The sequence below is a fragment of the Haloferula sp. A504 genome, assembly GCF_044385805.1.
Classification (GTDB): Bacteria; Verrucomicrobiota; Verrucomicrobiia; order Verrucomicrobiales; family Akkermansiaceae; genus Haloferula.
In genome coordinates this window covers 1-55,829 of the sequence record NZ_JBISBU010000016.1, presented here as the reverse complement: position 1 = coordinate 55,829, position 55,829 = coordinate 1, and the positions used below count along the sequence as shown (strand labels likewise).

Here is a 55,829-nt window from a genome sequence, read left to right as displayed (position 1 = left end):
TCCTCAAATTGACTTCGGGAAGTTCGCTGAGCTCACCGCCAATGCCGGGGCCGAGCGTGAGAAACGCCGCATCAGCGAGGACAAATTCCTCGAGATGGCTGCGGAGGAGGGCACCGTAATCCTCGACACGCGGAGCAAGGCGAAGTTCGACAGGCTCCACGTCAAGGGGGCCATCCATCTGAACTTCTCCGACTTCGCCGACGAGACCCTGGCGGAGCTGATTCCCGACAAGACCACGCGCATCCTGATCTACTGCAACAACAACTTCGAGGGTGTTGGAGCCGCGATGATCACCAAGTCCGCGCCGCTCGCCCTGAACATTCCGACCTTCCTCAATCTGTGGGGTTACGGGTATCGGAACATCTATGAGCTGCGGCCGTTCCTGGACATCAAGAAGACGAGGATTCCCTTCGAGGGAAGCGATGTCTTGAATCGGGAGACCGAGTAAGGTCCGATGTTGTTGTGGAAGAAACGACCCTCCTCGTGATTGAAGACGACCCGGCCGTGCGCCAGGGGGTGGTCGATGTGCTGCAGTACGCCGGATACCGTACTCTGGAGGCCGGGGACGGCAATTCCGGTCTGGAGATGGCGCTGGCGGCGAACTACCGGCTGTTGCTGCTCGACCTGGTGCTGCCGGGACACGATGGATTCTCCATCCTCAAGGAACTCAAGAAGCGTCGGCCCGGCCAGCCGGTGATCATCCTTTCCGCCCGCGGCGAGGAGGACGACCGGGTCAGGGGTCTGAGCCTGGGAGCGGACGATTACGTGATGAAGCCCTTCAGCGTGCGCGAGTTGCTGGCTCGGGTCGATGCCGTGCTGCGGCGGACCTGTGAGCGCGCGGCACCCGCGCAGAAGCGCCCGGTGCCCGGAGGCGAGGTGGATTTTGCGGAAAGCCGGATCGCCTATGATGACGGATCCTCGGAAGAGCTTTCCGAGCGCGAGGCCGGGCTCTTGCGATACCTGCTCGAGTCCGGTGGGAGGGTGGTGTCACGGGCCGAGATCCTGCGGCACGTGTGGGGCCTCGATCCGGATCGCACCGAGACGCGGACCCTGGACATGCACGTCATGCACTTGCGGACCAAGCTGCGCGACCGCGACCAGTCGTTTCTGGTGACGGTTCGCGGAAAAGGGTGGAGGTTGAAGACGTGAGCGGACGATCCGGCATGGGAGTCTGGGCGGTGCTGATCATCTGCGCCGCCCTGATCGTCGGTGCCATGGGCTGGCTCACGCGCAGCGTGTTGCAGGCCGAGCGGGAACGTTCATTTGCCGAGTCCAGGGCCCGGCTTGAGGAGCGGATCCGGCTTTCGCTGTGGCGGATGGATTCGGTGGCCGCCAGTCTGGTCATCGAGGAGAATCAGCGGGTCTTCATCCCGGGTGTCACGCCGCCGGAGAATCCGCTGGTGCGGGCGAGGTTCACGATCGGCGCCGACAGTACCGTGTCGCCGGAGGGCGAGCTGCCTGCAGAGGATCTCGAGCTGCTTCGAAGTGCCTTGGATGAAAAGGGAACGGACTTTTTCCCCAATGCCTGTGCGGCGATCCAGGCGGACAACCAGTGGGGTGCGAATTTCGCCTACGTGGAGAACAATCTGCAGGTGGACGTGAAGCAGCAGGCAGCGGCCTACCAGCAGGAACGCAACACCAACGAGCGGGCGATGCGCGGCAAGGCCATCAACCAGGCGGTGTCGAAGGCGGGCCCGTACCAGCAGATGGCGCAACCCGAGGCTGAGATTGCCCTCGAAGCCTCGACCGGTGGATTTCAGCCGACCTGGCTCGGGGGTGAGCCTTTCCTCCTGCGCCAGGTGCGGACCCTGGGGGTGGTGAGCGCGATTCAGGGCGTGTGGATCGACGCCGCGTTTTTCCGGGAGACCCTGCTCGATGAGATCGAAGACCTGCTGCCGCAGGCCCGGCTGGAGCCGACGACACCGAGCGAGGGCGACGAGGCGGCGATGGAGATGGCTTCGTTTCCGTGGCGGCTCGTCCCCGGGGAAAAGGCGCGGGCGGACCCGGCGACGCGGGGGCCGGTGGTGGCGTCGCTGGGGGTCGGCTGGCTGGCCGTGGTGGTGGCTTTGGTCGCCGGCATGGCGCTGGTTCGTGCGGTGATGCGCCTGAGCGAACGAAGGGCGTCGTTTGTTTCCGCGGTGACCCACGAGCTGCGGACGCCGCTGACGACCTTCCGGCTCTACTCCGACATGCTGGCCAGCGGCGCGGTCGCGGATGAGAGCAAGCGCAGCGGCTACTTCCGAACGATGCGGCGCGAGGCCGACCGGCTCTCGCACCTGGTGGAGAACGTGCTCGCCTTTTCACGGATCGAGCGCCGCGGCGGAAAGGCGAGGATTTCCGAGGTGAATGTCCACGCCTTGCTGGACGACTTGCGGGAGCGCTTCGAGGAACGCCTCGTGGGAGCCGGGCTGAAGCTCTGGATCGGCGTGGAAGGCGAGGTGGTGGCCCGGGCGGACCCGGCGGCGGTCGAGCATGTGCTCTTCAATCTCATCGACAACGCCGCGAAGTACGCGGCCGACAGCAAGCCGCCGGAAGTCCGGATCACCGCCCGCCTGCAAGGCGGCCGGGTGGAGATCGAGGTCGCGGACTACGGGTCCGGCATCCCGGCTTCCGAGCGGAGCCGGATCTTCCGGGCCTTCCACAAGTCGGCCGCCGAGGCGGCGGATTCGCGTCCGGGGGTCGGGCTGGGTCTGGCGCTTTCCCGTCGGCTCGCCCGGGGCATGGCCGGCGATCTGGAATGCCGCGACGGGCCCGGCGCGCGCTTCGTGCTGGTACTGCCGGCGGCTTGAGAAGCGGTGGCGGCGGATTTTTCCGCCAAGCCATGTTGATTTTTGATGGAGCGAGGCATGGCGGATGCAATCCGCCGCCACGATCCATGCCGTCAGCCGGCAAGTTCCTCGAGCGACTTCAGCACGCGGTCGGCTTTCGAGAAATCGATCCCGTTGGTGGTCCGGTTGGGCACCGCCCACACGGTCAGCCCGGCTTCCTTGGCCGACTTCACGCCGTTGAGCGAGTCTTCGATGGCGAGGCAGCGGTCGGCCTCTTTCCCGAGCCGACGGAGTGCTTCCAGCCACAGATCCGGCGCCGGCTTGATCCGGGGGGCGTCGCCACGGCAGACGGTGGTCTCGAAGTACGAGGCAAGACGTAGCTTTTCCAGCCAGCCGTCGACCCAGGCGTGGTTCGAGCTGGAAACGGCCGCGATGGCGGTTCCACCAGCCCGGAGCTTTTCGAGCAGCGGCACGACGCCCGGCATCGGCCCGGCCTGCTCGAGGTCGGCGCGGATCTCGACCTGGCGGTCGGCGTCGAGTTGGTGCCAGTCGAAGCTGCGCCCGGTGAGCTCCTCGAGGTGGGTCTTGGGCGACCAGGTGTCGAAGTCCGAGCCGACGCAGCGGGTGTAGGTGTCGAGCGGCAGTTCGTGCCCGTGGGCGCGGAAGGTGCGCAGCCAGGCCTCGTAGATGGCCCACTCGGTGTCCACGAGGATGCCATCGAAGTCGAAGAGAACGGCGTCGAAGTCCACGCGCCGGGAATGGGGGCGGCCACCGCTTCGATCAAGCTTGTTTCGGTCACTCCGGTCCGCATGCTCGGCGCCGTGAGCGAGCGTGACGAGATGAAGTACGCGATCCTCGGCGAGGACGGGCGGACCGAGGAACAGCGGATCGCCGACTACACCGGGGAGGTCGGCTGGGAGTATCTTAAGCCCCACTACGAGCGCGGCTGTCTGCTGTGGGTCGATGCCAGCCTCGATCTCCAGCGGGCGGCGATGGCCTTCGTCGAGGATGACAGCGAGCAGGTGGCGAATTGGCTGGGTTCCGGGGAGCTGGTCAAGATCGGGGCGCTTCACGCGGCCCAGTGGGAGGGTGGGGACGAGCGCTTCACCGCCGTGGTGGTCTCTCCCTTCGTGCTGATGAAGGCGTGCTGATCCGGACAGCCAGTTGGAGACCCTGGGGATGGGTGCGGCAGAGCGGTAGATTTGGGCTGATCTTATCCGGGACGAACCCGCGGATCGATCGAGCCTATATGGATCGATGTAAAAGGTTTATTATTAGGGGTTTATGGTTTTTTAAAAGCATTCAATGCCACAATTGGACGGATAGTTATGCCGCAATTGGACGCTTGTGTATGCCACAATTGGACGCTACAGTATGCCGCAAATGGACGGGGGAGATCCAGTCTTGCCGCGGGGAATCCAGCGGGCGATGGACGAGGCGATGGGCGACACGCCGGTGGTCTGCCTGCTCGGGCCCCGGCAGTGCGGGAAGTCGACCTTGGCGCGCGTCCAGGGGCCGGATCGACCTTATCTGACGCTGGATGATGACAACCTGTTGGCCGGCGCGCTGAAGGATCCCGGCGGGTTCGTCGCCCGGCTGCCGGACCGGGTGACGCTCGATGAGATCCAGCGGGCCCCGCGGCTGCTGCTGGCGATCAAGCGCAGCGTCGACGAGGCGCGGCGGCCAGGGCGCTTCCTGCTGACCGGATCCGCCAACCTGATGCAACTGCCCGACCTGGCCGATTCGCTGGCCGGGCGGATGGAGTGCGTCCATTTGCATCCGCTGACCGAGTCGGAAAAGGACCGGAGCGGCGGGCATCTCCTGCGAAGGATGCTGGCGGGCGACTTCGGCGAGCGCTTCGAGAGCGTGCTGCGCGAGGACACGATCGACCCGTCGAGCCTGGTCGGACGCGTGGTGCGGGGTGGCTTTCCGGAAGTACGGAACCGGCCATATCCGAGGGCACGCCAGTGGCACCGGCAGTACCTGCGCGCGGTGATCGACCGCGACGTCCACGACGTGGCGCGGGTGCGGGATGCGGCGGAGATCGGACGATTGCTGGAACTGCTGGCGCACCAGACCGGCTGCCTGCTGAACGCCTCGGCGCTGGGCAACGACCTGCGGATCGACCGCCAGACGGTCGATCGTTATCTGTCGGTGCTGGAGCGCTTGTTCCTGATCCGGCGGCTGCCGCCGTGGCACCGCAGCGACGCCAAGCGCCTGATCAAGACGCCCAAGGTCCACCTGACCGACAGCGGCCTGGCGGCGTCCTTGTCCGGGCTGACGGCTTCGGACTGGAATGCGAAGCGGGACCGGTTCGGCCGGCTGCTCGAGTCCTTCGTGCTGCAGCAACTCGTCGCCCAGGCAGGCTGGACGGATCCCGATCTGCGGTTCTGGCATTACCGTGACAAGGATCAGGTCGAGGTCGACGTGGTGATCACCCGCGGGCTCGAGGTGTGGGGCGTGGAGGTGAAGGCCTCGATGACACTCCGGCCTTCCGACGGGCGGGGGCTCAAGCGTCTCGCGGCGCTGGCGGGCCGGAATTTCCGTGGCGGGGTGGTGCTCTACGACGGTCATCTGATGATGCCGCTGGAGAGCGACCCGCCCATTCACGCGGTCCCGCTGGAATGGTTCTGGCAGCAGTGATCAGGAGATCCATCGCGCCTGGATCGCCAGGCAGGTGCCGAAGAGCGAGGTGAGAAACAGCCAGACGAAGGTGAAGAGCCAGTGCATGGCCGTTTCAAAGGGCTTTCCGCGCCACCACGAGGGGCGGTAGTGGGTCCACTGCGCCGCCAGCCGCAGCGCCCAGAAGAGGGTGAGGAACCCGCAGCCCCAGAGGCCGGGGCGCGACGGGGTGGTGAAGAGGCTGGGTTCGACCAGTGCCGGCAGGCCCATGCCGACCAGCACGACGCAGATGAAAAAGGCGTGGGCGTGGAACACCGCCGCGTTGACCTCGGACATCTTCACGACGTCCTCGCGCCAGCGCAGGCGGCGGGCGATCGGGACGTGCAACAAGGCCAGCGCGATCAGGCCGGCGCCGGCGGCGCGGAGGAGGATTTCGAGGAGAGCGATCATTTCAGAACGAAGACCCGGAGGAAGGGGGTGAGGGAGAACGAACGTTCCAACCCGAGCCCCGCCTGCTGCCACGAGCGGCGCCACGCCGCTGCGGTATGGAAATGCACGAAGCCCGGCCCGAAGGCGAGGAAGTTGGGCAGGTCGCGCAGGTGCTCGACGACCACGATCGTACCCCCGGGTTCGAGCGAGCGGCGGGCTTCGGCGAACCACGCGGCGCGTTCCCCGACGCTTCGCAATTCATGGACGGCGAGGGGGGCGAGGATGAGGTCCGCCTTGATGTCCGGCCAGCGGTCGAAGGGTGCGGCAAGGGTGGCGGGAGGAGGCGGATGCAGCGCGCGGGCCCGGCGGATGGATGCCTCGGTCATCGTTCCGGCGTCGAAGTGGTCGAGCACCTCGATCCGCGCTTCGGGAAATGTGGCGCGCAGTCCCGCGGACACCTCGTCGAAGCCGGTGTGGCAGACGAGCAGGCGGAACGGGCCGGAGGGGCAGAGCGATCGAAGCCAGTTCCATCGGTAGAGATCCGAGCGGTCATAGACCCAGTGGGTCGCGCCCAACGAGCCAAGCAGAAACCACAGCGCACCCGCCGCTGCCAGAGTGCCCGCCATGCGGAACAGGCCCGGAAACGGCAAAGCGGCCACTGTGGCGGTCACCGCCAGGACCGCGACGGCCGCCACGTAGATTGGCCAGTTGAAGCGGACGACGGTACGGACGCCCTGGAAGCGGGAGCGGTTCATGGCGAGGAGAGGAGCCGGCCGCGTTCCCAGCGGTAGTCGATGTTCTCGACAGCGAAGGCGTTCGCGAGAACCGGCGTCGCGGCGCGGAACGGCCCTTCGTCGAAAAGCGAGAGCCGGCACGACTCGACCCGGAAGGGCCGCGGGATCCAGTCGGCCCGCCGGCCTTCGATCACGACGATCCGGCCGGGACTCTCGAGGTCGAAGGTGAAGGGCATCGGTCCGGCGAAGCGGCGGGCCGTCCGCCAGTCGGGAAAGGGCGAGCCCTCGGGCAGGCCGGCCTCGGTGGACGAATCGTGGCGCAGGTCGAGCGTGACGGTCCCGTCCGGCCGCGTCGTCCGGACCCTGCCCGGGGATTCCTCCAGCCGGATGGTACGGTAGTTGTAGTGGGTGAGCAGGTTGCCGGAGAAGGCCATGAAGTGCCGGTCGGTCTCGCTGCGGAGGATGCGCAGGCCCCTCAGGCGCCGACCATCCCCGTCCTGGGCCCGGACGAAGACGCGGTAGCCGCCGAGGAAGAAGTCGCGCCCCAGGAAGCCGGGCAGGGCCGCCGGGCGCAGCCCGCGGGTCCAGACCAGGGCGGCGGTCACGAATCCGAGGCCCTCCCAGGTGTCGATCTCAAGCGGCTCCGGCACCAGCGGCCGGAGCACCTCCGCGGGCAGCGCGAAGGAGACCGCCATCACGCGGTCGAAGTGCGCGACCACGGGGAAGGGGTGGCGTTTCAGTCGCTTGAGCATGAGGTGGGGGCAAGGGAGGTGTCGGGTCGGGGCCACTGGACGAGAGCCACGAAGAGCATGAAGGCGACGGCCACCAGCAGGTTCCAGCCGCCGAAGAGTAGGAGGTCGCGCGCAATGGTGAACTCGATGACGTTCATCATGGCCACCAGCCCGATTTGTACTGCGACGCAGAGCCTCGGGTAGCGGCCGCTGAGGATCCAGCCGGCGAGGAAGACCTCCCCGAGACCGATGAGGAGGGTCAGCGTGCCGGCGTGGTCCTCGCCCAGGATGCGGGCGACGATCTCGCGGTGGCGCGGTGCCAGTCCGAGCACCTTGGCACCGAGACCCATGACCAGCCAGACCGCGGCGATGAGGATTCGGAGCGCGGCACGCATGGCAGGGGAAAGCCGCGGGTCGCCCTACTGGTTTTCCTCCCGCTCGAGCTGGTCGAGCAGGGTCTCGGGATTGCTCTGCTCTAGAAAGGTCTTGCCGCCCTTGCTGAGCCGGAAGACCACGCCGCGGATCGACTCGCGATGCCATTCGCGCGGCCCCCGCCCCCCGGTCTTGGACTTGTCCTCACAGGTGACGATCTCGGTTTCGAACTTGGCCGTGCCCAGCGCCTTGAGGTGGCGGATCGACGTGCTGCCCTCGATTTCCTCGGTGTCCGAGTCGCCGCCATCCTTGCCGCGGCGGCTGACGCGCTTGTAGATCGTGTACTCGACGTCGATGTCCTCGATGTCCCGTGGAAGGTAGTTCTTCAGTTCGCAGACGTACTGGTAGTCATCGACGCGGCTGCGCTTCGTTTCCGGGGCGAAATTGTTGTTGTTCCGGTTGTTGCCGCCTCCCTGGCCGCCGGAGCGGGTCGTCTTGCGGTCCACGGCGTCGGTGTTGCGATCGATCTTCAGCACGAAGTCCATCGGATCGAGCTTGTCCTTGTGGTCCTCCCACCATTTCCGGACGTAGGCCTGGTCGTTGCTCGAAAGTGAGTCGAGGGGCACCTTGGCGATCTTGCGGTTGGTCAGTCGCATGACCACGGTCTTGTCGTCCTCGAGGGCGACAAGCTCGGCCTTCACGGAGCGACCTTCGGTATTGGTGAAAACGCGGGGCTCGGCCCGAAGTGCCGGAGCGCCGAGAAGAACCGCCATGGCTAGCAGGAGAGGCATCTTCATGGCGGAAGTATCCCCGTTTTCCCGGGAAAGGCAAAGGTGAAGCGCCGTTGCGTCACCGTGCAGCAGAGGCCGACAAGGGTGCCGGGCGGGAGCAGGCTTGCCGCAATCCCGTTCTCATCGATGCACTCCGGCATGGATGAGAAAAACATGAGAATCTTTGCTCCGGCGGGCGACAGGGCGCGGAGTCCCTGCCCGTTCACGGGCTCATTGGCGTGGACGGCTGCGGGGGATTCGCTTAGGGTTTTGTGGTGAGCGACTTGGAGGCACGACGCCGTTCCCGGCGACGCTGGACCATCGAGACTGCCGCGAGTTTCGAGGAAGCCGAGCGGCAGACCCGGGAATACTGGCTCGCGGCCAGTCCGGCGGAGCGTCTCAATGCGCTGGAAAACTTGAGGGAGATGATTTATGGCGAGGATCCGACTAGCCGCCGACTTCAAAGATTTCTTGAGCTTGTGCCTCAGCCATGAGGTGCGGTTTCTGGTGATCGGCGGTTATGCGGTCGTGCATTACTCCCGGCCGCGCTACACCGGCGACCTGGATCTGTGGATTGATGCCTCGGAGGAGAACGCGGCTCGGGTCGTTGCCGTGTTGCGCGATTTCGGCTTTTCAGGAGAAGAGATCTCGGAGCGGATGATCACCGACCAGCGGGAGATCATCCGCATGGGCTTCGAGCCGATGCGCCTTGGGCTTTTCACCCGCATCCCGGGCGTGGATTTCGAGGACTGCCTCCCAAGACGCACGACCGTGAAGATCGGGTCCCTCGACGTTCCCTTCGTCGGCCTCGAGGATCTCAAGGCAGCGAAGTGCGCCAGCGGGCGCACCAAGGATCTTCTCGATCTCGAGGAGCTCCCGTGAGGTCCTGGAATTGCCGCGAATGCATTCCGGAATCCTGGCGGGGTCGCCACAGCGAGGGGCCGTTCGTTCCGCGTGCCTTGTCTTTGGCCGATCCGAACTGCGATTTCATGAATCAGGGGGAAGCAACCCTGGACTGGGACTACATCCGGGAATGGTGCACCCGTCACGGGACGCTCGGACTGCTGAAGGAAGCCAGGTTGCGGGCTTCGGAAGTCTGGGAGCCGGGGGGAGTAGTCTCCGGTATCCGCTGAAATTCCGCCGTCACGTTCGCGCCGCCTTGCCCTCCCGCCCGCGGGTTGCCAAGGTCGGCGGCACCCGATGCCCGACTCCTTCGTCCACCTCCACGTTCACACGGAATACTCGCTGCTCGACGGCATGAACCGCTGCAAGCAGCTCGCCAGGCGCGCGAAGGAGCTGGGGATGCCGGCGGTGGCGATGACCGACCACGGCAACCTCTTCGGGGCGGTCGAATTCTTCCAGGCCTGCACCGCCGAGGGCGTGAAGCCGATCTTCGGCTGCGAGATCTACCTCGCCCCGGGCGACATGGCGGACAAGAAGGAGGTCCCGGGTCGCAAGCGCACCACCCACCTGACCCTGCTGGCCGAGACCGACGAGGGCTGGGCCAACCTGCAGAAGCTGGTGACCAGGGGCCACCTGGAGGGCCTCTACTATGGCAAGCCGCGGGTCGATCGGGCGACGCTGCGCGAGTTTCACGAGGGGATCATCTGCCTGACCGGATGCATCTCCGGCCCGGTGAACGAATGGCTGCTCGCCGGAGACCTCGACAAGGCGCGCGAGACGATGGCCGAGCTGGCGGAAATCTTCGGCAGGGACAACACCTACGTCGAAATCCACGACCACGGCCTCGAGAAGCAGCTCGACGTGATGCCGCGCCTGCTGCAGCTCGGCAAGGAACTGGGCCTGAAGCCGGTGGCGGCAAACGACGTCCATTTCCTCAACCGCGAGGACCACGAGGCGCACGACGTGATGATCTGCATCGGCACCGGCAAGCTGCTCATCGACGAGAACCGCATGCGCTACTCCGAGGAGGTCTATTTCAAGACGGCGGACGAGATGCGCGAGCTCTTCGCGGCGGTGCCGCAGGCCTGCGATGCGACGCTCGAAATCGCCGAGCGCTGCAACGTGCGGATGGAGCTGGATGCCACCAGTTCGGAAAAGTATCCGCAGTTCGACTCGCCCGACGGTTCGCCCCGCGACGAGTATTTCCGCAAGGTCTGCTTCGAAGGCCTAGAGAAGCGCTACGGCAAGGAGAAGGCCGCGGATCCGGAGCTGGTCCAGCGGCTCGAGTACGAGATCGACACGATCAACCAGCTGGGGTTCGCCTCCTACTTCCTGATCACCGCCGACTTCATCAACTGGGCGCGGGACAACGACATCCCGGTCGGCCCCGGCCGGGGCTCGGCGGCCGGGTCGCTGGTGGCCTACACCATGGGCATCACCGACATCTGCCCGATGCGCTTCGGGCTGCTCTTCGAGCGCTTCCTCAACCCCGAGCGGATCAGCCCGCCGGACGTCGACATCGACTTCTGCCAGACCCGCCGGCCCGAGGTGATCGAATACGTCCGGCGCAAGTACGGCAGCCGTAGTGTTTCCCACATCATCACCTACGGCACCCTCGGGGCGAAGAGCGTGATCCGCGACGTCGCCCGGGTGATGGGCATCTCCTACGGCGAGGCGGACCAGATCGCCAAGATGATCGAGGCCAAGCCCGGGGTGAAGCTCAAGGGCGAGTGGGACTCGAAGGCCGAGCTGCGCGAGCTGATCGAGAGCTCGACCACCTACCAGGAGCTGTGGGACGCGGCGCTCAAGCTCGAGGGCCTGACCCGCAACGTCGGCGTGCACGCGGCGGGGGTCGTCATCGGCGACCGTCCGCTCGACGACCACGTGCCGCTGACGCTCGCGAGCGAGGGCGAGGTGGTGACCCAGTACGACATGGGGGCGATCACCGAGGTGGGCCTCTTGAAGATGGACTTCCTCGGCCTCAAGAACCTCACGGTGATCCACGAGGCGGTGGAGCACATCCACACGCACACCCCCGATTTCGACATCTTCAAGATCTCGCTGGATGACCACAAGACCTTCGAGATCCTCAATCGGGGCGAGACGATGGGCGTGTTCCAGCTCGAGTCCGGCGGCATGGTCGAGACCTGCCGCAAGTACGGCATCGAGAGGATCGAGGACATCATCGACCTGCTGGCCCTCTACCGTCCGGGCGCGATGCAGTTCATCGACCAGATGATCGAGGTGAAGCGTGGCAAGAAGCCGATGTACGAGCATCCGCTCCTGGAGGAGATCTGCGGCGAGACCTACGGCGTGATGATCTACCAGGAGCAGGTGCAGAATGCGGCCAAGATGCTCGCCGGCTACACGCTCGGCGGCGCCGACCTGCTGCGCCGCGCGATGGGCAAGAAGAAGAAGTCCGAGATGGACAAGCAGCGGAAGACCTTCGTCGAGGGCTGCCGCGAGACCAACGGCATCGACGAAAGGCTGGCCAACGCGATCTTCGACAAGATCGCGATGTTCGCCGGCTACGGCTTCAACAAGTCGCACTCGGCCTGCTACGGCCACATCTCCTACTGGACCGCCTACCTGAAGGCCAACTTTCCGGTCGAGTTCATGTGCGGCCTGCTCTCCAACGAGATCCACAACACCGACAAGATCGGCGTCTTCGTGGCCGAGTGCCACCGGATGGGCATCGAGATCCTGCCGCCGGACCTGAACCGCTCGAAGCTGCGCTTCGCCCCGGAGAAAACCCCGGGCGGGGCGATGGCGATCCGCTACGGGCTGGCCGCGATCAAGAACGTCGGCGGGGGGGCGATGGCCCGGGCCATCGAGGAACGGGAGGCGAACGGCGCCTTCGAGTCGCTCGACGACTTCGCCGACCGGCTCGATTCCAAGGTGATCAACAAGCGGATCCTGGAGAACCTGGTCAAGGCGGGTGCCTTCGACTGGACCGGGGAGACCCGCGCCGCGATGGACTCGCGGCTCGAGAGCGTGGCGGCGAGCGCGTCATCGGCACAGCGCGACCGCGCGGCGGGCCAGGAGGCGCTTTTCGACACCATGGACTTCGGCGGCGCGCCCCAGACCGGTGCCGTGGGGGTGGCGGAGGTCGAGGAGTGGTCCAAGGACGAGCGGCTCGAGATGGAAAAGGAACTGCTCGGCTTCTACGTGACCGGTCACCCGCTGGACAAGTTCCGCAGGATCCTGGACTCCGACCGCTACCACAAGCTGGGGCTGGTCGATGACATCGAGATCCGCAATCCGCGCGACCGCTTCGCCTTCGCCGGCATGGTTCGCAGCGTGGAAACCAAGATGACCCGCAAGGGCAAGCCCTTCGGGATCCTGGTGGTCGAGGATTTCACCGGCTCGCGCGAGGTGGTGGTCTGGGGCGAGAGCTTCGTTCCGGCCCGCGATGCCGGCATATTGGTCTCGGGCAAGGTGATCCGCTTCAAGGGTCAGCTCCAGATCGACGACCGCACCGACTCGCGGCGGATCACCGGCTCCGAGATCAACGAGCTCAAGATGCGGGGCAATGGCACGAGCTCGAAGTTCGTCGAGCTGTCGCTCTGGACCGCGCGGCATTCGGAGCGGGACCTGCAGCAGATCCGCGAGGTGATCGAGGCCCATCCCGGCAAGACCCCGGTGGTGATTCATTTCCAGAACTCCGCCGGCAAGCGGGCGACGGTGGAACTGGGCGAGGCTTTTGCGGTCCGCCGCAGCGCCCAGCTCGAGGCCGCGCTCGGGCGGTGGCTGGCGGAGTGAGGCGGGCGCGATTGTTCATTTTTGATTGAACGATCCTCGGATTCTCCCTATTCGACCGAGCATGCCCGAGCTTGAGGAAAGCGGATCGGTTCCGGTTGCCGGACTGAGCGACCTGGAACGCCAGATCGTCGACTTCTTCGTGGACGGTGTTCGCGTGCTCGGCATGCCGGGATCGGTGGGGGAGATCTACGGCCTGCTCTTCATCAGCCGGGATCCGCTTTCGCTCGACGACCTTGTGCAGCGACTCGGGATCAGCAAGGGCTCGGCCAGTCAGGGCCTGCGGACCCTGCGCGGGCTGGGAGCGGTGAAGGAGGCCGAGGTTCCGGGGATGCGCCGGGCGCACTTCGAGGCGGCGGTCGATCTCAAGCGCCTGGCCGGTGGCTTCATTCGCGAGCAGGTGCGGCCGCACCTCGAGAGCGGCCAGCTCAAGGTCGGCCGGCTTTTCGAGGCGGTGGCCGCCGAGGAGGACCGGGAATCGCGCGAGTTCTACGACGAGCGGGTGGCCAAGCTGGAAGGTTGGATGAAGCGGGCGAGGATGATGCTCCCGCTGATGCAAAAGGTGCTCGGTCAATGACTTCCGGCGCCAGTGAGCCGCTGTGGTACTGCGTGAAGACGCAGCCGAAGCGCGAGCATGTCGCCGCCCGGCACCTGCGCGATCTGGAGGGCGTCGAGGTCTTCTGCCCCCGTCTGCGCTACCGCAAGGCAACGCGCCGCGGCAAGGTCTGGTGGATCGAGGCCCTGTTCCCCGGCTACATCATGGCGCGCTTCGATCTGAGCGAGATGGAGCGCATGGTGATCTACTCGCAGGCGGTGCGGGGCCTGGTGCGATTTGGCACCGAGGTGCCGCCGGTGCCCGAGGAGTTCATTGAGGTCCTCCGGGCCGAGGTCGCCCGCCACGCCGAAGAGTCGGGCGAGGAGGAAACCCTGACGGTGGCCCCGCGGATCGAGGCGGGGGAGGAGATCGAGATCGCCAGTGGGCCGCTCGGGGGATTCCGGGGCGAGGTGGTGGCGGTGCTGCCCGGCCGCGAGCGGGTCAAGGTGCTGCTGGAGTTTCTCGGCGAACCCCACGTGGTCGAGGTCGATCTCTTCAGTCTGCTGCTGCCCCGAAAGCCCTTGCCCTGAAGAGGAAAACAAGGATCCCCCTAATTTGTTCATTTTGGATTGAACAATTCACTCAATCCGCCATGCATGGACCCGTTGCCGCCACCGCTGGCCGGCAATTTCCCAGCTTCCCGACCCCACCCCTCCGGTTTTGTCCGATTTCGGGCAATCGACCAAGGGCGGCAGCGTGTCCGGAAGCCCGCTGAACCATGATCCAGGACGTTTCGGAATTCCGTGGCCGGACCGCGGTCGTGACCGGTGGAGCCGGGTTCGTGGGCTCGCACCTGGTGGACCGCCTGCTGGCCGACGGCCTCAAGGTGGTGGCCCTCGACAACTTCGTCACCGGCAAGGCCGGCAACCTGAGCCACCTCGAAGGGAACCCCGGTTTTCGATTCATCGAGCAGGATGTGTCGGAGCCCTACGCGATCGAGGGCAAGGTGGATCTCGTGTTCCACATGGCCTCGCCGGCGAGTCCGATCGACTACGTCGGGATCCCCATCGAGACGCTCAAGGCGGGATCCTACGCCTCCCACCACGCGCTGGATCTTGCGAAGGAACACGGCGCCACCTTCCTGCTGGCCTCCACCTCGGAAGTCTACGGAGACCCCGAGGTGCATCCCCAGCCGGAATCCTACTGGGGCAACGTCAACCCGATCGGCGTGCGCTCCTGCTACGACGAGGCCAAGCGCTACGCCGAGGCGGTCACGATGGCGTATCGCCGCGTTCACAAGCTCGATACGAAGATCGTCAGGATCTTCAACACCTACGGTCCGCGCATGCGCCTCGACGACGGGCGCGTGGTGCCTGCCTTCATCGGTCAGGCCCTTCGCGGGGAGCCGATGACGATTTTCGGCGACGGAAGCCAGACCCGCTCGTTCTGCTATGTGAGCGATCTGGTCGATGGAATCTGGCGCCTGGCCCGGAGCAATTTCCACGAACCGGTGAACTGCGGCAACTCCAACGAGATGAGCATCCGCGCGTTTGCCGAGGCGATCGCCCGGATCTCCGGCGTCGAGCTCACCGTCGAGGACCGGCCGCTGCCGCCGGACGATCCGAAGGTCCGCCAACCGGACATTTCCCGTGCCCGGGAAGTGCTCGAATGGGAGCCCCGGGTGGCCTTTGACGACGGCATCCGCCGGACGATCGATTACTTCAAGGGCGAACTCGCCCCCGCCTGAGTCCTCTCTTTTCCGGAAACACTTCATGAGCAGCAACCACAAGTTGTCAAAAGACGCCGTCATCGGCGTGGTGGGCCTGGGCTACGTCGGCCTCCCGCTGCTGCTGGCCTACGCGCGCGCCGGCTACCGGGCGGTCGGCTTCGACATCGATCCCGCCAAGCCCGAGGCGCTGCTCGACGGCCGGACCTACATCAAGCACATCCCCGACGAGCAGGTCTCGGCGGCAAAGGCGGCGGGAACGCTGGATGCCACCACCGACTTCTCCCGCGTCGGCGAATGCGACGCCCTCATCCTCTGCGTTCCCACCCCCCTCGACGAGCACTTCGAACCCGACCTCAGCTACGTCATCCGCACCATCGAGGCCATCGTGCCGGGCCTGCGGGCCGGCCAGGTGGTCAGCCTCGAAAGCACCACCTATCCGGGCACCACCGACGAGGAACTGGTCACGCGGATCGAAGCCGCCGGCTTCAAGGTGGGGGTCGACGTGCATGTGGTCTATTCGCCCGAAAGGGAGGACCCCGGGAACCCGGACTACGCGGCGACGAACATCCCCAAGGTCGTCGGCGGCGTCACGCCGGCCTGCCTGGAGGCGGGCGTGGCCCTTTACGCCGCGGTCTTCGACGAGGTCGTGCCCGTCAGCTCATGCAAGGTGGCCGAGCTGACCAAGCTGCTCGAGAACATCTACCGCGCGGTCAACATCGGCCTGGTCAACGAGCTCAAGGTCGCCGCCGACCGCATGGGCATCGACATCTGGGAGGTCATCCGGGCGGCCTCGACCAAGCCCTTCGGCTTCAAGCCCTTCTATCCGGGGCCGGGCCTTGGCGGACACTGCATTCCGATCGATCCCTTCTACCTGACCTGGAAGGCCCGCGAGTACGGGGTCCACACCCGCTTCATCGAGCTGGCCGGGGAGATCAACCGCGGCATGCCCGACTACGTCATCCATCGTACGATGGAGGCGCTCAACACCCGCGGCAAGGCGGTCAAGGGCAGCCGCATCCTGCTGATGGGCCTCGCCTACAAGCCGGATGTCGATGACATGCGCGAGTCGCCGACCTTCCACCTGTTGGATGGCTTCAAAAACCTCGGTGCGGAGGTGGCCTACTTCGATCCCCACGTGCCGGTCGTGGGTCCTACCCGCGAGCACATGGACTGGGCCGGCGTGGAATCGATCGAATGGTCGGAAGCGACGGTCCGGGCCTTCGATTGCGTGGTCATCGCCACCCACCACCGGGCCTTCAAGCTCGACGAGCTCGCCGCCTGGTCCGACCTGATCGTCGACACCCGCAACGCCATGGCCGCGGTGACGACCGCCGAAGACCGGGTGGTCAAGGCGTGAATATGGAGCGCGGCTTTGCAAGCCGCCATCGCCGACTGCCGCCGTTGCTGTCTTGATAAGAACCGACCTTCGACTACAATTCTCGACTGTGAAGGGAACCGCGCCCACTTATCGCTACATCGTCCGCACTCCCGGTGTGCGCGGAGGGCATCCCCGTGTGGAAGGCACCCGTATCGCCGTCCACGACGTGGTGGCGTATCACCTGCTTGGAAATTCGGTGGAGGAAATCGCGGGTCGATTCGACGATCTCACCCTGTCCCGGATCTACGAATGTCTTGCATTCTACGAGGACCATCGTGAGGAAATCGAGAAGCTCGCCTTGGAATCCATCGAAACCCGGGATTCTTGAGGATCTTTCTGGATCATGACGTGCCTCGGCAGATTGCCGAGGCGCTTGAACGACACGGCCACGAGGTCGGCCAACTCAAGGATGAGTTGCCGATGGACGCCCCGGATTCTGCGGTCCTCGACCATGCCATTCGAACCGGGCGTGTTCTGATCACCTGCAACCGCGATGATTTCATCCGGGAGGCCGAAAACCGTGAGCACGCGGGCTTGATCATCTTGATTCGACGGCGAAGCTCCGTGGCCGAGCAAGGACATTTGCTGCGGCTTCTCAGGATCGCCGGAGAAGACGGAATCACTGGTAATATCAACTTCGCTTGATCCCGCCGGGCGCGGCCGCCGGGCCCCAAGACTGTGGCTTGGAAAGCCGCGCTCCCCATCCCCATGAAAAAACTCTTCATCGCCGGACACCGCGGCATGGTCGGCTCCGCGCTGGTTCGCGAGGCCGGGAAGCGCGGTGGCTTCGAGTTGGTCACCGCGGGCCGCGACCGGGTCGATCTTTGCAACCAGTCCGAGACTTTCGGCTTCCTCGCCGGGGAGAAGCCGGACGTCGTCATCATCGCCGCGGCCAAGGTCGGGGGCATCCACGCCAACTCGACCTATCCCGCCGACTTCATCTACGAGAACCTGGCCATCGCCTCGAACTGCGTCGAAGGCTGCCGGCGGGCCGGTGTCGGGCGGGTGCTCTTTCTCGGCTCATCCTGCATCTATCCGAAGCTGGCGCCGCAGCCGATGCCCGAGGACTGCCTGCTGACGAGCCCGCTGGAGGTCACCAACGAGGCCTACGCCATCGCCAAGATCGCCGGACTGAAGCTCTGCCAGCACTACCGTGCCCAGCACGGCCTGGTGTATCACTCGGCGATGCCGACCAACCTCTACGGCCCCGGCGACAACTATCACCCCGAGAACTCGCACGTGATCCCGGCACTGATCCGGCGCTTCCACGAGGCGAAGGAGTCCGGGGCGGAACGCGTGACGATCTGGGGCACGGGCACCCCGCGCCGCGAGTTCCTGCATGTCGACGACCTCGCCGCCGCCTGCTTCCATCTTCTCGCCCTTGAAGATCCGCCCGATTGGGTGAATGTCGGGGTGGGGGAGGACGTCACCATTCTCGAGCTTGCCACCCTGGTGGCGAAAACGGTTGGCTACGAAGGCCGGATCGAGACCGATCCGTCGAAGCCCGACGGCACCCCGCGCAAGCTCATGGACGTGTCCCGGATCAAGGCCACCGGCTGGTCGCCGGCGATCGGCCTGGAGGAAGGCCTCGCCGATGCCTATCAGGACTTCCTCGCCTCGCTTGAAGCCGGAGTGGCGCGGTTGTGAGCGAGGAGCAAAGAGTCAGGAGCACAGAGACAGATGTTCCGGTTTGAGGAGCTTGAAATCTGGCAGCGTGCTGCGGCCATCAGCCGTCCATTGTTTGAGTTGGCAGATCAGCTTGAAAATCGACGGAAGTTCCGCTGGGCCGAGCAGCTTCGGGCTGCAGTTCTCAGTATCACGAACAACATCGCCGAAGGCTCCGGTAGCTTTTCAAAAGCGGAGCTTGCCCAGTTTCTCAACTTTGCCAGACGCTCTGTCTTTGAAACAGCAAACATCTTGATGCTTGTCGACGGCGAGGGTTCGATTGCCGAAGTCGAAGCCCATTTGGCAGAACTGGACGAGATCAGCCGAATGATCACCGGCTTCCGCAAAACACTTCTCTAACTCTCTGCTCTCAGCTCATCCCTCTCTGCTCAACATGAAAAAAGCCCTCATCACCGGCATCACCGGCCAGGACGGATCCTATCTCGCCGAGTTTCTTCTCGAGAAAGGTTACGAGGTCCACGGCATCAAGCGCCGGGCTTCCCTGTTCAACACCGAGCGGGTCGACCACATCTATGAGGATCCGCACGTCGAGCACGCCCGTTTCCGGCTGCACTACGGCGACCTGACCGACAGCTCGAACCTGACGCGCATCCTCAGCGAAGTTCAGCCGGACGAGGTTTACAATCTCGGCGCCCAGTCGCACGTCGCCGTGTCCTTCGAGTCGCCCGAATACACGGCGGATGTCGATGCGCTCGGGGCGCTGCGCCTGCTCGAAGCCATCCGCTTTCTCGGGATGGAGAAGACGACACGCTTCTATCAGGCCTCGACCTCCGAGCTCTACGGGCTCGTCCAGGAAATTCCCCAGACGGAGACCACACCCTTCCATCCCCGCTCGCCCTACGCGGTGGCGAAGATGTATGCCTACTGGATCACGGTGAACTACCGGGAGGCCTACGGCATCTACGCCTGCAACGGCATCCTCTTCAACCACGAGTCGCCCCGCCGCGGCGAGACCTTCGTCACCCGCAAGATCACCCGCGCCATCGCCAACATCGCCCAGGGCCTGGAGCAGTGCCTCTACCTCGGCAACATGGACGCGCTTCGCGACTGGGGTCACGCCAGGGACTACGTCCGGATGCAATGGATGATGCTCCAGCAGGACGAAGCCGAGGACTTCGTCATTGCCACCGGCAAGCAGATCTCGGTGCGCGACTTCGTGCGGCTCTCGGCAATGCACGCCGGGATCTCCCTCGAGTTCTCCGGCGAAGGCCTCGACGAGATTGCCACGGTGACCGCCGTCGAGGGCGACCATGCCCCCGGCGTGAAGGTCGGGGATGTGATCGTGAAGGTCGATCCCCGCTACTTCCGTCCCGCCGAGGTGGAAACGCTCCTCGGCGACCCGACCAAGGCCAAGGAAAGGCTCGGCTGGGTGCCGGAGATCACCGTCGAGGAAATGTGTGCCGAGATGGTGGCCTCCGACCTCGAGGTTGCCCGTCGCCACGCCCTTCTCAAGGCCCACGGCCACCACGTCTCGGTCGCCAAGGAGTAAGATCGGGAAGAGGAATGCGGTAGGCGGCAAGCGTAGTACGACAAAAGCCTCCCAAAACGATGTCTCGCCCTCATTTCCGATTCCAGGATCTCGAAGTGTGGCAGGATGCTTCAGGTCTGGCGGTGGTGTTTCACGAGGTGGCGGCCAAGCTCGAAGAGCGGCGTTTTTATCGATATGCCGAACAACTTCGTGGAGCTGGGCTCTCGCCTTCCAACAACATCGCAGAGGGTTCGGCGAGCCACCACGACAAGGAGTTCATCCAGTTCCTGAACATCGCCCGGCGCTCGACAGCTGAGCTGGCGTCGATGGCATTGAGCTTCGAGAAGATGCAGCTCATCGCACCAACGGACACTGATCAACTCCTGGAGCAGGCGGATAAGGTCGCCCGCAAATTGACTGCATTCATTCGTCATCTGGGCTCGAAGCAATGATCGCTTGCCTCTTCCCGCTTCCCGCTTCCCGACCATGACCAAAGTTTTTGTCAGCGGCTGCTACGACATCGTTCACGGCGGCCACCTCCAGTTCTTCGAGGAGGCTCGTGCGCTCGGGGATCACCTGACGGTGTCCTTCGCTTCCGAGGAGGTGCTGTGGATCCACAAGCGCCGCAAGCCGTCCATTCCCGACGAGCACAAGAAGGCGCTGCTCGAGGGCATGCGGGTCGTGGATGCGGTCGTGATCGGCGACAGCCACGAGGAAGGGCTCGACTTCAAGGACCACTTCCTGCGGATCCAGCCCGACATCCTCGCCGTCACCGAGGATGACCAGTACGGCCAACTCAAGCGCGACCTGTGTGACCAAGTCGGCGCCCGCTACGTCGTCCTGCCGAAGACACCGCCGCGCTTCGCGCCGGTCTCGACCTCGTCCATCGTGCGCTGGGTCCAGGCCCCGACCGAGGCACCGCTTCGCGTCGATTTTGCCGGCGGTTGGCTCGACGTTCCGCGCTTCGCCCGCGACGGGGCCTTCGTGGTCAACTGCGCGATCTCACCGCTCGTCTCGCTCCGCGAATGGCCCTACGAAAGGCAGGCGGGACTGGGAGGCAGCGGAGCCTGGGCGCTGCTCAACGGCCGCTGCGGGATCGAGTCGGAGATCGAACTCGGCGTCGGATGGCAGGATCCCGCGGTGATCCGCGAGACCGGCCTCTGCGTGTGGCGCTCGGGTCAGACCCCCGTCCTCGATTTCAAGCAGAGCGGCGACTTTCTCAAGGGCCGCCTGGCGATCCTCTGGACCGGGAAGATGCACGACACGCCGGGCGTCGTCGACCTGCCGCGCGACTACGACGGCATCGCCCGCTCCGGTGCCATCGCGCGCGAGGCGGCGCTCGCGTCCGACCTGTCCGGCCTGGCCGAGGGGATCTCAACCTACCACCAGACCCAGCTCGACGAGGGCATGGATCCGCTGCCGGAAATCACCGGGGCTCTCGCCCGCAAGTACTGCGGCGGCGGCTACGGCGGCTACGCGCTCTACCTTTTCCCCGACGAGGCATCGCGCACCAGGGCCCTCGCGGAGCACGACGCGCTGCGCTCGGTCGAGCCGTTCTGCCGGTAGGAGTGGCGCTTTCCAAGCGCCATGAGAAGGGCGGGCGATCTTCAGATCGCGTTTAGTGGGCCGCTTTTCCTGACGCTCAGAATCAACATTAGATCCCGCCGCAATCTGCGGCTAAAAGCCGCCATGCCCCGGTATGGCGCTTGGAAAGCGCCACTCCCATGCTCACCCGTTCCGTCATCGGCCTGCCGCTGGCCTGCACCGACTACGCGGGGGCGATCGAGTGGATTCTTTCCCAGGCCTTCGCCTCGACCCGCACCGTTGCCGTGGAGGCGGCGAACACGCACGTCGCGGCGATGGCCCGTCACGACCCGGAATTCCGGAAGTCCATCGGGCGCTTCGACCTGATCGTGCCCGACGGCATGCCGCTGGTCTGGTCGCTGAACCTCCAGCTCCCGCCGCACGAAAAACTCAAGGACCGGGTCTATGGCCCGACGCTGATGCGGGAAACGCTGCGGGCGACCGACGGTCAGCCCGGGTTTCGGCACTTCCTCCTCGGCGGCGCGCCGGAGACCCTGGAAAAACTGGAAGAAAATTTCGCCCGCGACTTTCCCCGGGCGGTGCTTGCCGGCAGCTACTCGCCGCCTTTCGGCGAATGGCCGGACGACGAGTTTGATCGCATCCATGCCGCCATCGAGCACTCCGGAGCCAACCTGATCTGGGTCGGGCTCGGCTGCCCCAAGCAGGAGCACTGGATCGCCCGCCACAAGGACCGCCTGCCGTCCGGCGTCTATTTCGGCATCGGTGCCGCCTTCGCCTTTCATGCCGGCGAGGTCTCGCAGGCGCCGCCCTTTCTCCAGAAGAACGGCCTCGAATGGCTCTACCGCCTCGCCGCCGAACCCCGCCGCCTGTTCAAGCGCTACGTGGTCCACAACTCCCTCTTCCTCTTCTACTCCCTCCTCGACCACGCGAAAAAGTAAAAGCGGAAACGCTAAAATACTGAAAAGCTGAAATGATGTGGTTCAATCCCTTCAGGACGGTTTCGGCTTCCCCCATTTCAGCGTTTCAGATTTTCAGCATTTCAGCGTTTACCCCATGCACCTCCATCCCAGCGATACCCTGCCCCGCCACCACAAGGAAACCCTGCTTGGCCAGAAGGGCTGCGTCCTCTGGTTCTGCGGGCTTTCCGGTTCCGGAAAGTCGACCATTGCCAATGCCCTCGAGCACGTGCTCCACGAAAAGGGCCGCTTTGCGGTCCGGCTCGATGGGGACAACCTGCGGGGCGGGCTCAACAGCAACCTCGGCTTCAGCGACAACGACCGGCTGGAAAACATCCGCCGCACCGCCGAACTCGCGAAAGTCCTGGCGGCCAACGGCGTGATCGTCCTGTGCTCACTGATCACCCCGCGCGGGGCCTTCCGCGACCTGGCCCGGGGCATTCTCGGCAAGGATTTCCACGAGTTCTACGTCAAGGCCAACTACGCCACCTGTGAGGCCCGCGACCCGAAGGGCCTCTACGCCAAGGCCGCCGCCGGCGAAATCAAGGACTTCACCGGTCTCGACAGCGCCTTCGAGGAACCGCAGTACCCGGACCTGGTCCTCGATACCGAACACGCCAGCGCCCGCGACTCGGTCTTCGAGATCCTCGAATACCTCCGCGACAAGGGAATCACCACGTAGCCAGGGGTCAAAAGCGCCGGAGGTGCGCAGGCCCGTCACCACGGGGTTCACCCCGTGGTCTCCGCGCCAAGCAAAGCCCCAAGTTCCAGAGGGGCGTCGGCGCGGCCCGACTCGGGACCCGTCATTCCAAATCCTCACCAAGTCAGGCAACTTACCAATTAATCCTTGCCTCACCCGGGACAAGCCTCTTTTCTCCGCGCCCCGCAAGGGAAGTCAGACACTCCGGTCCGACGTCATTTGCAGCCTCTTTCAGCTTCTCAGCGTTTCAAAATTTCAGCGTTTAACAGGATGCCCAGCTACAACCTTTCCCATCTCGACCAGCTCGAAGCGGAGGCGATCTTCATCCTCCGCGAGACGGCGGCGCAGTTCCAGAATCCGGGCCTGCTGTTCTCCGCGGGCAAGGACTCGATCGTGATGGCGTGGATCGCCCGCAAGGCCTTCCACCCGGCCAAGCTGCCCTTCCCGCTGGTCCACGTCGACACCGGCCACAATTTCCCCGAGACCATCCAGTACCGCGACGAGTTCGCCGAAAAGCTCGGCGCGCGGCTCGTGGTCGGATCGGTCCAGGAGTCCATCGACAAGGGCCGCGTGGTCGAGGAGAAGGGACCCGACGCCTCGCGCAACCGCCTGCAGACGACCACCCTGCTCGACACCATCGAGGAGCAGCAGTTCGACGCCGTGCTCGGCGGTGGCCGGCGCGACGAGGAAAAGGCCCGCGCCAAGGAGCGCTTCTTCTCGCACCGCGACGACTTCGGCCAGTGGGACCCCAAGAACCAGCGCCCCGAGCTGTGGAATCTCTTCAACGGCCGCATGCACCCCGGCGAGCACTTCCGCGTCTTCCCGCTGTCCAACTTCACCGAGATGGACATCTGGATGTACATGAAGCGCGAAGGCATCGTTCTCCCCAGCCTCTACTACGCCCACGAGCGCGATACCCTCGTCCGCAATGGCACGATCCTTGCCGTCAGCGAGTTCGTCCAACCGCGTGAGGGCGAGGAAGTCGTCAATCGCCGGATCCGCTTCCGCACCATGGGCGACGCGACCATCACCGGCGCCGTCGAGTCCGATGCCGACACCATGGACAAGATCATCGAGGAAGTCGCCGCCGCCCGCCAGACCGAGCGCGGCAACCGCGCCGACGACAAACGCTCCGAAACCTCGATGGAAGATCGGAAGAAGGAAGGCTATTTCTAAGCCCACCTGCGGCGGGAGTGCCAAGTGATCGGTGATCGGTGATCAGTGGTCTTGAACGATGGCAACAGTCTCTCCAACTCCACTTCGCAAGTTCACCCTTTACCTCATCGACTTGAAGAACCTTCAAACTCCCGAGACGACGACACGGATCACCGATCACTGATCACTCGGCACTTTCCCATGGATTTACTTCGATTTACAACCGCCGGCAGCGTCGACGACGGCAAGTCGACCCTCATCGGCCGCCTGCTCTACGACTGCAAGTCGATCTTCGAGGACCAGCTCGAGGCCGTCGAGGCCAGCTCGAAGCGCCGCGGCGACGAGAACGTGAACCTCGCGCTGCTCACCGACGGCCTCAAGGCCGAGCGCGAGCAGGGGATCACCATCGACGTTGCCTACCGCTACTTCGCCACGCCCAAGCGGAAGTTCATCATCGCCGACACCCCGGGTCACATCCAGTACACCCGCAACATGGTGACCGGCGCCTCGACCGCCAACCTCGCCATCATCCTCATCGACGCCCGCAAGGGCGTGATCGAGCAGACCAAGCGCCACAGCTTCATCGCCAACCTGCTGCGCATCCAGCACGTCGTCGTCTGCATCAACAAGATGGACCTCGTCGACTACTCGCAGGAGACCTACGACCAGATCGTCCGGGACTACCAGGAGTTCGCCTCGCGCCTCGACAACATCGTCGAGATCACCCCGATCCCGATCTCGGCGCTCAACGGCGACAATGTCGTCGACCCGTCGAAGAACATGCCCTGGTACCAGGGGCCGTCGCTGCTCTACCACCTCGAGCACGTCTACGTCGGCGGCGAGGAGAACCACGTCGATGCCCGCTTCCCGGTGCAGTGGGTGATCCGTCCGCAGAGCGACGAATGGCACGACTTTCGCGGCTACGCCGGACGTGTCGCCGGCGGCGTCTTCAAGCCGGGCGACGAGGTCATGGTCATGCCCTCGGGTTTCCAGTCGAAGATCAGGGAGATCCACACCGCGGACGGACCGCTCGAGGAGGCCTTCGCGCCGCAGAGCGTCACGCTCACGCTGCACGACGAGATCGACATCTCGCGGGGCGACATGATCGTCAAGAAGAACAACCCGCCGGAGGTCGCACAGGATCTCGAGGCGATGATCTGCTGGTTCTCGAACAAGCCGATGCAGCACCGCGCCAAGCTCATCCTCCGGCAGACGACCCGCGAGATGCAGGCGGTGGTGCGCGAGGTCAGGTACCACGTCGACATCAACACCCTGCACAAGGTCGAGGGCATCGACGGCTTCGCCATGAATGACATCGGCCGCATCACCCTGCGCACCGCGAGCCCGGTCATCCACGACAGCTACCGCCGCAACCGCCAGACCGGCTCCTTCATCCTCGTCGACCCCGGCACCAACGAAACCGTCGCCGCCGGGATGATTGTCTGAGGGTAAAAGCTGACCCCCCTTCGCCAAGGCTACGGAGGGCAGGATACGGAAAAGCTAAAAAGCTGAAATCAGCTTGGCAACGGACCGCCGATCTCCGAATCGGCATCCGGTCGGACGGACCGCACGACCCCAGTCGCGCCCCGAGGAGATAACGAGGAGCGCACTCGACAGCGCGAAGCGCCCCTCTTCATTTCAGCATTTCAGTTTTCAGCATTTCAGCGTTTATTGAGCCAATGCAACTGGTCATCGACCTTCCTCCCCGCGAAGAGCAGCTCGCCTTCAACCGGCGTCGCTGGGAGGAACTGTGCGCCGACCCCGAGCTCGCGAAGCTCCCTGGCCGCATCGAGACCAACGCCCACGGCCAGATCCTCATGAGCCCTCCACCTGCTGGCAAACACAGTGACCGTCAGGGCGAGATTGCCTTCCGCCTCCGCAGTCTGCTGGGGGGCAAGGCACTCCCCGAATGCCCCGTGTCCACCCTCGATGGCGTCCGTGCGGCCGACGTCGGCTGGTATTCCGAGGCACGCTTCGCCGAGGTCGACGGTCAGATCGCCTTCGAACGCGCACCCGAGATCTGCGTCGAGGTCCTGTCGCCGAGCAACACCGCCTCCGAGATGCGCGAGAAGCGCAAGCTCTACTTCGACGCCGGAGCCGACGAAGTCTGGCTCTGCCACGACGACGGCCACCTCGAGTTCTTCACGGCACCGGATGTCACCGTCCCGACCTCAGCCCTCTGTCCCGACTTCCCGGTGACGATCTGAGGGCCGTACGATTTCAGACATTCGTGTCCGACCCCCGAAGCCCCACTCCTGGGCTCTTCCTTTCAGCATTTCAGTTTCCAGCGTTTCAGCGTTTACTCCAGAAGTCCACGTCAGACTTGATCATTTGACCCCATCGTCTGATTCATTACCATTGACCTTATGAAGTATCGGATCCGCCTCATAGAAGCCGACGAAGGTTGGTCGGTTTCGTGCTTGGATCTTCCTGGATGCCATTCGCAGGGGGCGACTCGGGAAGAGGCTCTTGAAGCCATTCGGGAAGCCATCATCGGATGGCTTGAGGTCGAAGCCGAAGAGTCGGGAATCCGAAGTACGGAGACCCTGGACGTCGCCATTTGATGCCGAAGATTCCGGGCATTGGCCAGCGGGATGCCTTCGCGTTTTCAAGAAGCTCGGCTACCGAATTGCCAGACAGTCGGGCCACATCATCATGACGGATGGCCAGAATCGACTGACCATTCCGAGGCACAATCCAATCAACGCGATCACCATGGGAGCGATCGCGAAGGATGCAGGCCTGACTCCGGATCAATTTCGAGATCTTCTGTAGCTGAACCATGCCCTCATCGGGCAAGAAAGATCCGGGAAACTGAAGAGCGAAGCGCCTCTCTTCATTTCAGCTTTTGCCCTCGCTAGCGCTCACGCCATGCCAGTTTGGCTTCGCCGTAAGAAGGGTCGCTATCGCTCCTGCCGCATTCAGCGTTTTAGGATTTCAGCTTTTACTCATGCGCCTCCTCGTCACCGGTGGCTCCGGCTTCATCGGCAGCAACTTGGTCCGCCTTGCCATCGGACGCGGTCACCAGGTCCTCAACCTCGACAAGCTCACCTACGCCGCCAATCCGGCCTCGCTCACCGACCTTGACGGCCACCCGGGCTACCACTTCCTCCAGGCCGACATCGCCGATGCCGACGCGGTCCGCGCTGCCTTCTCCGATTTCCAGCCGGAAAGCCTCATCCACCTCGCGGCCGAAACCCATGTCGACCGCTCCATCGACGACCCGGGCGACTTCATCCAGACCAACGTCACCGGCACCTCCACCCTCCTCCAAGCCGCCCGCGATTTCTGGCTCAACCCGCCCCCCGTAGCCTCGGCGAAGGAGGGTCCGCGCTCCCCGCTCCCCACTCCCCGCTTTCTCCATCTTTCCACCGACGAAGTCTTCGGCAGTCTCGGCACCGACGATCCACCCTTCACGGAATCCAGTCCCTACGCGCCCCGCTCGCCTTACTCCGCCAGTAAGGCTGCGGCCGATCACCTCGTTCGCGCCTGGAGCGCCACCTACGGCCTGCCGGCCACCGTCGTCCACCCCTGCAACATCTACGGTCCCTGCCAGTTCCCGGAAAAGCTCATCCCGCTCGTCATCCTCAAGGCCCTCCGCGGCGAGACCATTCCCATCTACGGCGACGGCCGCCAGGTCCGCGACTGGCTCCACGTCGACGACCTCGCCGAAGCCCTCCTTCTCCTTCTCGAGCGCGGCCGCCCGGGTCAAAGCTACAACCTCGGCGGCGGCCACGACCTCCCCAACCTCGACCTCGTCACCAAGCTCCTGCGGATCCTCGACGATCTTACTGAAGCACCGAAACACCGATCCGCCGAAACATCGGTCCACCACGTCCCCGACCGCCCCGGCCACGACTTCCGCTACGCCCTCGACTCCTCCAAGGCCCGGACGGAACTCGGCTGGCAACCCCGGCGGTCCCTCGACACCGGCCTGCGGCAGACCGTCGAATGGTATCTCGACCACGAGTCCTGGTGGCGCCCTCTCCTCGACCAAAGCAACCCACTCCAGCGCCGCGGGTTGCCAGCCGCAAAGCCCGCCATCTGAAGGGGCGATCGGAAAAGGGGAGCGCCGGCGTCCCGCCGGCAGCGTTCGGCATCTTGCCGAGCGCATCTTCAGCCTTCCACCGTCGCGAAACGGCAGCGACACAGCATGTCCTCCTGGACGGATCCCGTTCGCCAACAGCGCCTCATCTTCACACAAATTTCGTTCAAAAAAAATTGAACAACCCAATCCATCGACCATGCTTCTGGGCGTGTCCTTCGGGTCACACCACACATGGCGGCCCTCCGGCCGAGGAGATCAGGGAAGGTGACCGCTCAGGTTCTCACCAAGGGCGGCAGCGTGTTTGGAATAAACGCTGAAAAGCTGACCCTCCTTCGCCAAGGCTACGGTGGGCAAGAATCTGAGATACCATCCTTCGGTCGTTCGCCTCAAAGTCCGAAGTGGCCACCCGCCCTCGCAGCTCCGATCTTCTCCCGCCTCCCGCCTCCCGCCTCCCGCCTCCCGCCTCCCGCCTCCCGCCTCCCGCCTCCCGCCTCCCGCCTCCCGCCTCCCGCCCATCGCTCGGAGAGCGACCGCTGGACCTTCCGACGGCGGCGCAGCCGCCTCTCCATTTCAGCATGTGCTCCATGATTTCCGCTCTCCAACCCATCCTTGAGGGAAGTCCGGACATCGATCTTGCGATCCTTTTTGGCTCCTTCGCCGAGGGCCGTTCGGGTCCCTCCAGCGATCTCGACCTCGCGGTCTCCTGCGGTGCGGCGATGACCCCGGAACGTCGGCAGGAGCTTTCCGACCGGATTGCCGGGAAGACGGGACGGAGCGTCGATATCATCGACCTGGCGACCACCGGAGGAGCCTTGCTCGGCAGGGTTCTTCGTCATGGCCAAACCTTGGTTGACCGCCGGGCTGGTGCCCGTGGACTTCTCTACGAGCGCCTTCTCGACTGGCAGGAGGATCTTCGACCCGCGGTCGAGGACATGATGAGCCAGCGACGGCAGCGCCATTTTCCGCTCAGTCATGGATAGCCACCTCATTCAGCGGAAACTTGACTCGCTCGGGCGTTGCCTCGCCCGCATCGAGGCAAAGCGCCCCGCCGATTCCGCCGCGCTGGTCGGTGACGTCGATCTTCAGGATATCCTCAGTGTCAAACCGTATCAGGAAAAGCAGGTCAAAAAAGCGATCGAAGAAGTCGAGCAATGAAAACAGTCGATCAGTATCACAAATGGGTGGAGTGGTCCGAGGAGGATCAGGCCTATATCGGGAAGTGCCCGGACTTGATCACGGGGATTCACGGCGACGATCCGGTGCAGGTGTTCAAGGACCTGTGTGAGGTACTTGAAGATGTGATTAGCCATTTCCAAGGGACGGGACGAGAACTTCCGAAGTCGAAGACCCGCCCCATGATGGAAGTCGCCTGAGCCCCTGAAAACCTCCCAAGTCACACCCTTCGACCTTCCAGGCCCCACTCCCGACGCCTCCTGGGAACACTTCAGCCCCCCGACCCCGAAACACCATCTCCTTCCTTCCCGCCCTCCGTCTTGTCGCGCCGTAGCCTTGGCGAAGGGGGGGCAGTGTTTAAGCATCTACTCTCATGAATCCTCACATCAAGCCGCATCTTCCGGCACTCGAGGTATTGTGCCAGCAATTTGGTGTGTCTTCATTGCGAGCGTTTGGATCGGTGCTCCGCCAGGATTTCAGTGCGGATAGCGACATCGATTTGCTTGTCGAATTCGACGACTCCGACTTGGTGAATGAATTCCAGAGATTTTTTGGCTTCAAGGAAGCCGTGGAACAGCTTCTGGATCGTCCTGTCGATCTTGTCACCTCGAGGTCTTTGGTGAATCCTCATTTCAAGAAGGAATTGGAGGAGACCAGCGAAGCCCTTTATGCGGCATAGGCTCCAGGCCATTCGGCACGATTTGCTGACCGCGATTGATGAAATCGGCGGCTTTGTGGCAGGTAAGAACTCGAATCATTGCGTTCTCATCTGGAATCCATTGATGCGGATGGGTCTCACTGAAACACCGGTCCCTGCCTCTTCATCTTCCTTTGCGCTCTTCCCGTCTTCCTGACCCCCGAAGCCTTGGCGAAGGAGGTTGCAGCTAAATTCCGATTCCACCACCCACTGATCACTGATCACCGATCACTCGGCACCAAAACAATGCCCCGCCTGTCTCCAGATCGACGTGATGCCATCCTTGAGAGCGTCAAGGTTCTCAAGCCTGCCGCGGTCTACTTGTTCGGCTCCTACGGCACCGACCGACAGCATCCTGGGTCGGACCTCGATCTCGCGATCCTGACATCGACCCCGCTCGATCCTGTCGAACTCTTTGAACTCGGCAACCACCTGGCCGAACGTCTCCACCTGGAGGTGGACCTCGTTGATCTCGACCGCGCCTCGACGGTCATGCGCAAGGAGGTCCTGCGCACTGGCGAACGATTGCAGGCGGCCGACCTTTCCGCAGCCCGCCAGTTCGAGATGCTGGCGCTTTCCGACTACGCCCGGCTCAATGAAGAGCGCGCGGAGATCCTCGCCCGATGAGTGACGACATCGTCCGGAACAAGACCGCGATCATCCGACGTTGTGTGGCCCGGATCGCCGAGGAATACCAAGGCAACCCTGCCCGCCTCGACGATTTCACGATTCAGGATGCCATCGTCCTGAACCTTCTCCGCGCCTGCGAAGCGGCGATTGATCTCGCCATGCACCACGTTGCCGAGAACAAGCTCGGAGTCCCGCAATCCAGTCGCGACGCCTTCCGCCTGATTGAGAATTCGGGCGCGCTCTCGGCCGGGACCGCCCGCGCGCTCAGCAACATGGTCGGCTTCCGCAACATCGCCGTCCACGCCTATCAGGAACTCCAGCGTCCTATCCTCGAAGCCATCCTCGACCGTCATCTCCCCGACTTCGAACGGTTCATCAAGGAACTGAAGAACTGAAACACCGGCTCCTAAAACGCCGAAACGTCCCGGCCCCTGCCAAAGGCTCCGGCGGACAAGCCGCCCTCGTATCCCTGCGCTCCACACTTGAAAATGCTCCCACGTTCTTTATCTTCATCGCGTGAAAACCCGCGACTCATTGATTTCATCCATCCGCTCATTGAGCCAGGAGCTTGAACCTTTCGGGGTCTCGGGACTCTGGCTGTTTGGTTCCGTTGCACGGGGGGAGGACAACTCCAGGGACTTGGATTTTCTGGTGGAATTTTCCTCCCCTCCGACATTGAACCGGTTCATGGGACTGAAATTCTTTCTTGAAGATCGTCTTCGGATGCCAGTCGATCTCCATACCCGCAGTTCCTGCCCTGAGCGGTTCATGCGCCGCATTTTGCCTGAACTCCTCCATGTCGCGTGACCCCAACTCCGGCTGGAGGATATTCTTGAAGCTGCGACAACCATCGAGGCCTATCTTCTAGGTTACAACTATGACCGGTTCATCGACGACCGACGAACCGTGGACGCGGTGACCCGCAACCTCGAAATCATCGGAGAAGCGGTGAAGCATCTCCCGGAAGATCTGACAGGACAATTCCCTGGGATTCCCTGGCGGGCCATCGCCGGATTTCGTGACGTTCTGGCCCATTCTTACTTCAAGACCGAGGATTCGATCATCTGGGATTCGGCAACCGTCCACAACGCCGAATTGCTTGTCGCCGTCCGCAAACTGTTGGACCGCTGAGATGTCCGGGTTGCGGGGCGAATTCGTGTTGAACGCTGGTGTGTGTTTCCCTTCGCCGGATAGCGGTGCGCGAATCGCGCCGAATTGCCCCCTCTTTCTTCCGGGCGAAGCCCGAAGGGAGCGGCGCATTGCAGGCGCCGGGACGTGGAAAAGCGAATGCGAGGACCTTGTGTCTCTTCCGTCCTCCACACACCGGCACCTCCGGCCACCGAAGCACCGGTCACTGAAACACCGGTCACCGAAACACCGTCAGAGTCTTCCTTTGCGCTCTCCGCAGCTTCTGGCCCTCCATAGCTGGACAGCGACGTAGATTGCGGTTCGATTCCAGTAGTTACCACTGATCACCGATCACTCGGCACTTCACACCACCCCCTGGCTCATCCTTTGAGCATTCCAGCATCTTTTCTCTGCCCTTGAGACCGGGCTTCCGGAGGCGTAGTATTCATCCATGAACATCGAGCGAATCGAGCTGAATCCCAATGTTTGCGGCGGGCGTCCGGTCATCCGCGGCACCCGGATTACGGTCGATACGATTCTCGGTTATCTGGGGGCGGGCGATGACGTGGATGACGTCCTTGAGGCCCATCCCCGAATTGCCCGGGAGGATGTGCTTGCGTGCATCGACTATGCCCGTCGTCTCAGTGCCTCCCGCTCGACCGTCAAGGTTGCATCGTGAACCACCTGCTGATCGACGAGAATCTTCCTTTCTCCCTCGCAAAGCACCTCCCGGTCCCGTGCTCCCACGCAACTGACCTCGGGCGCCAACCCACCGACGGCGAAATCTGGGAGCACGCGCGGGAGAAGAACCAGGTCGTGCTCACACGCGACGCCGACTTTTTTGACCGGATCATCCTGGAAGGCCCTCCACCGAAAGTGATTTGGGTGCGCTTGGGAAACATCCGCAGGAAAGAACTCGAAAGCCTTCTCCTTCGCCGGTGGCCGCAATTGTCTGCGATGCTCGCCGATGCCGACCTACTCGAGGTGCATCCCGAGTCCATCGAGTCGTTCTCCAGGGAGATTCTTTGACCCCGACCTCTGGATCCCGCCCGGATCGCAGTTCTCCCGCCTGCCGCTCACCGACTCCCGCTTCCCGAACCACCGACCACCGACCACCGAAACACCGTCAAAGTCTTCCTTTGCGTTCCCCGCGTCTTCCTGCCCTTCACAGCTGGACAGCGACGTAGGGCGCGGTTCAATCTCCCTAATCAACCGAAACACCGGCTCCTGGCAAACGGTCCGAAAGTCCAAAGTCTGAAAGTCACAAAGTCCGAAATGCCCCGCCGCTTCTGCACTTCCGCCTGCCAGCCATAGCTTGAAAAGCGACGGTTGGACCTTTAGACCTTCAGACTGCGGCATAGCCGCCTCCCGAAACACCAGCCCGCAGCTGCCGTATTGAAATCCAGACGAACCGGCATATGCTGCCTCCATGTCGATCGACCAAATCAAAGAGGAGATTCGGGGCCTTTCTGGCGAGGAGAGGCACAAGCTCTCTTCGTTTCTGACGGAACTGGCACTTGAGGAGGATCAGGGCTATTGGGAAAGAATCCGCCGCCGGGTGGAGGACCAGACGAAAGAGAGTTGGATCAGCGTTGACGATCTTGCCGTGAACTGATGGCACGGGACTACAAGGTCTATGCCCATGTTGACGCGCTTGGGCTTCTTCCCCGGACGGGCAGGCGCCGAGCGGCGGTATTGGGCTTCCTGCAGGTTCTTGGAAAGATTGCGCATCTGGGTGGAGACTATCGTCGCACCGATCCGGAGACGGGGAGGCCCTATGAAGTGACGGAGGTGGCTGGATTCGCCGTGACATGGTGGATCGACGCACCGGTAGGTGAGGTGAAAGTTGTCGACATCCACTCATGCGACGCAAACAGGGCGGAATAGCCAATCATTTTTCGGGCCCTTAGAATCATCCTTCCTGCCATCTCCTCGCGCCGTAGCCTTGGCGAAAGCGGGTCAGCTTCTATTCCAAGCTCCCTCGTGCGTTTTGTGTTCCTTCTGTCCTCCCGGTGATCTAATTCCTCAGCACCTATCCTCGCAACTTTCGCATTTTCCGGTCACCTGTTCAGCCCATGAAGGTCCAATGATTCGCGCTTTCCAACTCCTCTTCCTTCCTGCCCTCCGTCTTGCCCTCCGTCTTGCCCTCCGTAGCCTTGGCGAAGGGGGGAGCCTTGGCGAAGGGGGGAGCCTTGGCGAAGGGGGGTCAGCGTTTCAGCATTTACTTCCCGCCCTCCGTCTTGTCGCGCCGAAACCGAGTGAAGGCGGAAGCTCGTAGAACGACGGCGGGGAACTTTGGCCCGGCACTCGGTCCGCGCGACGGTGGCGAAAAGGCGGCCTCTTGCATTGGCTTCGAAATCTGCGAGACTTCGACCTATGGACGTCACGGCCATCCAGCATGAACTTGAGCTTTTGCCGGCCAACCAACAGGACCGCCTTGCCGCGTTCTTGACGCTACTCCGAATGAAGCGGGAAGGCATGATGCCCGAACTCCAACGCCGCTTGGATGAAAAGGAGCCGGGCAAGTGGATCTCGTGGGACGACGCAAGATCTGAACTCGGCATCGATGATTCGGAATCGGCAGAATGAGGCCTTACAAGGTTTTCTTGCGTCTTGAGGCGTTCGAATCGTTGAAGGGTGTTCGGGGGACTCACAAGAGCTGAATTGCGCGGTTTATCGATTCTCTTGCCTCGGACCCATCTCAGTCTGGTGACTAGGTTGAGAAAGATGACACCCAGCGCGAAATCGAGATCAAGGTGATTGGACCGCTCGCCGTCACTTATTGGATCGACCACGTCGTGGGCGAAGTCAAAGTGACCGACATACGGCGAGCCGATCGAGCGTAGTCCCTGGTCCCTTCCTGCCTGCCCCCCGCCTGGCTTCAAAGTGGAGTCTGAAGGTCTCGAAGTCCGAAGCACCCAACTTGGCCCGCAATTCAGCCTGCCAGCCATCTTCTCGCTTCCTGAAACACCGGTCACTGAAACACCGAAACACCGTCAGAGTCTTCCTTTGCGTTCTCCGCAGCTTCTGGCCCCCCATAGCTGGACAGCGACGTAGGCTGCGGTTAAATTGCGACTCTCCCACCCACCGATCACTGATCACCGATCACTCGGCACTACAACAATGCCCCGCCTCTTCCATCTCCTTCTAGTTTCAGCTTCCTGCCCTCCGTAGCCTTGGCGAAGGGGGGTCAGCTTTTGCCCTCGCTAGCGCTCACGCCATACCGGTTTGGCTTCGCCGGGAGAAGGGTTGCTATCGCTCTCGCCGCATTCAGCATTTCAGCATTTACCCCATAGCATCTTCCTCTAAATTTGGAACTTGGACCTTCTCACTTGGAACTTCAGCCCATGCCCCGCCTCCTCACAGCGCTCTGCCTCACGCTCACCGTCGCTTCCCTCGCCACGGCGTCCTCGCTTGAGCAGCTGCAAACCTCTTTCATGTCCCGCTACGACGAGGCCAACGCCGAGCGCGACCAGAACCTCAGGAAACTCGAAGCCAGCTACCTCGGCGCCCTCCAGCGCCACATGGACAAGGTCAAGGCCAGCGGCAAGCTGGAGCGGGTCATCCCGGTCCGCGACGAGATCGAGGCGATTGAGACCGGGGCGGATCCGCTCCCCGCGCTGCCGAAGAATGCCGATGGGGATCTCGGTAAGATGCGGGACAAGTATGCCGAGGCGCGCGACAGGATCCTCAAGAATCACGCCGAGACCCTGGTTGATCTGGCCGCGAAGATGGACCAGGCGCTGATGAAGGAGGAAGCCGACCTCACCCGCGCCGGGAAGATCGACGACGCCCTCGCCGCGAAGCGGATGCGCGAAACTTTGTCGAACGACGCGGGGATCACCACCGCTCGCAAGCTCCTGGATCGCGGAGGGGATAGTGGCAGCGTCAGGCTTGGCGAGTGGCGGTCTTTGTTGGCGGAAAAGATAGAGGTGATGGGAAGGGGCAAATATCCCGCAGGAAGGCTTTCCGAGATTTTACCCGAGGAGCGGGAATTCTGGAGAGATCATTTCAAAGCTCTCAGCGAGGAGGAGCAGGAGAATGTGCTTGTCAGTCCTGCGCCTTGCCAAATTCGGTTCAAGCTGCCTCAGGCGGTAAATCGCTTCAGAGGCAAGGTGTCTTTGGCCAGTGCATATGGCGATGCGACGGCGATTGTGAAAGCTGGCGGGGTGGAGATCTTTAGGAAAAGGCTTAACCGCGAGAGTCGGGGAGCATCCTTGAATCTTGAGTTTGATGCGACGAAGGTGCTCGAATTTGAGGTCGATATGAACAGTCATCCGGGTGCCGACTGGATTTGCTGGACCGCCATCGAAGTGCGTTAGGATCCACTTCTGCAGTGTCGCAGCACTCCCCAGAAGTGTTGCCCCGATGCGTTCTATCCGAGGATTTCGGCGTTTAGTCATTTTCTTTGAATGAACTTCGCGTCCTATGAGTTTTGGCAGACGCTCCTCTTTTGCTTCCTCGGCTCGCGCCTGCTGATTCTCGGAGCAGGGAAGTTCTCGCCCGCCGTTGGATCCGACCTTGCCAAGCTCTGCCTTCTCGCCACCGGCCTCATCCTCCTCGCCACCGAGAGCTGGCTCACTGTTGGGGCCTTCGTCTGGGTCGTCCTCCTCGGTTGGATCAGCCTTCTCCTTCAGGATCGGCCCTGGCAACCCCGGCTCAAGACTGCCCTGTGGATCCTCCTGCTCGTCGCCCAGCTCACCCCACTCCTCTACTTCAAATACTGGGACTTCCTCTTCAACCAGATCCTCGGCCTCGACCTCCGGGTTCCTTCGGTCCTCATCCCGATGGGTCTCTCGTTTTACACCTTCCAGACCATCGGTTTCTGGATCGACAATCTCCGGCAGCCCGCTCCACGACCTCGCTTCATCGACTTCCTGAACTTCGCCGCCTTCTTTCCCCAGATTGTTGCCGGCCCAATTGAAAAGCGTGAAGCGCTTCTCCCCCAGATCCGCGAAACCAGCTTCCGCCTCCACCGCGAAAATCTTGACGCCGCCCTTCCTTGGATCGTCCTCGGGCTCGCCTACAAGCTCATCGTCGCCGACAACATCGCGGTCGAGTCCGACAAGTTCACCATCGACCCCTCGAATCCCATCCACGTCTGGTTTGAATGCCTCGCTTTCGGCATCCGCATCTATTTCGACTTTGCCGGCTACAGCTTCATTGCCGTCGGTCTCGGCCTGCTCTTCGGCATCCGGCTCACCCTCAATTTCCGCAGCCCCTACTTCGCCGCCGACTTCCGCGAGTTCTGGCGCAACTGGCATGTCACCCTCGGCGCGTGGCTCCGTGACTACATCTACCTCCCGCTCGGCGGACGCCGTGTCCGTTGGTGGGCCGTTAATGCCCTGATTGTCTTTCTGGTTTCTGGCATCTGGCACGGGGCCGGTTGGGGATTTCTGGTCTGGGGCGTGCTCCACGGCCTGGGCGTTGTGGTTTCCGCCCTCGTGCCCAAGCCGGGTCGGCTCCGTCCCCTTTATCAGATTCTCACCTTCACACTCTGCACCGCCGCCTGGCTGTTCTTCTTCGAGCGTGACGCCACCCTGCTTGCCGAAAAATCCTTCGCCATGATCCAGCCGACCGCTTACTCGGTGGCAGCCTTCAGCCAAGCGCCCAACCTCTTCGGTGGTCCCGGCAACCTCGTCACCACCGGCTTCATTCTCGCCCTCGCCGCCGTCGCGATGTTGCTCGAAGGCCTCGGCCTTCGAAAAAGCCCTGAACCCTACGTCTTCCTCCGGCACCCCGTCGCCAGCGTTATCCTCGTCTTCCTCACCGTCCTCCTCGCCCCCAAAGTCGAATCTTCCTTCATCTACTTCAATTTCTAAGGAGTGGCGCTTTCCAAGCGCCATAAGACAGGGGAGGTGATCTCCAGATCGCCCGGCAAGACCCCAAGCCGACCGGAAAGCAGCCCGCCCTGTCTTACAGCCCACGCAAATTGTCACTCATCGATCTTCTGTCAGCATTTCAGCATTTCAGTTTCCTGCCCTCCGTAGCCTTGGCGAAGGGGGGTCAGCATTTCTGCCTTACCCTCTCGTGCGCCTCCTCCTCACCCTCTTGATCACCACCGTCCTCGCCTATGGCGTCGGGGCATGGCTGACGATCAGAGCCAATCCGGAGGTCAAGTTCTGGACCGAAGTCATCCGACTCCGCGAAGAGCGTATCGAGAAACTGAGAGCCGAAAGACCCGGCACGCCCATCATTCTCTTCACCGGCGGTTCGAGCTGCGCCTTTTCGATCGATCCCGCCATCATTGAGGAAAAAACGGGCATCCCGGCGGTGAACATGGGACTTCCTGTCGCCTGTGGTGGCCACTACCTCGTCCACCAGGCCATGCGGGAAACCAAGCGAGGCGACATCCTGGTCGTTTGTCTCGAGCCTGATTTGCTGACGGCTTCCGGACAGCTCGAGACAGCACCCACGGCAACCGGCTATCTGCTGGCCGCAGCAAGTGGCCATCTTTCCGAAGCCGCCGGCGGGGCCACTTTCGACCTGCAACCGGGGCTCAGTGATCACCTCTCCTTTCTGCGGCCGGGAGCCTCCTACAGCGTGGTTCTTGCGGGAAAGACGATGGTTGGGAAAGGATACCGCTACGGTAGGAAGAACATTGGATTTGGCGGCTACCTGGAATTTCCGGCGTCGGAGGGGCTGCTTCCAGCGGGGCGGAGCCGGTCCCGCGAGTTGACCGCTGAGGCTCGCGAATTTCTTCGAACCGTTGAGGAAGTCGGTAGTCGCCGAGGAGTAAAAACCCTCTATTCGATGCCATGGATTCTGACACAACCGGATGGGGTCGAAGTCAGCCGGAGCAACAAGAAGGCGCTGCTTGAGTCCGTCGCAGAAGTCATGCCGGTGCTGCATGAACCGGAGCTTGGCGTACATGGTGAGCCCCAATTGTTCGCCGACTCGCCGCAACATCTCAACCGAAAAGGGGCGACCCTGAAATCGAGTGCCGTCGCGTGTGCTTTAAAACAAGAGCTGTAATGCCCGCCAATTGGCAAGGGACATCGTTCTCTCACTGAATGAACAACACCCGGTCCATCCAAGGCATCGCCGTCCTCATTGTGGGGATGATCACGGCGATCTGGTTGGGTGTCTCCATCGTCACCAATCAGACCGACACGATTCTGAGGGGCGGCGCGGTCGCACTCCTCATCACCTGTCTGCTACTGGGTCGCCGGATCTGGCTGCTCGCGATCCTGTTTTCGGTCTTGGATGTTCAGCTCATCCGGGGGTTTGGCACGCTGGAGATCGGGCGTTTTCTCTTCATTGGCTTTACCTTGTTATTGGTGCTGATGCGGAGGCAGCCCCTGCGCTTCAAGTTCACCGAGCTAGAGCTATGGATGCTTCTTGTGGCAGGTTGCGTGATCCAGGTGTATCTGCGCAATCCGGTAGGCCTAAGCATGTTTGGGGCCGAAGCAGTCGGCGGCCGCCCATACTTCTTGATGGGAGTCGCATTTCTATACGGGATGGTGTTGGCAAATATCGTGGTGCCTGCGAAAGAGATCAGGTGGGCGTTCTGGATTTCGCTGTGGGCCGGCTTTATCGGGCCCGTTCTGAGCCATTTCCGCATGGGTGTGGGACGGCAAGTCGATCAGAGCACGATGGACAATCGAACGCTGGGGGATGATCGGCGAACCGCGCAGATCGGGGTGCTCGGATCGTTTGGGGTGCACTTGTCACGAGTTGTAAGCAGTTTCGTCTCGCCGGTCCGGGCAATGCTTCATCCCCTGTGGTTTCCGGTCGTCTTGATCAGTTTTGTCGCTGCGGCAGGGAGTGGGTATCGGAACATGATCGCCTATGTTGGTATCTTTTATCTCATTGGCATCGCCTACCGGGGAGGGGTGAAGTCGCTCATCATCGCTGCGGGGGGTGGGGTGATGGCGCTGGCCGCGCTCGCGTTCGTCAATGTGGCCGCGCCGCTTCCCCCGAACGTGCAGCGGGCCCTTACTCCTTTTCCGGGGACATGGGAGGAGCAGTATGTCAAACAAGCTGAAGCCTCCACCGAGTGGCGGGTCGAGATGTGGAAAGAAGCTCTGTTCACTCCCTATTGGATCGACAACAAGGTTCTGGGGGATGGGCTTGGCTTTAATGCAAGAGAATTGCGAATGCTCCAGGACGTCAATGAAGGTGGTTCTGGCATTGGCACGGAAGGCTCGGAGTTGAGCTCACAGCAGGTCGGCATGATGATCACGGGTGGTTACCACAGCGCTCCGGTGGAAACAGTGCGTACGGTTGGATACGTTGGGCTTATCTGTGTGCTGACACTCATGATTCGGATTGCGGTGCATGCCCACAGACAGATCCTCCGCTGTCGTGGAACCGAGTGGTATCCCGTCGCCCTCTTCTTCTGCATCCCCATGATCGCCAAGCCTTTCATCTTCACCTTTATTGTGGGTGGGTTTGGCCAGGATGTTGCAGGGGCCTTCGCCAGCTACGCGATGGTCAGGATTTTTGAGAAAAACTTGCCTCTGCCCGCTTATGCGCGGAAGGGTCGCGGCGTGCATGTTCCGCTGGCCGTTCTCAACCGGCGAAAGCAGCCTGTGTGAAACAGCCCTTGCCCGTGAGCTTGACGGTTTTGACTTTGAAATTGAATCGAATCTTGCACCGCCACCGAGGGGGCATATTTGACACTTTTGTGAAAAGTGGCGAAACGCGAGGATCAAGTTTGTGCGCGATTGCGCAACAAGGATCCGAGAGGCCAAACTGAATAGCATGTCCAAGCAAATGAGAATCCTCGTCACTGGCGGAGCTGGTTTCATCGGATCAAATCTTGTGCGCCTTGCCCTGCAAAGAGGTCATCACGTGCTCAATCTCGATAAGTTGACTTATGCGGGAAATCTTTCGTCGTTGCGGGATTTGGAGGACCACGAGAACTACCGGTTCGTTCGGGCCGATATCTGCGATGCTCAGGCCCTCCGCTCAGCCTTCGAAGAGTTTCGGCCCGACGCGGTGCTTCATTTGGCCGCTGAATCCCATGTTGATCGCTCCATCGACGGTCCTGGCGAGTTCATCCGCACCAATATCAACGGCACCTACACTCTTCTTCAGGCTGCCCGCGATTACCTTTCCGCTTCCCGTGTCTCGCCTTCCGACTTTCGCTTCCTCCACGTTTCCACCGATGAAGTTTACGGCTCCCTGGGTGGCACTGGACTCTTCACCGAGGAAACACGCTACGACCCCCACTCTCCCTATTCCGCAAGCAAGGCGGCGTCCGACCACCTTGTGCGGGCTTGGGGCGATACCTACGGCCTGCCGGTGCTCATCACCAATTGCTCGAACAACTACGGCCCCTACCAGTTTCCTGAAAAACTGATCCCCGTCGTCATCCTCAAGGCCCTGCGCGGCGAAGCCATCCCGGTCTATGGGAAGGGGGAGAACGTCAGGGATTGGCTCTACGTCGAGGATCACGCTGACGCCTTGTTGACCGTTGTCGAAAAGGGTATCCCCGGTGAGACCTACAACATCGGCGGCAACAATGAGATGCGCAACATCGACCTTGTCCGGCTTCTCTGCCGGATTCTCGACGACGAGCTTGAATCCCGCCCCGCCCTCCGCTCGAAGGATTTGACCTCGGGCCTCGGACCTCCGACTTCCGAAAGCCTTATTGCCTTCGTGGCCGACCGACCGGGACACGACCTGCGCTATGCGATCGATGCCTCCAAGATCGAGCGTGAGCTCGGATGGAAGCCAAAGCAGGACCACGAGTCCGGTTTCCGCAAGACCGTGCAGTGGTACTTGGAGAATGAGACCTGGTGGCAGGACATCCTTGATGGAAAGTATCAACTCGAACGCCTTGGGACCTCGTAATGTGCCGGTAGCAGATTTTGATTTCAGCGTCTCAGAATTTCAAACTTTCAGCATTTACTCATGAAGGGCATTGTTCTCGCAGGCGGATCGGGCACCCGCCTTTTTCCGTGCACCATGGCGGTCAGCAAGCAGTTGCTGCCGGTCTATGACAAGCCGATGGTGTACTACCCGCTGTCGGTCCTGATGCTTGCCGGGATCCGCGAGATCCTGATCATCTCGACGCCGGTCGATCTCCCGCTCTACGAACGCCTGCTGGGTGATGGTTCCCAATTTGGGATCCGTATTGAGTATGCGGAGCAACCCCGACCCGAGGGACTCGCTCAGGCCTTTCTGATTGGCGAGGAGTTCATCGCGGGAGACGGCTGTGCGCTGGTGCTTGGCGATAACCTCTTCTATGGTCAGAGCTTTTCGCCAAAACTCAAGGAGGCGGTGGGGCGCCAGAGTGGTGCGACGATTTTCGGATACCAGGTCCACGATCCCCAACGATTCGGCGTTGTGGAGTTCGGTTCTGACGGCAAGGCCGTCTCGATTGAGGAAAAGCCGGAGAAGCCGAGGTCGAGCTACGCGGTGACGGGCCTCTACTTCTACGATCATGACGCCGTCTCGATCGCCAAGGAAGTGAAGCCTTCCGCACGGGGCGAGCTTGAGATCACCTGCATCAACCGCGCCTATCTCGAGAGAGGGGATCTCTTTGTCGAAGTGCTCGGCCGTGGTTACTCGTGGCTGGACACCGGTACTCACGAGTCGCTGCTTGAGGCGTCCCAGTTCGTGCGGACGATCGAGCATCACCAGGGGTTCAAGGTGGCCTGTCTGGAGGAGATTGCATGGCGCAACGGTTGGCTGGATGCCGCCGGACTCGGTCGCCGCATCGATGAGCTCGGGAGAACGGGCTATGCCACCTACCTCCGCGAGCTCCTCAAGTGAGGTGGCCGCCGAAGAGTTAGCACTTACTCATTCAATGATTCCGGTCACGCAGCCGTCGTGCGCTCCCTTGGACGAATACCGGGAGTTGCTCGCTGAGATATGGGATCGCGGGATCCTGACCAACAACGGTCCGGTTCTCCAGCGCTTCGAGGCGGGGGTCACACGACAGCTGAACCTGCCCGACTTCGTGGCGGTCAGCAATGGAACGCTCGCCATCCAGCTCGCGATTCGGGCGCTGGATCTGCGCGGGGACATCGTTACCACTCCCTTCACCTGGGTTGCGACCCTCAGTGCGATCCAATGGGAAGGATGCCGTCCGGTCTTCTGCGATGTGCGGCCGGATACCTTCAACATCGATCCCGAAGGGCTCGAGCGGGCGATCACTCCGGACACGGTGGCGATCCTGCCGGTCCACGTCTTCGGCAATCCCTGCGACGTCGAGGCCATCGAGGAAGTTGCCGGTCGGCATGGACTCAAGGTGATCTACGACGCCGCTCATGCCGTTGGTTCGACCTATCGGGGGCGCAGTCTTCTGGAGTATGGCGACATCTCGGCGACCAGCCTGCATGCCACCAAGATTCTCAACACCGCAGAAGGCGGTGCCTGCGTTGCCCGCGACCCGGAACTGAGCGCCCGCCTCCGGCGACTTCGTTCTTTCGGGTTCGACGACGGCAAGGAGATCGTTGAGGAAGGGTGCAACGGCAAGCTCTCGGAGCTCCACGCTGCGCTGGGGCTGGCGAATCTGCGCCACCTCGACGACATCCTCATCGACCGTAAGCGCAAGTATGCGCTCTATCGCGAGCTGTTGGACGGCGTGCCAGGGTTGGTGTTCCAGAAGCTGGAACGGGGCGAGCCGAACTACTCGTACTTTCCGGTGCTCTTTGGCGATGCCGCCGCATGCACTGACGCCGATCAAAGACTCCAGAACGCTGGGGTGATAGCGCGGCGTTATTTTCATCCCTCAGTGAACACGCTGGAGAAGATCGTGCCGGGAGCCCCGCGGATGTCGATCTCCGAGGATCTTTCATCGCGCATCCTTTGCCTGCCGCTCTACCGTCAGCTCGCGGATGACGACATTCGGCGGGTCGCCTCCCTGCTGCGGTGAGTGAACCCGAAGGATTGCTCCACGCCTTTTCCACCAACCATGAAGCACCATCACGACCGCAAGCGTGACTTCCAGTTCGTCCACGAACCGGTCGAATTCGACAAGAGGAGCGAGAAGGAGAAGCTGCAGTACTGCCTCGGCGGAACGCTCTACATGCCGGGAACGAAGGAAGTCCTCGACAAGATCCTCACGCGACACATCAAGGCAATGACCTCGATGGTGATGTGCTTCGAGGATGCCATCGCCAAGGCCGATCTGCCCCGGGCCGAGGCAAACGTGCTCTACCATCTGGAGAGCATTACCGGCGCCCTTGACTCAGGCCGGTTGGAGATCGGAGACATCCCGCTGATCTTCCTAAGGGTCCGGGATGTCGGGCAGTTCCGCGAGTTCGTTGGTCGTCTTGACGCTCGCCACGCCCGTTCTCTGAGCGGCTTCGTGTTTCCGAAGTTCTACACCAGCAACGCCACCGACTACCTCTCCATCCTCTACGACCTGAACGCCCGGCTCGACGTCGAGCTCTACGGAATGCCCATTCTTGAGGGACGCAGCATCGCCTACATAGAGACCCGGATTGAGGAGCTGTGTGATCTGCGGTCGCAGCTCGAGCCGTTCCGCTCCCAGATTCTGAACGTCCGCGTCGGTGGCACTGACTTTTCGGCGTTGTTCGGGGTCCGTCGCGGGATGAACTCGTCGATATACGACATCATCACGGTTCGCGACTGTTTGGCCGACATCCTGAACATCTTCGGGCGCTCGGAGAGCGGCTACGTCGTCTCCGCACCGGTCTGGGAGTATTTCCTCGCTTACAGGGAAGACGACATCCGGGGGCTTCTCGAAGGAGACCTGCATCGGTCGCTGTTCAACCGCCAGCAGGTCCTCAACGATGCGATCGACGGGCTGCTGCGGGAGGTTACGCTGGACAAGGCGAACGGTTTCATAGGCAAGACCGTGATCCATCCCTCGCACCTTCGCTTCGTCAACGCCATGCAGGCGGTGACGCGCGAGGAGCACGAGGATGCTATCCAGATCCTCGAGGCTTCCGGCGGTGTTATCAAGAGCGCTAAGGCGAACAAGATGAACGAAATCGAGCCGCATAGAAGCTGGGCATTCCAGGTCGCCTCGCGGGCCGAGGCGTTTGGCGTGATCGAAAGCGAGGCCGACTACATCAAGCTGTTCTTCGAGGAGGACCACGAGTCCGTCTGATCCCGGAATATCCCAACCAATCACCGACGATTCATGAAAGCCACTCGTGCGTTTCTCGAAAGCCTGCACCTGCCTGGAGGGGACCTTTACTCGCTGCCGGATTCGGACAAGCGCTTCCCCGATGGCGCGCAGTACCGATTCGAAGTTCCCGGCATCCAGTCGCCGGGTCCAATGCGGGCCCTGTTGTCCGAACTCGAATCGCTCGGCCAGCCCGTCCACCGCGTGACGCAGACCAAGGGCATCATGCTGCTCTCCGACGGGGAGATAGAGGAAATGGTTGGCCTCGCCGCCGAGCATCACGTCGAGCTGGTCCTCTCGATCGGTCCCCGTGCGACCTACGACACCAGCGCCTCGGTACACACGCCGGAGGGTCAGCGCATGGGCTATCGTCTGCGTGGACAGGATCAGGTGGTGCGTGCCATCGAGGATGTGAAACGAGCCGCCGATCTCGGCTGCCGGTCGTTCCTGGTTTATGACGAGGGCAATCTGTGGGCGCTCGACAAGTTCCGCGAAGCCGGGGAGATCCCGAACGACTGCCGATTCAAGGTTTCGGCCCACGCCGGGCATGGGAATCCCTGCTCGGCGAAACTGCTCGAGGAGATCGGGGCGGACTCGTTCAATCCGGTCCGGGACTCGCAGCTCCAGTCACTCGCCGCAATTCGAGCCGCCATCCGCATTCCGATCGACGTCCATACCGAGAATCCGGCCTCGTCGGGCGGCTTCATCCGTCACTACGAGGTGCCCGAGATGATCCGCGTCTGCGCGCCGATCTACCTCAAGACCGGCGGCTCTGTGGCCAAGACCCACAGTTGGGAGTCGTCGGATGCCGATGCCAGGAAGCGCGCCAAGCAGGTGATGCTGGTGAAGCGCATGATCGACTCCTACTACCCCAAAGCCGTCGCTTCGGAAATGGGTTCCGTTTCCTGAAACACGACATGGCATTCTGATGAACGCAATCCTTGGTACCATGACCTTCGGGCCGCAGGTGGGCTCCGATGAGGCGTCCTTAATGGTCCGCCGCTTCCTCGATGCCGGTCATCGTGAGATTGACTCCGCCTTTGTTTACAACAGTGGCGACACCGAGCGGATGCTGGGAGGGATCCTTCCGGATCTCGAGCGCAGCAGCTTTTCCATCGCGACGAAGGTCAACCCCCGCATCAGCGGCAGGCTGGATGGGGAGGCGGTGCAAGCGCAGCTTCGTGAGTCGCTCGAACGCATGAATCTCGGCAAAGCCGATATCCTCTACTTTCACTTTCCCGATCCGAGAACCCCGGTCGAAGGAGCACTGGAGGCATGTGCGGAATTGCACAGCGAGGGACTTTTCGACGAACTGGGACTCAGTAATTTCGCAGCGTGGCAGGTGATAGATATCTGGCATATCTGCCGTTGCGAGGGGTGGCCTACGCCATCGGTTTATCAGGGGCTCTACAACGGTCTCAGCAGGGGTGTTGAGAGTGAGCTCATCCCTGCTCTACGGTGGCTCGGAATGCGATTCTGTGCCTACAATCCGCTTGCCGGTGGAATCCTCGCCGGCAGGTATCGGGATTTTGGCGGTGATCCTTCGGAGGGCCGCTTCACCGAACGCCCGAACTATCGCAACCGCTACTGGAAGAAGCCGTTTTTTGACGCCCTTGAGATCCTCCGCCAAGCGTGTGAAAGAGAGGGAGCTTCGCTGGTTGAAACCGCCTTCCGCTGGTTGGCTTCGCATTCCGCTCTTGATCCATCTGAGGGTGATGCAGTCATCCTCGGTGCCTCGAGTCTGGCCCAGCTTGAGCAGAATCTCTCCGCGATGCAAAGGTCACCGCTTCCGGAGCCGATTGTATCCGCATTCGATGCCGCATGGGAGGCAGCCCGACCCGAGTGCCCCTCATATTTCCGGAGCTCTGTTTGAAGCAGGTCCTGCCTTTCGACTCGATGAACATCACCGACCAATTTCTCCGCGGCATCGTACGACTGGCCGAGCAGCCTGTTCTTCCGGCTGCGCGGCATCATGCGTGCCGCTGTCTTCTCGATTACCTCGGTGCGACCCTCGCCGGGTCGCGGTTGATCGGCGACCAGTTGAGCCGCCTGCTGAACGCCCTTGGTGAGGGCGCACCGACGGCGTCAATGATTGGGATGAATCGCCGTAGCTCGATGACGCATGCGGCCCTCATCAACGGGATTGCATCACACGCTGCGGAACTTGACGACGGAGTCATTTCCGGAATCATTCACCCGGGTGGGCCGGTTTTCACATCGTTGCTGGCGGTGGCTCAACACCACGAATCACGCGGCGAGGACTTTTTGCGAGGGGTTGTCGTCGGATACGAGGCGGCCGTGAAACTCGCGGAGGCGGTCCAGCCGCATCACAAGCTGCGCGGATGGCATGCAACGGCCACCTGCGGCGCGGTCGGGGCGGCAGTGGGAATCATGGTCATGCGGTCGGCGGAGTCGAAGGCCCTGAAGAACGCTTTCTCGGCAGCCGTCGTTTCAGCCGGGGGATCACTGAAGGTTCTTCAAGGCGATTCGCACCTCAAGCCATTCAACCCCGGACACGCATCCGTCTCGGCAATCACGGCGATGGCTCTGGCAGAAGCAGGATTTGAAGGCCCCGATGATCCTCTGGGTGGTCCTTCCGGGTTCCTCGAGATGATGGCGGGAAGCTGGAACGAGGCGACCTTGACAAGTGAGTCGTCCGCACCCATTGCCGTCGAAAGAGTCTACTTCAAGCCGCACGCCGCTTGCCGCTACTGTCATCCTGCGATTGACGCCGCTCTAGAACTGAGAGCCGTGCCCGGCTTTGATGGGCGGAGAATCCGGAGTATTAGGGTCAGGACCTATCAGCTCGCAGTGGCTGGGCATGATCATGTCGCGCCAGAGAGCGTCTCTTCCGCAAAGATGAGCATCCCATTCAGCGTGGCGGTGGCTCTTTTACGCGGACGGGCCGGTATCGACGAATACACGGAGGAGACGATCCGCGACGTGCTGGTCATCTCGCTTGCCAGATTGGTGGAAGTTTCCGCAGACGACGGTCACACGGCGGTCTTTCCCGCGCAGACGCCCGCCAGAGTCGATCTGACCCTGGATGACGGCAGCATTCTAACGGCCGAGGTGCGAGAGCCGAAAGGGGATCCGGGCGCACCGCTTTCCGACGAGGAAGTCGACGACAAGTTTCTTTCCCTTGCCCGATTTGCGGGCTTGGAGCCCGACCGGGCCTCCGCTCTTCGAGACGCGGCCCGGCAGTTCGATGAGCATGCAGCCGACCTGTATCAGTTACTTTAGCATGTGGGCGATGCCTGGATCCGGCATGTCTCCACCATTTTCTGCTCCAATCCCATGATCGATCTACAAGCCTACCGCGAATGTCTTGATAAATGCGGCGTCGAATTCATCTCCGGAGTGCCCGACACGCTACTGAATGATCTGTGCCTCTATTTTGAAAGGGATTGGCCCGAGGGACGGCATGTCATCGCCGCCAACGAGGGAGGGGCCATTGCTCTGGCAGCGGGCTATCATCTCGCCACCGGCACCGTGCCGATGGTTTACATGCAGAATTCAGGACTGGGAAACGCCGTCAATCCCTTGGCCTCCCTTGCCGACCGAAGCGTTTATGGGATTCCGATGGTGCTGGTGGTTGGCTGGCGCGGTGCTCCGGGAACCAATGATTGGCCACAACACCAGCGGCAGGGCGAGTTGACTCCCAAGTTGTTGACAGCGATGGGGATCCCCCATCGGGTGGTCTCCGAGCCGGCCGAAGCGGTCGCCGCGACGATCTGGGCCACTGCCGCAGCCCTGGAATCGAGCACGCCGACAGCGCTGGTGATTCGAAAGGGCGTTTTTGCGCTTCCCGAGAAGGCAGGCTTCGGGCCTTCGGCGCACGGCTACGAGGTCAGCCGTGAGCAGGCCATCGAAGCAGTGATTTCCGCCGCGCGATCCGACGCGCTTTTCGTGGCGACGACCGGAAGAGCGACCCGGGAACTTCATGCGTTGAGGGTTGCGCGCAACGAGCCGCATGACCGTGATTTCCTGAATGTCGGGGCCATGGGGCACGCCCTTTCGATCGCAATGGGCTTGGCTTTGGCTCGGCCGGATCTCCCTGTCATCTGTCTCGATGGGGACGGGGCTGGATTGATGCACATGGGCTCCCTTGCCATTGCCGGCAAGTCCCGCTGTCCAAACCTGCTGCATGTCCTGCTGAACAACGGGGTTCACGAGTCTGTCGGCGGGCAGGGAACCGCTGGCTTCGCTACAGACTTCTGTTCGGTTGCCCGCAACTGCGGCTACACTTCGGTCAACGGGCCACTTCGCGAGGGTCATGAACTGACCGAGGCGGTGAGGTCAATGCATGGGAAAGGTCCGGGCTTCATTGAAATGAGGATTTGCAAGGGCATGCGCGCCGACGTTCCGGTTCTCCGAATGGAGCCGGAAGAACTGAAGAACCAACTGATGGCTCGGCTCACTTCGCGGGGAGAATCCAAGCCCGTCGCGGGATGACGCAACTTTCCCGAATGCCAATCGCTCTGGTGTTGGGCGGGACAGCCCCGCACGCGGAGCTTTGCCTTCGGCTGAAAGACCGCGGCTACCATGTCGTCCTGATCGACTATCTCGAAGCGCCGCCTGCGAAGTTCTTCGCCGACGAACATCTCGTCGAGAGCACTCTTCATCCGGACAAGGTGCTAGCCATCGCGCGGGAGCGTCGAGCCGAGCTGGTGATCGCAACCTGCGTGGATCAGGCGAACGTGACTGCCGTCGGAGTGCTTGAGAAACTCGGGAAGCACGTCCCCTACAGTCATGAGACGGCCCGGCTGGTTTCCGATAAGGTTCGGATGAAGGCGCGGATGGCGGAAGGAGGAATTCCATCCTCGCGCTTTGTGACGGTGAGCGATGCGTTGTCGGAGGAGTGGAGGCATCTTCGCTTCCCCCTTATCGTGAAACCGAGTGACAGCAATGGATCGAAAGGAGTCCGGCGGTGCGACACGCCTGCCGAGGTGCGTTGTCATCTGAAATTGGCTCTGACGCACAGTCGGTCCGGTTCGGCAGTGGTCGAGGAGTTCGTGACCGGGCGGGAAATTGCTTTCGACTCCTACGTCTCGGACAAGGGTGTGCGGATCCTTATGACGCGGGAGCGGCGCAAGATCGGCGAGGCAGGCGGTCCGATACAGCAGATATTTGGATCATTCTGGCCCGCCTCCGTGAGCAGTGACATTGAGGCCAAGCTTACTGAGGTTGGTGATCGGATCGCCGAGACTTTCGGTCTCCGCAACACGCCCCTGATGGTTCAAACGATCGTAAACGGCGAAGATGTGAGTGTGATCGAGTTCGCGCCACGTATCGGGGGCGGCGAGAACCATCACATCATTGAGGTGGCGACGGGGTGCGACGTGCTGGGCGCAGCGATCGATTCCTACCTTGGTGAGGTCCCTGTAATCAAGCCGCGGAAGCCTGAAAAGATCTTTCTGGATAGCTATCTGTATGCGCGCCCGTGCGTCCTGGGGGGTGTTCAAGGCCTTGAGCAACTCGGACAGGAGGGACGAGTTGATTGGTTGAAGATATACAAAGCTCCAGGCACACGAGTTGGAGAGGAAATCTCCAGCAACAACCGAATTGCGTCGTTTACGATTTCCGCTGATTCGGAGGAAGAGGGATTGCTGAAGATCGATGAGATCCTGACCGATATCGAGATTCGAGATTCCGATGGGAACCCGGTCATGCTCCGGGAAATCTATTGATTCATTTCCAGAGTAGGGACTCCTATGGCAACGATTATTGATTCTCCCTACTACGGGGACGCGTTTACAAATGCGGAAGTGCGGGAGGTGTTTAGCGACGGACAGCGCTTCACTTCGTGGCTCGAGGTCGAGGCGGCACTGGCCCGGGCGGAGGCGTTGGTCGGGTTGATCCCGGAGTCGGCGGCGGAGGGGATCACGGCGGCAGCGAGGTTTGAGAACCTCGAGCCGGACGCCATGCGCGAGCACTACCGTCGTGTGGGCTTTCCTATCGTGCCGCTCGTCAAGCAACTGTCCGCCGCCTGCGATCCCGAGGTCGCTCGCTTTGTTCATTGGGGAGCGACGACCCAGGACATCGTGGATACCGGCCTGGTGCTCCAGATGCGGACGGCGCTGAAACCGATTGAGTCGGATCTCGATGCCATCATCAGCTCCCTCGCCGGTTTGGCTGTGGAGCATCGTGACACGGTAATGGCGGGTCGGACCTTCCAGCAGCAGGCGGCGCCGATCACCTTCGGCTTCAAGGTGGCGGTCTGGCTTGATGAGCTGTTGCGTCACCGGGAGCGCCTGCCGGCGATCAAGCGGCGCGCGCTCGTCTGCCAGTTCGGCGGTGCCGTGGGCACCCTGGCGACCTTGGGTGATGACGGCCTGCGCGTGCTCAAGGCCCTCAGTCGCGAACTCGATCTCGAAGAGCCTCCGATTTCCTGGCATACCGCGCGGGACGGCTGGACCGAACTCGTGTTCTGGTTGGCGATGGTTGGAACCACGCTACGGAAAATCGCCGAGGAGGTCGCCATGCTGATGCGGACCGAGGTTAGCGAGGTTCGGGAGCCCTTTGAGGAAGGTCGTGGGGGAAGCAGCACCATGCCGCAGAAGCGGAACCCGATCGCCTGCCCGATCATCATCGCCCTCGGCAAGTGCCTGAAGGAGACCGTGAGCTGCCAGATGGAGGCGATGGTGCAGGATCACGAGCGAGCCGTGGCTTCCCAACCGCTTGAGTGGCTGACGATTCCCGACGCTTTCGTGCTGCTTTCGGGCAGTCTTCTGCAATCCCGCGAGATGTTGGGTGGCCTGCAGGTCGATGTGGAGAGCATGGAACGGAACCTGCAGATCGGGAATGGGCTGCTGATGGCCGAGGCGGTCATGATGGGTCTGGCACCGATCGTCGGTCGCGGAGAAGCGCACGAGATCGTGACCGTGGCGGCATCGCGGGCCATCGAGGAGAACCTGACGCTCAAGCAGGCTTTGCTGGAGGACGAGCAAGTGAGCGGTCGGCTTTCTGAAAGCGAGCTGGATGGCTTGTTGTCGCCGGCAAACTACCTCGGCGTGGCCGGAGCCATGATCGACCGGGTGCTTTCCCGAGTCTGAAGCATCATAGACCGATCCATGACACGACCACCAATCAAACGTCCCGACCATTCCACTTGGGGAGACTGGGGGCCGGATGATCAGCTCGGCCGCCTGAACCTGATCGGCCCCGAACAGGTGCTCAAGGGGGTGAAGGAGGTGCGAGAGGGCAAGACCTTCTGCCTGAGCCTGCCGCTCGACCTGCCCGGTGGAACGTTGATCAGCCCGGTACGCCATCCCCCGAAGATGAAGCCGGTGATCCGAAACGGAACCGAGTACTACAACTACTGCTGGTGCCAGGTGAATCCCGATCTCAAGGAAGTCGCCGCGGACGATTCGGTGACGCTCTACACGCAGTATTCCACCCAGTGGGACAGTCTTGCCCATCGCGGCGCGCTTTTCGATCCGGAGGGATCGGGTGAGGAGGTCCCATGCTACTACAACGGCGTGCGGGCCGAAGCCGCTCTCGGACTTGACGGCGACGGCCACGTGAAGGCCCACCGCCTTGGCGTCGAGCACATGGCTGTCCACGGCGTGCAGGGGCGCGGGGTGCTGGTGGACTTCCACCGAATCTACGGCAACAAACGGCACAAGGTGGGATACGACGACCTGATGCGCGCGCTCGACGATCAGAAGGTGGTGGTGGAGCCCGGCGACATCTTTTGTTTCTGGACCGGGCTCGATCGCTTGATCCTGGACATGAAGGGGGAGCCGGAACCCTGGATCAAACATGCCTGCGCCGTGCTGGACGGTCGTGACGAGCGATTGTTGGAGTGGATCGAGACCAGCGGAGTGGCCGCGATCGGCTCCGACTCGATCGCCGTCGAGGCCGCTGGCGAACCGCTTCCAGACGATCACGGAGGGCATGCGCTGCCGCTGCACGACCGCTGCCTGTTCCGCCTTGGGGTGCATCTCGGGGAGTTGTGGCATCTGGCCGACCTTGCGGTGTGGCTGAGTGAGCACGACCGCAGCCGGTTTCTTCTCACGGCACCGCCGCTCCGTCTGCCTGGGGCGGTTGGCAGTCCCGTGACACCGATTGCCACCGTTTGAGACAGATGTGCTCTCCCCGCTCCGCCCCTAGCACATCCTCAGGCCCTGCACATCCCGCACCTTGCTTCCTTGTCACTCACCAACAAAGCCGTCTCCGGCGTTCTCTGGACCTCCTCCCATCAGGTCGGACAGATCATCCTCCAGTTTGTGGTCGGAATCGTCTTGGCGCGCCTTCTCGATCCTGCCGACTACGGCCTGTTTGCATTGGTGGGTGTCTTTCTAGTATTCTTCAACATACCGGTTGAAGGGGGACTGGCTTTGGCTGTTGTCCAGCGGAAGGACCTGAGCGACGAGGATGTCTCGACGGTTTTTTGGTTCAATCTCGGCGCAAGTCTGACAGCGTATGCTGCCGTATGGTTCGGGGCGCCGCTGCTGGCTGCATTCTACTCCGAACCGGAACTGGTCTCAATGACCCGGGTCGTTGGAGCCACAGTGATCATTGGCGCATTAGCGATCTGTCAAAAAGCCCGGCTCGAACGCAAAATGGAGTTTCGTAAGCTGGCGCTGGTGCAACTGCCGGCGTTCGCAGTCAGCGCTGCCGTGGCAATCTGGATGGCCCATAGCGGCTTTGGGGCCTGGTCACTCGTCGGGATGGCGCTTACATCCACCGGTCTTACTTGCCTGACAATCTGGGGGGTATCATCGTGGCGACCAGGTCTCTGTTTTAGCACAAGATCTTTCCGGGCCTTGTTTGGATTTGGAGTGAACACCGCTCTCGAGAGCCTAAGCAATGCGGTTTTCCAGAACCTGCTTACCTTGGTCATCGGCCGGATCTACAGTCCCATCGAAGTAGGATTCTACAACCGTGCCCGCCACTACCAACAACTGCCCGCAGGAAGTATCTACTCGGTACTCGCCAAGGTAATGCTGCCGCTGCTTTCTTCGGTGCAGGATCAACCTCATCGCCTCAGACGTGCATTCAGCCAAGCTCTACGACTTTCAACAATACTCTCATTTCCCGCTCTACTTGGCCTGGCCGCCCTGGCGGAACCCTTAGTTTGGCTCATGATCGGAGAGAAGTGGCTCCCTTGTGTTCCCTACCTCCAGATCCTGTGCCTCTCGGCGACCATTCTGCCTGTACAAGCGATCAACGTGAACGCCATTCTTTCTCAGGGTCGATCGGACATCAGCCTCAAGATCAACCTCATCAAGAAACTCAATCTGGCGATCGTCATCGCGCTGACCTATCCCTACGGGATTGAAGCCATGCTTTGGGGGCAAGTTGCCACTTCGATCCTCGCATTCTTCATCAATGCCTGGCCAAACCGAAAGCTAATGCACTTTGGCATCCGCAAGCAACTTCAAATTATGGCTCCCTATGCCATCATCTCTCTGATCATGGCGGTGGCAGTGATGGTTGTGGTGTATGGCCTCAAGGCCTCGCCCTGGGTCGAGGTCCTCGTTGGGGTCTTACTTGGTGTATTAATCTACCTCATCGGAATCAGAATCGTCAGAGTCCCAGAGCACCGTGAACTCGCCAGCCTTGCCGCTAGGTTGCCTGTTGCGGGAAGGGTGCTCCAATTTGTACTGACTTAGCAAGGAAGGTTCTCGGATCCTATCTGTCGCCGCATGAATAGCATCCAACCATTGAAAAAGTCAAAAATCCAATGATGTCTGACCCCCATCTGATCAGCAATTTGACTTGGGAAAAGGCGAACGAGCTTATAGACGCCTACACTGAAGAGATCTCGTCGGAGAATCTGTGCCCAAATCCGTTGGCAAGTGTCCGGGTGAGCACTTATCAGCATGAGGCCTTTGTACGACAGTGTATGGACGGGATACTGGACCAGGTCACGGACTTCCCCTTTGAGATTGTGGTCGGCGATGACGGCTCAACCGACGGAGCCTTCAAGATTCTCAGCGAGTATCAGAAGCAAAACCCGGATAAAATCAGGCTCTTTCGCTCAGTCTCGAACCTGGGTCGTTACACCGGGAGCGGCCTGCTCAATGGAATCAGGATTCGGCGGGCCTGTCGCGGCAAGTACATTGCACTGCTTGAAGGCGATGACTACTGGACCTCACCTGACAAACTGCAACGTCAGGTGGACCTCTTGGAATCAAACAACGAACTTTCTGCTGCATTCCATGACGTGGAAATCATCGGAGATTGGGCGGGTGAGCAGATATTCGTCGATTACGGGGACAAGACGCTGATTGGGTTTGATGATTTGATGACGTTCGAGACGCCGATCGCCTTTGGGAGCCTGGTACTCAGAGAGTCGTGCATGACCATGGATGACTTCCCGGAGTGGCGCCTCAATGCGCCGGTGGGAGATATTCTCACGTTTGCCCAGTTGGCCTCGAAAGGCCCGATCGCCAGAATTCCGGAAAAACTGGGTGTGTACCGGCGGCATGCCGGGGGAATGACCTCGGATGGTACTCTCAATAGTTTTGACAACTCATTGCGCATGCTCAATATGTTCAGAAATATGCGCCACCATTTTGCTGGAGGTCCAGCGGACGACTACTTTGACTATAGGATTAGATCAATGGTCAGAGTTCTCTTCAAGAGGTCGAGAAGGCCAGCCTGGAATCAGAAGCATCTCTTTGCAAGTCTGCGGGAACTCGCCAAACTTCCCCTCGGCCAAATCTTACTCACGATCCAGGAACACTTTGGCAGGAATAATAAGTATCAATCGTAGCCCACCGACATGAGGAATCAATCAGGTGCGGGGAAAGGTCAATATACTTCTCGGCATCATTATTTCGGATTTCTTGAGTGTGGCAGATATAGTCATCATTGCGGCTGCGTATTAACTCCCGATGATAGAATTGAAG

62 protein-coding genes (1 of these 62 running past the window's edge) are annotated in these 55,829 nt (G+C 61.9%); 56 read left to right on the top strand and 6 right to left on the bottom strand.

Going from position 1 to position 55,829, the window contains the following annotated elements:
* The 3 genes in view from ACG2LG_RS10065 to ACG2LG_RS10055 are tightly spaced (at most 35 nt apart) and all read left to right on the top strand, a layout consistent with a single transcriptional unit that may run on beyond the window.
* A protein-coding gene (locus ACG2LG_RS10065) for a rhodanese-like domain-containing protein (protein ID WP_396258630.1) crosses the window boundary here: on the top strand, window positions 1-448 show its 3' portion. 65 nt of this gene lie to the left of the window's left edge; the window shows 448 of its 513 coding nt (coding positions 66-513); its start codon lies off the left edge, out of view; the stop codon is at window positions 446-448.
* Between the two features lie 35 nt (window positions 449-483).
* The gene (locus ACG2LG_RS10060; RefSeq protein WP_396258628.1) at window positions 484-1,149 is read left to right on the top strand and encodes a response regulator transcription factor; all 666 of its coding nucleotides are present in this window, start codon (window positions 484-486) and stop codon (window positions 1,147-1,149) included.
* Window positions 1,146-2,789 carry a sensor histidine kinase gene (locus tag ACG2LG_RS10055; protein WP_396258627.1) on the top strand — a complete coding sequence of 548 codons (1,644 nt, stop codon included), beginning with the start codon at window positions 1,146-1,148 and terminating at the stop codon, window positions 2,787-2,789. The genes ACG2LG_RS10060 and ACG2LG_RS10055 overlap by 4 nt, the downstream gene beginning before the upstream one ends.
* A 92-nt stretch (window positions 2,790-2,881) precedes the next feature.
* Here ACG2LG_RS10055 and ACG2LG_RS10050 read toward each other — a convergent pair whose 3' ends face one another.
* Window positions 2,882-3,517, bottom strand: coding sequence for an HAD family hydrolase (locus ACG2LG_RS10050; protein WP_396258626.1), 636 nt, complete (start codon window positions 3,515-3,517; stop codon window positions 2,882-2,884).
* 72 nt (window positions 3,518-3,589) lie between these two features.
* On the opposite strand from ACG2LG_RS10050, the gene ACG2LG_RS10045 reads away from it, so the two are divergent.
* Window positions 3,590-3,919, top strand: a complete 330-nt coding sequence (locus tag ACG2LG_RS10045; RefSeq protein WP_396258624.1) for a DUF2288 family protein — start codon at window positions 3,590-3,592, stop codon at window positions 3,917-3,919.
* A gap of 253 nt (window positions 3,920-4,172) precedes the next feature.
* On the top strand, window positions 4,173-5,411 hold the full coding sequence (locus tag ACG2LG_RS10040) for an ATP-binding protein (protein ID WP_396258623.1): 1,239 nt from the start codon (window positions 4,173-4,175) through the stop codon (window positions 5,409-5,411).
* Here ACG2LG_RS10040 and ACG2LG_RS10035 read toward each other — a convergent pair whose 3' ends face one another.
* Genes ACG2LG_RS10035 through ACG2LG_RS10015 form a run of 5 tightly spaced genes read right to left on the bottom strand, consistent with a single transcriptional unit; the run spans window position 5,412 to window position 8,453 of the window.
* Window positions 5,412-5,840, bottom strand: a complete 429-nt coding sequence (locus tag ACG2LG_RS10035; protein ID WP_396258621.1) for a hypothetical protein — start codon at window positions 5,838-5,840, stop codon at window positions 5,412-5,414.
* Window positions 5,837-6,574 (bottom strand): methyltransferase, encoded by a 738-nt coding sequence (locus tag ACG2LG_RS10030; protein ID WP_396258619.1) that lies wholly within the window; start codon window positions 6,572-6,574, stop codon window positions 5,837-5,839. Before ACG2LG_RS10030 ends, ACG2LG_RS10035 begins: the two co-directional genes overlap by 4 nt.
* Entirely contained in the window at window positions 6,571-7,305 is a 735-nt protein-coding gene (locus ACG2LG_RS10025) for a DUF2071 domain-containing protein (protein ID WP_396258618.1), read from the bottom strand. The genes ACG2LG_RS10030 and ACG2LG_RS10025 overlap by 4 nt, the downstream gene beginning before the upstream one ends.
* Window positions 7,290-7,679, bottom strand: coding sequence for a DoxX-like family protein (locus tag ACG2LG_RS10020; protein WP_396258616.1), 390 nt, complete (start codon window positions 7,677-7,679; stop codon window positions 7,290-7,292). The genes ACG2LG_RS10025 and ACG2LG_RS10020 overlap by 16 nt, the downstream gene beginning before the upstream one ends.
* A 24-nt stretch (window positions 7,680-7,703) precedes the next feature.
* Window positions 7,704-8,453: a hypothetical protein gene (locus ACG2LG_RS10015; protein ID WP_396258615.1), complete on the bottom strand. Its 750-nt coding sequence runs from the start codon at window positions 8,451-8,453 to the stop codon at window positions 7,704-7,706.
* 444 nt (window positions 8,454-8,897) lie between these two features.
* Between ACG2LG_RS10015 and ACG2LG_RS10010 the strand changes: the two genes are divergently transcribed.
* From ACG2LG_RS10010 to ACG2LG_RS09760, 51 genes are all read left to right on the top strand, one after another.
* Window positions 8,898-9,308, top strand: coding sequence for a nucleotidyltransferase (locus ACG2LG_RS10010; protein ID WP_396258613.1), 411 nt, complete (start codon window positions 8,898-8,900; stop codon window positions 9,306-9,308).
* A gap of 318 nt (window positions 9,309-9,626) precedes the next feature.
* Window positions 9,627-13,091, top strand: coding sequence for a DNA polymerase III subunit alpha (dnaE, locus tag ACG2LG_RS10005; protein ID WP_396258611.1), 3,465 nt, complete (start codon window positions 9,627-9,629; stop codon window positions 13,089-13,091).
* A 61-nt stretch (window positions 13,092-13,152) separates the two neighbouring features.
* Window positions 13,153-13,665: a GbsR/MarR family transcriptional regulator gene (locus ACG2LG_RS10000; RefSeq protein ID WP_396258609.1), complete on the top strand. Its 513-nt coding sequence runs from the start codon at window positions 13,153-13,155 to the stop codon at window positions 13,663-13,665.
* Window positions 13,662-14,213 carry a transcription termination/antitermination protein NusG gene (locus ACG2LG_RS09995; protein ID WP_396258607.1) on the top strand — a complete coding sequence of 184 codons (552 nt, stop codon included), beginning with the start codon at window positions 13,662-13,664 and terminating at the stop codon, window positions 14,211-14,213. Before ACG2LG_RS10000 ends, ACG2LG_RS09995 begins: the two co-directional genes overlap by 4 nt.
* A gap of 188 nt (window positions 14,214-14,401) precedes the next feature.
* Window positions 14,402-15,370, top strand: coding sequence for a UDP-glucuronic acid decarboxylase family protein (locus tag ACG2LG_RS09990; RefSeq protein WP_396258605.1), 969 nt, complete (start codon window positions 14,402-14,404; stop codon window positions 15,368-15,370).
* 25 nt (window positions 15,371-15,395) lie between these two features.
* Complete coding sequence (locus ACG2LG_RS09985; RefSeq protein ID WP_396258603.1) at window positions 15,396-16,709, top strand: nucleotide sugar dehydrogenase; 1,314 nt, start codon at window positions 15,396-15,398, stop codon at window positions 16,707-16,709.
* A gap of 88 nt (window positions 16,710-16,797) precedes the next feature.
* A complete protein-coding gene (locus ACG2LG_RS09980) occupies window positions 16,798-17,058 on the top strand; it encodes a DUF433 domain-containing protein (protein ID WP_396258601.1) in 261 nt (86 codons plus the stop codon).
* Window positions 17,055-17,375 carry a DUF5615 family PIN-like protein gene (locus ACG2LG_RS09975; protein ID WP_396258599.1) on the top strand — a complete coding sequence of 107 codons (321 nt, stop codon included), beginning with the start codon at window positions 17,055-17,057 and terminating at the stop codon, window positions 17,373-17,375. Before ACG2LG_RS09980 ends, ACG2LG_RS09975 begins: the two co-directional genes overlap by 4 nt.
* Window positions 17,376-17,438: 63 nt before the next feature.
* A complete protein-coding gene (locus tag ACG2LG_RS09970; protein ID WP_396258597.1) occupies window positions 17,439-18,377 on the top strand; it encodes a GDP-L-fucose synthase family protein in 939 nt (312 codons plus the stop codon).
* 33 nt (window positions 18,378-18,410) lie between these two features.
* Window positions 18,411-18,755, top strand: coding sequence for a four helix bundle protein (locus tag ACG2LG_RS09965; protein ID WP_396258595.1), 345 nt, complete (start codon window positions 18,411-18,413; stop codon window positions 18,753-18,755).
* Window positions 18,756-18,789: 34 nt separating this feature from the next.
* The gene (gene gmd, locus ACG2LG_RS09960) at window positions 18,790-19,905 is read left to right on the top strand and encodes a GDP-mannose 4,6-dehydratase (RefSeq protein WP_396258593.1); all 1,116 of its coding nucleotides are present in this window, start codon (window positions 18,790-18,792) and stop codon (window positions 19,903-19,905) included.
* 59 nt (window positions 19,906-19,964) lie between these two features.
* Window positions 19,965-20,336 carry a four helix bundle protein gene (locus tag ACG2LG_RS09955; RefSeq protein ID WP_396258591.1) on the top strand — a complete coding sequence of 124 codons (372 nt, stop codon included), beginning with the start codon at window positions 19,965-19,967 and terminating at the stop codon, window positions 20,334-20,336.
* Window positions 20,337-20,370: 34 nt separating this feature from the next.
* Complete coding sequence (locus tag ACG2LG_RS09950; RefSeq protein WP_396258589.1) at window positions 20,371-21,450, top strand: adenylyltransferase/cytidyltransferase family protein; 1,080 nt, start codon at window positions 20,371-20,373, stop codon at window positions 21,448-21,450.
* Window positions 21,451-21,608: 158 nt separating this feature from the next.
* Window positions 21,609-22,367, top strand: coding sequence for a WecB/TagA/CpsF family glycosyltransferase (locus tag ACG2LG_RS09945; protein ID WP_396258587.1), 759 nt, complete (start codon window positions 21,609-21,611; stop codon window positions 22,365-22,367).
* 115 nt (window positions 22,368-22,482) lie between these two features.
* Window positions 22,483-23,067, top strand: a complete 585-nt coding sequence (gene cysC, locus ACG2LG_RS09940; protein ID WP_396258586.1) for an adenylyl-sulfate kinase — start codon at window positions 22,483-22,485, stop codon at window positions 23,065-23,067.
* A gap of 288 nt (window positions 23,068-23,355) precedes the next feature.
* The gene (cysD, locus tag ACG2LG_RS09935) at window positions 23,356-24,261 is read left to right on the top strand and encodes a sulfate adenylyltransferase subunit CysD (protein ID WP_396258584.1); all 906 of its coding nucleotides are present in this window, start codon (window positions 23,356-23,358) and stop codon (window positions 24,259-24,261) included.
* A gap of 162 nt (window positions 24,262-24,423) precedes the next feature.
* Entirely contained in the window at window positions 24,424-25,686 is a 1,263-nt protein-coding gene (gene cysN / locus ACG2LG_RS09930) for a sulfate adenylyltransferase subunit CysN (RefSeq protein WP_396258696.1), read from the top strand.
* A 233-nt stretch (window positions 25,687-25,919) separates the two neighbouring features.
* Window positions 25,920-26,447: a Uma2 family endonuclease gene (locus ACG2LG_RS09925; protein WP_396258582.1), complete on the top strand. Its 528-nt coding sequence runs from the start codon at window positions 25,920-25,922 to the stop codon at window positions 26,445-26,447.
* Between the two features lie 159 nt (window positions 26,448-26,606).
* On the top strand, window positions 26,607-26,804 hold the full coding sequence (locus tag ACG2LG_RS09920) for a type II toxin-antitoxin system HicB family antitoxin (RefSeq protein WP_396258580.1): 198 nt from the start codon (window positions 26,607-26,609) through the stop codon (window positions 26,802-26,804).
* A 91-nt stretch (window positions 26,805-26,895) separates the two neighbouring features.
* Complete coding sequence (locus ACG2LG_RS09915; protein WP_396258578.1) at window positions 26,896-27,015, top strand: hypothetical protein; 120 nt, start codon at window positions 26,896-26,898, stop codon at window positions 27,013-27,015.
* A gap of 175 nt (window positions 27,016-27,190) precedes the next feature.
* The gene (rfbB, locus tag ACG2LG_RS09910; protein WP_396258576.1) at window positions 27,191-28,288 is read left to right on the top strand and encodes a dTDP-glucose 4,6-dehydratase; all 1,098 of its coding nucleotides are present in this window, start codon (window positions 27,191-27,193) and stop codon (window positions 28,286-28,288) included.
* 584 nt (window positions 28,289-28,872) lie between these two features.
* Window positions 28,873-29,268: a nucleotidyltransferase domain-containing protein gene (locus tag ACG2LG_RS09905; protein ID WP_396258575.1), complete on the top strand. Its 396-nt coding sequence runs from the start codon at window positions 28,873-28,875 to the stop codon at window positions 29,266-29,268.
* Window positions 29,261-29,443 carry a hypothetical protein gene (locus ACG2LG_RS09900; RefSeq protein ID WP_396258573.1) on the top strand — a complete coding sequence of 61 codons (183 nt, stop codon included), beginning with the start codon at window positions 29,261-29,263 and terminating at the stop codon, window positions 29,441-29,443. The genes ACG2LG_RS09905 and ACG2LG_RS09900 overlap by 8 nt, the downstream gene beginning before the upstream one ends.
* Complete coding sequence (locus tag ACG2LG_RS09895) at window positions 29,440-29,661, top strand: pilus assembly protein HicB (protein WP_396258572.1); 222 nt, start codon at window positions 29,440-29,442, stop codon at window positions 29,659-29,661. The genes ACG2LG_RS09900 and ACG2LG_RS09895 overlap by 4 nt, the downstream gene beginning before the upstream one ends.
* Window positions 29,662-29,834: 173 nt before the next feature.
* The gene (locus ACG2LG_RS09890) at window positions 29,835-30,140 is read left to right on the top strand and encodes a nucleotidyltransferase family protein (RefSeq protein ID WP_396258570.1); all 306 of its coding nucleotides are present in this window, start codon (window positions 29,835-29,837) and stop codon (window positions 30,138-30,140) included.
* Between the two features lie 264 nt (window positions 30,141-30,404).
* On the top strand, window positions 30,405-30,785 hold the full coding sequence (locus ACG2LG_RS09885; RefSeq protein ID WP_396258568.1) for a nucleotidyltransferase domain-containing protein: 381 nt from the start codon (window positions 30,405-30,407) through the stop codon (window positions 30,783-30,785).
* Complete coding sequence (locus ACG2LG_RS09880) at window positions 30,782-31,183, top strand: DUF86 domain-containing protein (protein ID WP_396258567.1); 402 nt, start codon at window positions 30,782-30,784, stop codon at window positions 31,181-31,183. The genes ACG2LG_RS09885 and ACG2LG_RS09880 overlap by 4 nt, the downstream gene beginning before the upstream one ends.
* 121 nt (window positions 31,184-31,304) lie before the next feature.
* Complete coding sequence (locus tag ACG2LG_RS09875) at window positions 31,305-31,595, top strand: nucleotidyltransferase family protein (RefSeq protein WP_396258565.1); 291 nt, start codon at window positions 31,305-31,307, stop codon at window positions 31,593-31,595.
* Window positions 31,596-31,607: 12 nt separating this feature from the next.
* A complete protein-coding gene (locus tag ACG2LG_RS09870; protein ID WP_396258694.1) occupies window positions 31,608-31,919 on the top strand; it encodes a DUF86 domain-containing protein in 312 nt (103 codons plus the stop codon).
* A gap of 448 nt (window positions 31,920-32,367) precedes the next feature.
* On the top strand, window positions 32,368-32,595 hold the full coding sequence (locus tag ACG2LG_RS09865; protein WP_396258563.1) for a DUF433 domain-containing protein: 228 nt from the start codon (window positions 32,368-32,370) through the stop codon (window positions 32,593-32,595).
* Window positions 32,592-32,945 (top strand): DUF5615 family PIN-like protein, encoded by a 354-nt coding sequence (locus ACG2LG_RS09860; RefSeq protein ID WP_396258561.1) that lies wholly within the window; start codon window positions 32,592-32,594, stop codon window positions 32,943-32,945. Before ACG2LG_RS09865 ends, ACG2LG_RS09860 begins: the two co-directional genes overlap by 4 nt.
* Window positions 32,946-33,345: 400 nt before the next feature.
* Window positions 33,346-33,531, top strand: coding sequence for a hypothetical protein (locus ACG2LG_RS09855; RefSeq protein WP_396258559.1), 186 nt, complete (start codon window positions 33,346-33,348; stop codon window positions 33,529-33,531).
* Window positions 33,531-33,803, top strand: coding sequence for a hypothetical protein (locus ACG2LG_RS09850; protein WP_396258557.1), 273 nt, complete (start codon window positions 33,531-33,533; stop codon window positions 33,801-33,803). The genes ACG2LG_RS09855 and ACG2LG_RS09850 overlap by 1 nt, the downstream gene beginning before the upstream one ends.
* Window positions 33,804-34,292: 489 nt before the next feature.
* Complete coding sequence (locus tag ACG2LG_RS09845) at window positions 34,293-34,505, top strand: hypothetical protein (RefSeq protein WP_396258556.1); 213 nt, start codon at window positions 34,293-34,295, stop codon at window positions 34,503-34,505.
* A gap of 758 nt (window positions 34,506-35,263) precedes the next feature.
* On the top strand, window positions 35,264-36,238 hold the full coding sequence (locus ACG2LG_RS09840) for a hypothetical protein (RefSeq protein ID WP_396258554.1): 975 nt from the start codon (window positions 35,264-35,266) through the stop codon (window positions 36,236-36,238).
* Window positions 36,239-36,328: 90 nt separating this feature from the next.
* Window positions 36,329-37,738 (top strand): MBOAT family O-acyltransferase, encoded by a 1,410-nt coding sequence (locus ACG2LG_RS09835; RefSeq protein WP_396258553.1) that lies wholly within the window; start codon window positions 36,329-36,331, stop codon window positions 37,736-37,738.
* A gap of 229 nt (window positions 37,739-37,967) precedes the next feature.
* A complete protein-coding gene (locus tag ACG2LG_RS09830) occupies window positions 37,968-38,891 on the top strand; it encodes a hypothetical protein (RefSeq protein ID WP_396258551.1) in 924 nt (307 codons plus the stop codon).
* A gap of 38 nt (window positions 38,892-38,929) precedes the next feature.
* Window positions 38,930-40,456 (top strand): hypothetical protein, encoded by a 1,527-nt coding sequence (locus ACG2LG_RS09825; RefSeq protein ID WP_396258549.1) that lies wholly within the window; start codon window positions 38,930-38,932, stop codon window positions 40,454-40,456.
* Between the two features lie 178 nt (window positions 40,457-40,634).
* Entirely contained in the window at window positions 40,635-41,717 is a 1,083-nt protein-coding gene (gene rfbB / locus ACG2LG_RS09820) for a dTDP-glucose 4,6-dehydratase (RefSeq protein ID WP_396258547.1), read from the top strand.
* 60 nt (window positions 41,718-41,777) lie between these two features.
* Window positions 41,778-42,641: a glucose-1-phosphate thymidylyltransferase RfbA gene (rfbA, locus tag ACG2LG_RS09815; protein ID WP_396258546.1), complete on the top strand. Its 864-nt coding sequence runs from the start codon at window positions 41,778-41,780 to the stop codon at window positions 42,639-42,641.
* Window positions 42,642-42,675: 34 nt separating this feature from the next.
* Window positions 42,676-43,746, top strand: coding sequence for a DegT/DnrJ/EryC1/StrS family aminotransferase (locus tag ACG2LG_RS09810; protein ID WP_396258545.1), 1,071 nt, complete (start codon window positions 42,676-42,678; stop codon window positions 43,744-43,746).
* A gap of 39 nt (window positions 43,747-43,785) precedes the next feature.
* Entirely contained in the window at window positions 43,786-44,949 is a 1,164-nt protein-coding gene (locus tag ACG2LG_RS09805; RefSeq protein WP_396258544.1) for an HpcH/HpaI aldolase/citrate lyase family protein, read from the top strand.
* 33 nt (window positions 44,950-44,982) lie between these two features.
* Window positions 44,983-45,876: a peptidase gene (locus ACG2LG_RS09800; RefSeq protein WP_396258542.1), complete on the top strand. Its 894-nt coding sequence runs from the start codon at window positions 44,983-44,985 to the stop codon at window positions 45,874-45,876.
* 40 nt (window positions 45,877-45,916) lie between these two features.
* Entirely contained in the window at window positions 45,917-46,840 is a 924-nt protein-coding gene (locus tag ACG2LG_RS09795; RefSeq protein WP_396258540.1) for an aldo/keto reductase family protein, read from the top strand.
* A 23-nt stretch (window positions 46,841-46,863) separates the two neighbouring features.
* A complete protein-coding gene (locus tag ACG2LG_RS09790) occupies window positions 46,864-48,210 on the top strand; it encodes an MmgE/PrpD family protein (RefSeq protein WP_396258539.1) in 1,347 nt (448 codons plus the stop codon).
* A 3-nt stretch (window positions 48,211-48,213) separates the two neighbouring features.
* Window positions 48,214-49,422 (top strand): phosphonopyruvate decarboxylase, encoded by a 1,209-nt coding sequence (gene aepY, locus ACG2LG_RS09785; protein ID WP_396258537.1) that lies wholly within the window; start codon window positions 48,214-48,216, stop codon window positions 49,420-49,422.
* Window positions 49,423-49,436: 14 nt separating this feature from the next.
* Window positions 49,437-50,657: an ATP-grasp domain-containing protein gene (locus ACG2LG_RS09780; protein ID WP_396258535.1), complete on the top strand. Its 1,221-nt coding sequence runs from the start codon at window positions 49,437-49,439 to the stop codon at window positions 50,655-50,657.
* 24 nt (window positions 50,658-50,681) lie between these two features.
* Entirely contained in the window at window positions 50,682-52,022 is a 1,341-nt protein-coding gene (locus tag ACG2LG_RS09775) for an adenylosuccinate lyase family protein (protein WP_396258533.1), read from the top strand.
* Window positions 52,023-52,040: 18 nt separating this feature from the next.
* Window positions 52,041-53,051, top strand: coding sequence for a cyclase family protein (locus tag ACG2LG_RS09770; protein ID WP_396258532.1), 1,011 nt, complete (start codon window positions 52,041-52,043; stop codon window positions 53,049-53,051).
* Window positions 53,052-53,120: 69 nt separating this feature from the next.
* Entirely contained in the window at window positions 53,121-54,587 is a 1,467-nt protein-coding gene (locus ACG2LG_RS09765) for a lipopolysaccharide biosynthesis protein (protein WP_396258530.1), read from the top strand.
* 74 nt (window positions 54,588-54,661) lie between these two features.
* Window positions 54,662-55,693, top strand: coding sequence for a glycosyltransferase (locus ACG2LG_RS09760; RefSeq protein ID WP_396258528.1), 1,032 nt, complete (start codon window positions 54,662-54,664; stop codon window positions 55,691-55,693).
* Window positions 55,694-55,829 lie beyond the last annotated feature (136 nt).

What these genes read in the sequence shown, in the direction of transcription:
- ACG2LG_RS10035 (WP_396258621.1), bottom strand. Translation starts at nt 5,840, where the DNA reads ATGATCGCTCTCCTCGAAATCCTCCTCCGCGCCGCCGGCGCCGGCCTG.
- ACG2LG_RS10030 (WP_396258619.1), bottom strand. Translation starts at nt 6,574, where the DNA reads ATGAACCGCTCCCGCTTCCAGGGCGTCCGTACCGTCGTCCGCTTCAAC.
- ACG2LG_RS10025 (WP_396258618.1), bottom strand. Translation starts at nt 7,305, where the DNA reads ATGCTCAAGCGACTGAAACGCCACCCCTTCCCCGTGGTCGCGCACTTC.
- ACG2LG_RS10020 (WP_396258616.1), bottom strand. Translation starts at nt 7,679, where the DNA reads ATGCGTGCCGCGCTCCGAATCCTCATCGCCGCGGTCTGGCTGGTCATG.
- ACG2LG_RS10015 (WP_396258615.1), bottom strand. Translation starts at nt 8,453, where the DNA reads ATGAAGATGCCTCTCCTGCTAGCCATGGCGGTTCTTCTCGGCGCTCCG.
- dnaE (WP_396258611.1), top strand. Translation starts at nt 9,627, where the DNA reads ATGCCCGACTCCTTCGTCCACCTCCACGTTCACACGGAATACTCGCTG.
- ACG2LG_RS10000 (WP_396258609.1), top strand. Translation starts at nt 13,153, where the DNA reads ATGCCCGAGCTTGAGGAAAGCGGATCGGTTCCGGTTGCCGGACTGAGC.
- ACG2LG_RS09995 (WP_396258607.1), top strand. Translation starts at nt 13,662, where the DNA reads ATGACTTCCGGCGCCAGTGAGCCGCTGTGGTACTGCGTGAAGACGCAG.
- ACG2LG_RS09990 (WP_396258605.1), top strand. Translation starts at nt 14,402, where the DNA reads ATGATCCAGGACGTTTCGGAATTCCGTGGCCGGACCGCGGTCGTGACC.
- ACG2LG_RS09985 (WP_396258603.1), top strand. Translation starts at nt 15,396, where the DNA reads ATGAGCAGCAACCACAAGTTGTCAAAAGACGCCGTCATCGGCGTGGTG.
- ACG2LG_RS09970 (WP_396258597.1), top strand. Translation starts at nt 17,439, where the DNA reads ATGAAAAAACTCTTCATCGCCGGACACCGCGGCATGGTCGGCTCCGCG.
- ACG2LG_RS09965 (WP_396258595.1), top strand. Translation starts at nt 18,411, where the DNA reads ATGTTCCGGTTTGAGGAGCTTGAAATCTGGCAGCGTGCTGCGGCCATC.
- gmd (WP_396258593.1), top strand. Translation starts at nt 18,790, where the DNA reads ATGAAAAAAGCCCTCATCACCGGCATCACCGGCCAGGACGGATCCTAT.
- ACG2LG_RS09955 (WP_396258591.1), top strand. Translation starts at nt 19,965, where the DNA reads ATGTCTCGCCCTCATTTCCGATTCCAGGATCTCGAAGTGTGGCAGGAT.
- ACG2LG_RS09950 (WP_396258589.1), top strand. Translation starts at nt 20,371, where the DNA reads ATGACCAAAGTTTTTGTCAGCGGCTGCTACGACATCGTTCACGGCGGC.
- ACG2LG_RS09945 (WP_396258587.1), top strand. Translation starts at nt 21,609, where the DNA reads ATGCTCACCCGTTCCGTCATCGGCCTGCCGCTGGCCTGCACCGACTAC.
- cysC (WP_396258586.1), top strand. Translation starts at nt 22,483, where the DNA reads ATGCACCTCCATCCCAGCGATACCCTGCCCCGCCACCACAAGGAAACC.
- cysD (WP_396258584.1), top strand. Translation starts at nt 23,356, where the DNA reads ATGCCCAGCTACAACCTTTCCCATCTCGACCAGCTCGAAGCGGAGGCG.
- ACG2LG_RS09925 (WP_396258582.1), top strand. Translation starts at nt 25,920, where the DNA reads ATGCAACTGGTCATCGACCTTCCTCCCCGCGAAGAGCAGCTCGCCTTC.
- ACG2LG_RS09920 (WP_396258580.1), top strand. Translation starts at nt 26,607, where the DNA reads ATGAAGTATCGGATCCGCCTCATAGAAGCCGACGAAGGTTGGTCGGTT.
- ACG2LG_RS09915 (WP_396258578.1), top strand. Translation starts at nt 26,896, where the DNA reads ATGACGGATGGCCAGAATCGACTGACCATTCCGAGGCACAATCCAATC.
- rfbB (WP_396258576.1), top strand. Translation starts at nt 27,191, where the DNA reads ATGCGCCTCCTCGTCACCGGTGGCTCCGGCTTCATCGGCAGCAACTTG.
- ACG2LG_RS09905 (WP_396258575.1), top strand. Translation starts at nt 28,873, where the DNA reads ATGATTTCCGCTCTCCAACCCATCCTTGAGGGAAGTCCGGACATCGAT.
- ACG2LG_RS09900 (WP_396258573.1), top strand. Translation starts at nt 29,261, where the DNA reads ATGGATAGCCACCTCATTCAGCGGAAACTTGACTCGCTCGGGCGTTGC.
- ACG2LG_RS09895 (WP_396258572.1), top strand. Translation starts at nt 29,440, where the DNA reads ATGAAAACAGTCGATCAGTATCACAAATGGGTGGAGTGGTCCGAGGAG.
- ACG2LG_RS09890 (WP_396258570.1), top strand. Translation starts at nt 29,835, where the DNA reads ATGAATCCTCACATCAAGCCGCATCTTCCGGCACTCGAGGTATTGTGC.
- ACG2LG_RS09885 (WP_396258568.1), top strand. Translation starts at nt 30,405, where the DNA reads ATGCCCCGCCTGTCTCCAGATCGACGTGATGCCATCCTTGAGAGCGTC.
- ACG2LG_RS09880 (WP_396258567.1), top strand. Translation starts at nt 30,782, where the DNA reads ATGAGTGACGACATCGTCCGGAACAAGACCGCGATCATCCGACGTTGT.
- ACG2LG_RS09865 (WP_396258563.1), top strand. Translation starts at nt 32,368, where the DNA reads ATGAACATCGAGCGAATCGAGCTGAATCCCAATGTTTGCGGCGGGCGT.
- ACG2LG_RS09855 (WP_396258559.1), top strand. Translation starts at nt 33,346, where the DNA reads ATGTCGATCGACCAAATCAAAGAGGAGATTCGGGGCCTTTCTGGCGAG.
- ACG2LG_RS09850 (WP_396258557.1), top strand. Translation starts at nt 33,531, where the DNA reads ATGGCACGGGACTACAAGGTCTATGCCCATGTTGACGCGCTTGGGCTT.
- ACG2LG_RS09845 (WP_396258556.1), top strand. Translation starts at nt 34,293, where the DNA reads ATGGACGTCACGGCCATCCAGCATGAACTTGAGCTTTTGCCGGCCAAC.
- ACG2LG_RS09840 (WP_396258554.1), top strand. Translation starts at nt 35,264, where the DNA reads ATGCCCCGCCTCCTCACAGCGCTCTGCCTCACGCTCACCGTCGCTTCC.
- ACG2LG_RS09835 (WP_396258553.1), top strand. Translation starts at nt 36,329, where the DNA reads ATGAACTTCGCGTCCTATGAGTTTTGGCAGACGCTCCTCTTTTGCTTC.
- ACG2LG_RS09825 (WP_396258549.1), top strand. Translation starts at nt 38,930, where the DNA reads ATGAACAACACCCGGTCCATCCAAGGCATCGCCGTCCTCATTGTGGGG.
- rfbB (WP_396258547.1), top strand. Translation starts at nt 40,635, where the DNA reads ATGAGAATCCTCGTCACTGGCGGAGCTGGTTTCATCGGATCAAATCTT.
- rfbA (WP_396258546.1), top strand. Translation starts at nt 41,778, where the DNA reads ATGAAGGGCATTGTTCTCGCAGGCGGATCGGGCACCCGCCTTTTTCCG.
- ACG2LG_RS09810 (WP_396258545.1), top strand. Translation starts at nt 42,676, where the DNA reads ATGATTCCGGTCACGCAGCCGTCGTGCGCTCCCTTGGACGAATACCGG.
- ACG2LG_RS09805 (WP_396258544.1), top strand. Translation starts at nt 43,786, where the DNA reads ATGAAGCACCATCACGACCGCAAGCGTGACTTCCAGTTCGTCCACGAA.
- ACG2LG_RS09800 (WP_396258542.1), top strand. Translation starts at nt 44,983, where the DNA reads ATGAAAGCCACTCGTGCGTTTCTCGAAAGCCTGCACCTGCCTGGAGGG.
- ACG2LG_RS09795 (WP_396258540.1), top strand. Translation starts at nt 45,917, where the DNA reads ATGACCTTCGGGCCGCAGGTGGGCTCCGATGAGGCGTCCTTAATGGTC.
- ACG2LG_RS09790 (WP_396258539.1), top strand. Translation starts at nt 46,864, where the DNA reads ATGAACATCACCGACCAATTTCTCCGCGGCATCGTACGACTGGCCGAG.
- ACG2LG_RS09780 (WP_396258535.1), top strand. Translation starts at nt 49,437, where the DNA reads ATGCCAATCGCTCTGGTGTTGGGCGGGACAGCCCCGCACGCGGAGCTT.
- ACG2LG_RS09775 (WP_396258533.1), top strand. Translation starts at nt 50,682, where the DNA reads ATGGCAACGATTATTGATTCTCCCTACTACGGGGACGCGTTTACAAAT.
- ACG2LG_RS09770 (WP_396258532.1), top strand. Translation starts at nt 52,041, where the DNA reads ATGACACGACCACCAATCAAACGTCCCGACCATTCCACTTGGGGAGAC.
- ACG2LG_RS09760 (WP_396258528.1), top strand. Translation starts at nt 54,662, where the DNA reads ATGTCTGACCCCCATCTGATCAGCAATTTGACTTGGGAAAAGGCGAAC.